We start from the raw sequence: 57671 nt of genomic DNA, 5'->3' as shown, positions 1-57671 counted from the left end.
GTTTCACTAAGAAATTCTGATGCCCTTAGTGAGACGATAACATTTTGTTTCTCATCAACCGGTATAATTTCGATATTCAGCATTATATTTTCGACAAACTGTTTCAGCACGATTTCAGTCAACATCAGCATAGTGTGAGTTTTTAATTGCTCCTGAGTCATCGATGCTTTTGCTTCAATGATTGTTTCTTCCTGATCGGAATTCTTCATTTTTATAATATATTGTACTGAAACGGCGCAAACAAAAATAAGTAAGGCGATTAACATAGATTTCAGTAATTTATTTAAAATAAGGATAACCTCCTATGAACTTAGCGTCATAATCACTATTATATAGTCATTATGCCACAAAAAAATACTAAAAAGGACTGTCAATTGTGACAGTCCTTTTAAAAATTAAGTATTTTGTTCTTCATTAGGAATAGTAGCAACAAATTCGTCAAAGTATAAAAATGATTCATCCTCAAGTTGTTTAACTTTCTGTTCGTTTAATCCAATAGATAATGGCCCGGAAAAAATCTCGCCCCACCAAGTTTCAGTAATAATCATTTTATATAGCCTCCTTGTACGATTGTTTTACATTACTTATTATGTTCGATTATTAATTTAATTATGAAATTCCCATATGCCTTAATTTATAAACATTTCTTTAAGAATTAAGACAATTTAATCATGAAGCCTCCTTTTTTTAGCAGGATATTTTTAAAACTTTGTAGTAGTTATTACTATAGTTAATATGTGTGAACAGCTATAATTTATGCATACATTTATCTTCATTCAATAAAAATGATTATTTTCCTTAGCCATTGACGAATGAAGCTGGAGTTTTGTATAGGTCACGGATATTAATTTCGGGAAGGATGAAAAAAATGAATTTTACTGCAAATGATGTTGAACAAATGATTGAGAATCAACGCGCTTTTTATTTTACGGGCGCTACAAAAGATGTGGAATTTCGTAAAGAACAGCTTGTAAAATTAAAAGAAACAATAAAAAAATATGAAGAACAAGTAATAGAAGCTTTAGCATTGGATTTAAGAAAAAGCGAGTTTGAAGCATTCACAACTGAAATCGGTATTGTTTATGATAGTATTTCCTATTTTTTAAAAAATATAAATAGCTGGATGGAACCACAGCCTGTCAAAACTCCGCTTCATTTCCAGCCCGCAAAAAGCTATGTTGTACGTGAACCATATGGAGTGACATTAATTATTGGACCATTCAACTATCCATTCCAATTAATTATGGAGCCATTGATCGGGGCGATTATCGGAGGAAATACAGCAATCGTAAAGCCATCGGAATCTGCCGAAAATACAGCATTTATTGTGAAGAAAATTCTGGAAGAAGTATTCTCTCCTGAATATGTACGTGTTGTAGAAGGTGAAAAGGATGAAGTAACAGCATTAATTCACGCATCTTTTGATTATATATTCTTTACGGGAAGTGTGGCGGTTGGAAAGGTTGTTGCAAAAGCAGCAGCAGAACGTCTTACACCGATTGCATTGGAATTGGGTGGAAAGAGTCCGGCAATTGTCGACCAGACAGCAGATTTGGATGTAGCGGCGAAGCGGATTGTATGGGGGAAATTCAATAATACAGGCCAAACATGTGTGGCGCCAGATTATGTTCTTGTCCATACAAGCGTTGCGAAAAAGTTTACGCGACTTCTTAAGAAAGCAATTAAAGAATTTTACGGTGATGATCCACAGCAAAGTCCGGACTACGGGCGTATTATTAATGAACGCCAATTCGACCGTCTACAGACTATTTTAGATAATGAACGGGATACTGTCACATTTGGTGGCCGGACAGACCGTGAAGATTTATATATGGAACCGACCGTGCTGGAAAATATTACGTGGAATAGACCTTCCATGGAAGACGAGCTGTTTGGACCAATTTTACCGGTTATGACATATGAAAATTTACCAAGAGCAATTCATGAAATTCGTCAATTGCCAAAGCCATTAAGTGCCTATTTGTTCTCGGAAAATGAAAAAGCCATCGCATACTTTCTAGAAGAGCTTCCGTTTGGCGGAGGCTGTATAAATGATGTTATTACACATGTCGGCAATACTCATTTACCGTTTGGCGGAGTAGGACCTTCAGGTGTGAAAGCATACCACGGGAAAGCAAGTTTCGAAAACTTCACACACCCGAAATCTATTATGCACCGTTCTAATAAACTGGCAAATAGTTTACTATATCCCCCGTATAAACAAAAAGTAAAGCTTGTTCGAACAATTATGAAATAAGAAAAAAGAAGGCTTTCCCGAACAGTGAAACTCAGGAAAGCCTTCTTCTTCTATTATTCTGTCATGATCGGAAATGTTAATAATATTTCAGTACCGACATGCTGTTTACTTTTAATTTGGATGGTCCCTTGATGATCTTGTACAATTTTATGGATAATCATCATGCCGAGCCCTGTTCCATTTGTTTTCGTCGTATAGAAAGGCTCAAATATCCGATTCAGTACATTTTGTGGAATACCGCATCCAGTATCAATAATCTGGATATAAATATCCTTCTCATCTTTACTTTTGCATACTTGTAATGTAATAGAACCATCTTCAATAATCGCTTCAATCGCGTTTTTAAATAAATTTATAAATACTTGCTTTAGTTGATTTTTATTTCCTAAAATTGTAATGTTCAAAAATTCATTAATAATTTTCAAGGAAATCGCTTTTGAATGGAACTCATATTGAAGAAACTGGACGACTTCCGATAAAGCTTCCGCCAAATTAATTGGGGCATACTGGTTTGCTTGAGGTTTAGATAATACAAGAAACTCCGATAAAATTAACTCGATTCGCTCTGTTTCATTTTGAATGAGCTTTGTATACTCATAGTAAGGTGAATCAGGATCTTCATTCATCATTTGTACATAGCCGGAAATGACCGTCATCGGATTGCGGATTTCATGGGCTACACCCGCAGCAAGCTCGCCGACAAGCTTTAACTTTTCCGATTGTAAAATCAGATTTTCATTTTCTTTAATATAGGATATGTCTCGCGAAATGACAGACGATCCGATAATGTCACCATGCGGACTCAAAATAGGCGACAATGAAATTTGTGCATCAAAAAAAGTGCCGTCTTTTCTCATATCGGTCGTTTCATGCAGACGATATTTTTTTCCGAGCATCAAATCTACTTTCCTTTGCTTTGACTCTTCCTCATTTTCTGGGGGAATGAGCGGTAAAACACGCCCTAATGCTTCCTCCTTAGACCAACCATACAATTTCTCAAATGCAGGATTGACCGCAATAACACGGTCCTCCAAATCGAAGACAGCAATTGCATCATTAGCCTGTTCGAAAAACAAATGTAAGTATGCATGTTTGGAATCCAGATAATATTCACGGTCGATTGCATTTTTCTCAAGCTTTAACCAAATCTGTTTTATTAAAAAGCTTTGACCAATACTCATAATGCAGACAGCAATTAGAAAGCTGAAGAGTAAAAGATGATCTTCAGATTTAAAACTATGATAGGGTATCATTGATAATTTATTTAATATAAAAATTTCAATGAAGACTAGTACTATGTTGATGATGGAAATAATATATGAACGGTAAATTGTTAAAATCGCTATAACCCAGATAAAAGTATAAAACGAAATTATGTTTACATTTTGATAGTTGAATAGGAATACGATTATATGCCATGTACAAATCAAAATAATTTGAAGTACTTTTGGAGGCGTTTTTAAATAATACAAAGCAATGAGTATAATGCAACTTCCAATGCTAATAACTAAAAATGAATAAGGATGCTTGAACAGCTGTGTAACAATGACAGTAGTAAAAATAAGCGTTGAGAAAAAATAAGTAATAACCATAAGCAAATTTCGCTTATTCAGAATTTCATGTTGCTGCATAAAACACCTCGGATAAGTAATATTAACTATAATGATACAGTAATTCATGATGTCGATAAATGGCGAATTTTGATATGATATATATATCGTATAAATAAATTAAATAAGGGAACAAAGTGGAATCTTTATTTTAATATAATTTTAGTTCTTAAATCCTGTATATTGAGTCAATAGCGAGAAAAATGAACTTATGTATTATATGTCCAAAGTCCTTATGTTGCAAACATGTTTATTTATACGGAAACATTACAGTTAATGAAAAGCGTGGAAATTTCATTCTATGCACAGTATGATGATTAGTACATAGAAGAAAATTATCATTCGCAATTATATTGCAATTGTGGGGGAAAGAATTATGTATGCAGAAGAACTTTTAAGTACACTGATGCAAAAAAAAGTTGTAGGTCAATTACCGAAACTGATTACCGATATTGCGATTGACTCGCGCAGTGTACAGCCAAACAGTTTATTTATTTGTATAAAAGGTTTTACGGTGGACGGGCATGACTATGCTCAAAAGGCAGTTGATGCAGGTGCAACTGTAATCGTTACGGAACGTCTATTACAATTAGATGGAGAAATTGCACAAATAATCGTAAAAAATACGACTCGTACACTTGGAATTTTAGCGGCAAAGTTTTTTGATTATCCATCGAAGGATATTATGATGATTGGAGTAACAGGTACAAACGGGAAAACAAGTGTATCTGGAATTATCCACAATATATTAATCGGACTTGGCGAAAAATCGGCATTGTCGGGAACAATCGGCTTCAATTTAAATGGAGTGCTATATGAATCGGCAAATACGACAAGTGATTCATTAAATACACAACAGATGATTTTCCGTGCTAAAAGCGAGGGCTGCCGTGCAATGGTGATGGAGGTTTCGTCACATGGTTTAGCGTTAGGCCGTTTAGCAGGTGTTGATTATGATGTGGCGGTATTTACGAATTTAACGCATGACCATTTAGATTTCCACGGTACGATGGAAAATTACGGCAACACAAAAGGTTTGCTGTTTTCTCAACTTGGACAAGACTTGGAGAAGAACAAGCATGTCGTTTTAAATGCTGATGATCCATGGTCTGAGCGCTATGCGGAAATGACACCATATCCAATTTGGACTTATGGATTGCATAATAATGCGATTTTCCGTGCAGCAAACTGCAATTATGAAAATGGAATGACGCAATTTGATATGGAAACACCGGAGGGTACATTCCCGGTATCAATGCATTTACTAGGAGAATTCAATATTTACAATGTCCTTGCAGCAACAGCCGTATTTTATGCTCGCGGTTTCCCGATTGATGTCATTATTGAACAAATTGAAATGCTGCCGCCGGTGAAAGGGCGTATGGAGAAAGTAGATTCAGATTTACCGATTCAAATGTTCATCGACTATGCACATACACCTGATGCAATTGAAAAGGCGATCAATGCGGCAATGCCATATAAAAAACCGGAAAATAAATTGATTTTCCTTGTTGGTACAGGTGGCGGACGCGATAAAACGAAACGTCCGACGATGGCAGAAAAAGCATCTGTTGCAGATTATGTTGTCCTGACGACGGATGATCCGCGCTATGAGGAATTTGACAGTATTACCGGTGATTTGGCGAAAGGTATGAAACATAAAAATTATGCCTGTATCGGTGACCGTGCGGAAGCTGTTAGACATGCAGTAAGCGTCGCAAATTCTGGTGATATTATTATTTTCGCAGGAAAAGGTCATGAGGATTACCAAATTATCGAAAATACGAAATATCCGCATAGTGATGCGAAAATTGCGATTGAAGCTGGAAAGTTAAAATTTGTATAGATTATGCAATAATTTTTTCAAATCCACCGTGTTAACGTAAAAGCGTTAGCGGTGGATTTTTTTGGAGGTGACAAAGATGATCCATTCATTTTTACTTAGTATGATTGCATATTGCACTGTGAGCTTTCCGATTTATTGCATATTACGAATGTTCTATATAAAAAATAAAACAAAAAATGCGAGGCGTGAATTGGTGATGCTCGTATTCTTCTTTTACAGTGTCAGTATTTTTTCACAAACGATTATCCCTAATTTCCAAATCTCGAATGGACAGATCATTTTTGATACTTCGACCGCATATGTGCGCAGCAATTTTACCCCATTACAAACAATTTCGCTGTATTATGACCAATTGAATGGACCATTGGCAAATATCGCATTTTATAATTTGGCAGGCAATATTGTCCTGTTTATTCCTTTTGGGTTCTTTATTCCGCTATTATGGAAAAAGTACAGAGGATGGCGCATCATGCATATCGTTGCATTTGCCATCCCATTATTTATTGAAGGGACACAATATTTTATTGGTCGTAGTATTGATGTCGATGATGTATTATTAAATGCAATCGCCATTGTAATGGGCTTTATGCTCTTCAAAATATTTCGGAGATTACGTAAAATGAGCACGCCAAAGTAAAAAAGGTTGTAACAAATGACTGTTGTCTTTTAAAATAAGAAAGTATGAAAAAAGGAGACGAAATTAATGACTTTAGAACAAGATATATTATCGCGTCGTACATTCGCCATCATCAGTCACCCGGATGCTGGTAAAACGACGATTACAGAAAAACTACTATTATTCGGTGGTGCGATTCGTGACGCAGGAACAGTAAAAGGAAAGAAGTCAGGAAAGTTTGCGACATCTGACTGGATGGAAATCGAGAAACAACGTGGGATTTCGGTTACCTCTTCTGTTATGCAGTTCGATTATTCAGGCTGCCGTGTAAACATTCTGGATACACCTGGACACCAAGACTTCTCGGAAGATACGTACCGTACGTTAATGGCTGTAGACTCGGCTGTCATGGTAGTCGATGCGGCTAAAGGGATTGAGGCCCAAACATTAAAGCTATTCAAAGTTTGTAAAATGCGCGGTATTCCGATTTTTACTTTTATCAACAAATTGGACCGTCAAGGTAAAGAGCCACTAGAGCTTATTGAAGAATTGGAAGAAGTGCTTGGTATTAATGCATATCCAATGAACTGGCCGATCGGTATGGGGAAAGAGTTCCTAGGAATTTACGATCGTTACAACAAACGTATCGAGCAATTCCGTGTAGAAGAAGGCGACCGCTACTTACCACTTGATGAAGTAGGGCATTTAGCCATTGATAACGATATGAAAAAAACATCGTATTATTCACAGGCTATTGACGATATCGAACTTCTGAATGAAGCTGGCAATGAGTATTCGGAAGATAAAATTGCACGTGGTGAATTGACACCGGTATTCTTCGGTTCGGCATTAACGAACTTCGGTGTTCAAACATTCCTTGATACGTATTTAAAATTTGCACCGATTCCTCAGCCTCGTATTACGGAAGAGGAGCAATTTATCGATCCTGTAGACCATGGCGAATTTTCTGGTTTCATTTTTAAAATTCAAGCGAATATGAACCCGGCACACCGCGACCGTATTGCATTCGTGCGTATTGTATCGGGTAAATTTGAGCGTGGTATGAACATGACACTTTCACGTACAGGTAAATCTTTCAAAGTGACACAGTCAACACAATTCCTTGCAGATGATCGTGAAACAGTAAATGAAGCGGTTGCAGGTGACATTATCGGTCTTTATGATACAGGTACGTATCAAATTGGGGATACAGTAGTCGGCGGTAAGAAAACATTCAACTTTGAAAAATTACCTCAATTCACACCTGAAATTTTCATGAAAGTTTCGGCGAAAAACGTAATGAAAGGGAAGCAATTCCAAAAAGGCGTTCTGCAATTAGTTCAAGAAGGCGCAATTCAGTACTTCAAAACTCTGCATACTGAAGAAGTAATCCTTGGTGCGGTTGGTCAATTACAGTTTGAAGTATTCCAGCACCGAATGATTAACGAATACAATGTAGATGTAATTATGCAGCCCATTGGCAGCAAGATTGCACGTTGGATTGAAAACGAAGAAGATGTGAAAGATTCAATGCATTCTCAACGTTCTATGCTTGTTAAAGACCGTTTCGATAATAGAGTATTCTTATTCGAAAACGAATTTGCGATGCGCTGGTTCTCTGAGAAAAACGAAAATATTCATTTATACAGCTTGTTATAATCTGATATTTATAAGCCCCGGCGATTTTCTGTGAAGGAAAATCGCCGGGGTTTATTGTGCTTTAATATATAGTGATAGTAGATACCGAAAATTTATCAGAAATTTCCGATTTAAATGTAGAAAGTAAAGAGTGAAAAGGAGAATGTTTTACGTTGAAAGTGGAACGATTCACCCCGAATGTGGAACAAAAGCTTGAGAAAAGAGAACCGAGGCCGGATATTAGAATACTTGCGATATAAAGTAGAACGCCAGCCTTTAAAAGAAGAATATTTCAGGTGAAAAGTAGAACGATTCACCTGAAAAGTAGAACTCCTCCCCGGCCTCAGCTCGCTGATATTCACTCACTCTCCCGCATCTATACGGTAAGCCCGGTCGAATTTATATTTCCCGTCCTCATATGTCCGCTCAAGAAAATCAATCTCCCCTTTATTGTGGAAAACAATGGCTGTTGAGCAGCGAGTGCCGTAATTAGGAAGTTTTACAAATTGAGCGGATAAAGACCGTTCCAGATGGATACCTACACCAGTATTTGGCAATACTTCATCTTGTGCGATTTCGTCATTTGCCAATAGCGAAATTAAGGTATTCACTTCGATTGCCTCGTTTTCAAATGTATTTTCCAGTACACTCTTTGCCGAATTTACTTTTGGCCATGGTGTATTGATAGTAGCATTACTTACACCGTGAATTCCGCTTTCTACAATGCGGTGTTCATCGTAAATATTATTGTAATGATGCATATCTTCGCCGTCATAAAGCAAAACATTGAAGCCGCCGTACAAATCTCTTTTTGAACGGAGTGACTGGATAAATGAGTCTGTCGATTCCGTAGAAGTTAAAAATAACCGTACAATTTCTCCACGTGACAATTGGCCGGTTTCAGGAAGACGCGGATCACGGTAATTTGTGATGGCAGCAAAACGACCATTTTTCGACACACCCATCCAACTTCCTTGTTGTCGTAAATCTCGTCCAGCTAATATATCAGGTTCATCTCCCCAAAAATGGGCGGCTGCTGTCGGACGGTCATAAAATTCGTCACGATTTGCAACGATGATGAGTGGATATGATGGATGGACTTTATAGGAAAATGCAATTAAACACATAAATGGACCCCCGTAGCTAATGTAGTAGGCATGACCATCCAGCAAAAAAAATCACTGAATTTTACAATAAAAACTGCTAAAACCGTGCCTACCTTGTATGATTTTTTGTAACATTTTGCTGTAGTAACGTAAGTTTTTGTCAAATGATAAAAGGGAAAAAGATAGCTCTACACGAATTTTAATTAATATAAAGACAAAATGAAAGGACTTTCCACCGATGAATATAAGCAAGTTTTCTATAAAACGCCCGGTTTTTACAATTGTTTCAATGATTTTCGTGCTAATACTCGGCGCAGTTTCATTATTTAAAATACCAGTTACGTTAATACCCGATTTAAATCCGCCGATTGGAGTTGTTGTGACAAGCTATCCGGGTGCAAGTCCGATAGAAGTAAACGAAAAAGTGACAAAGCCGCTTGAAGCTTCTCTGGCGACATTACCGGGGATTAAACGAGTGCAGTCGACATCGCTGGAAAGCTCCAACTTGATTATATTGGAATTTGATTGGTCAACGAATATGGATGATGTTCAAACGGATATCTTACAGCGTATTGATCTTGTCCCACTTCCTGAAGATGCAGGAAGGCCAAGTTTTTTGAAGTTTGATCCATCGCAATTTCCGATTATTCAATTGGCATTGTCTGCAGAAAGTGAAGAAGTCGATATCCGACAAATCGCCGAATCACTTGAACAGGAATTGCAACGTACTGAAGGGGTAGCCAGTGTAACCGTCTCTGGTGAAATAGTAGAAGAAGTACAGATTGAGCTTGATGCGCAGAAGCTTGAGCAAAATAATTTAACGCAAAATGATGTTATACAAATTATCCAGGCGAGTAATATTTCAATGCCGGGTGCAGAGCTAAGTACAAAAGAGAATCAGTTGTTAACGACTCGAGTAGTCAGCTTGTTTACAAGTCCGGAAGAAATAGCAAATGTTGTGCTTTCTGTCAATCCATTAACAGGTGAAGAAATAAAAGTTCAGGATATAGCAAACGTAGAACGAAAAGAGCAGGAAACGAACACAATTACAAGGGCCAATAACCAGCAGGCTGTACTCATTTCGGTTTTGCAGGAGTCTGGAGCAAATACTGCAGATGTTTCCGAAACTTTTCAGAAGGAGCTTGGACAATTATTAGATGAACCCCAATATGATGGAATCGAAGCGACCATTTTATTTGACCAGGGGGACTATGTACGCTTGGCGATTGGTAATATTAGCTCCTCGCTTATTTTTGGCGGGCTGTTTGCAATGCTTGTGTTATTCGTCTTTTTATCCGGAATAAAAAGTCCGCTTATTATTGGGATCGCGATTCCTTTTTCGGTCATTGTAACTTTTGTGCTAATGTTCTTTGCGGACTTTTCTTTAAACATTATGACACTGGGTGCCCTTGCACTTGGAATCGGGATGCTAGTGGATAATGCTATCGTTGTAATAGAAAATATTGAGCGCCATCTAGAGTTTGGGGAGAATCCTAAAGATGCGGCAGTCAATGGAGCTAAGGAAGTGGCTTTGGCAATTACCGCTTCTACTGTCACGACGATTGCGGTTTTTGTCCCGGTCATTTTTATAAGCGGGTTAATCGGTCAAATATTTTTAGAGTTCGCGTTAACGATTTCATTTAGTTTGATTGCTTCACTATTTGTGGCATTAACAGTTGTTCCGATGCTAGCCAGCCGTTTCTTACGTACAAAACCTTTAATTGTAGTGAAGAAGCGTCAGGAATCTTGGCTGTATCAAAATTATTCGAAAGCACTAAAATGGAGTTTAAAGAGACGGGCCCTTATTTTAACAATCACAATCGTCTTGGTAGGTATATCTGGATTTACATTATATAAAACAGGTACTGAGTTTTTGCCGCCCACAGATGAAGGGTTTGTGTCCTTGTCTGTCGAGCTTCCAAACAGTGCAACTGTTGAGAAAACAGAACAAATTGTTTCGGAAATTGAAGAGATGGCGAAACAGTATGAAGAAGTTGATGTAGTGGTCAGTTTAATTGGAGGAAATCAGCAATCTTTATCCCGAGGTACTAGTGAACAAAATGAAGGGGAGATTTCAGTCAAGCTTGTTGAATTATCAGAACGAGATCGCTCCATTTTTGAGTTTGTTGAACAGTTTGAAAAACAAGTACAGCAGGAAATCGGAGAGCGTGCAGAAGTGACGTTTTCATTGTCATCTTCTTCTGGATCAACACCGAACTCTTTAACATTTCGTGTGACAGACAGCAATGAGCCTCAGCTGAAAAAAACGGTCGCTTCTATTCAGCAACGTGTTGCACAGATTGATTCAGTTATTGAGGTAACCACTGATTTGGATGAAGTGAAAGAGGAAATTCAAATTGAAGTAAATCGTGATGATGCACTTCAATATGGGTTAATGCCCGCACAAATCGCACAAACCATCAATATGATGACACGAGGCGCATTTACAACACAGATCATAGCCGAAGATGGTGAAGTACTTGGAGTATACACTGGTTTCGGAAAGGCGTACCGTGAAGATGTAGAAGCACTTAAAACGATGAAGCTTCGAACAAATGCCGGGGTATTTGTCGAACTGCAACAGCTGGCATCGGTCGAAATAAAAGAAACCCAAACCGCTATTCGGAGATCGGATCAGGCATCGGCCGTTGCAGTTTTTGTAAAATACAATACGTCCGAATCCCTTAGCGGCATTTCCCGAAAAGTGGATGAAGCGATTGAAGAAGACGGCATTCCTGCAACATCGAAAGTTGTTTTTGGCGGTGACCGAGAACTATTCGACAGTGCAAAACAAGATATGATTTTGGCTATTCTGCTGGCGGTCATTCTTATTTATTTAGTTATGTGCGCTCAATTCGAATCATTTAAGCTGCCGTTTGTTATGATATTCAGCGTTCCGCTAATGATTATCGGTGTCGCTGTTTCATTGTTTGTAACAAATACATTGCTCGGTGTCACAGCTATTATCGGAATCCTTATATTAGTAGGGATTGTCGTGAATAATGGCATTGTTCTCATTGACTATATTAATCAAAAACGACAGCTCGGATTAAATATCTACGATGCTATTATTATTGGCGCGCAGGATCGCATGAGACCGATTTTAATGACGGCTCTGACGACTATTTTAGGGTTGGTGCCATTAGCGTTGGGAATTGGCGAAGGGACAGAAATGAATCAGCCAATGGCGGTTGTCGTTATTGGAGGGTTGATGAGTTCAACAATTTTAACGTTATTTATCGTACCAATCATTTACAGCCTGATTGAAAAGGAAGCAAAAAAATAGACTGAAAAGAAATATTTACCGCGCGTTAATGTAAAATTTTGATGAATTATAGAAGAATCGTTTGATTTTTCGGGACATTATCGGTAAAATAGCAATATAAGAATTGAATTGAATATCCAATTGACATTTGTCAAAGGGGAGTAGCTATAAGAGATTTAAATAGCAGCCTATCGTTTTAGATAAGCGCTATATTTAAATGTACTTACTTCACATTCGTCATTACATGGTTAGGAGCCATCGGGTGTGATAGCATTATGTGCTTAGCAAGACCTTTGCCTATTTACATAGGCAGAGGTCTTTTCTTTTTTGGCAAAAAGGATATTTTTTCAAATTTATATTATTAACACCTAATTTATTGGGTACAAGTAAATAATAAGGAGGAGAAATTTTCATGGAAGCAATTTTATTAGAATACGCATGGGTCTTACTTGTATTAGTATTCCTTGAAGGGCTGTTAGCTGCAGATAATGCAGTGGTAATGGCAGTAATGGTTAAACATTTACCGAAAGAACAACAGAAAAAGGCATTATTTTACGGGTTATTCGGAGCGTTTGTATTCCGGTTCATCGCATTGTTCCTTATTACGTTCTTAGCGAAATACTGGGAAATTCAGGCGCTTGGTGCAGCGTATCTATTATTCATATCCATAAAACATCTATACGATAATCACTTTAAAAAGCAGGATGAGGAATCGGATATCAAAGAAGGTAAAGGCTCTGGCTTCTGGATGACTGTATTGAAAGTAGAGCTTGCGGACATTGCATTTGCGATTGACTCAATGCTTGCAGCAGTAGCTATTGCCATGACATTACCGCATATTAGTGATTACCACATTGGCGGGATCAATGCCGGTCCATTTGCTGTTATGTTCCTTGGTGGTTTTATAGGGCTTGTTATTATGCGTTTTGCTGCGCAAATGTTTGTTAAGCTGTTAAACGACTATCCGACATTGGAAACAGCGGCCTTCTTAATTGTAGGCTGGGTAGGTGTGAAATTGGCTGTATTGGCGTTAGGACATGAGAACTTGGCCATTATCGACCCGCACTTCCCGCATTCGACATTGTGGAAATCCATTTTCTGGGTCGTGCTCCTTGGACTTGCTGTAGGCGGATATATTGTAAGTGTGTACAAAAACAAAAAAGCAAAAGCGGAATAACAAAAGATTTAGGAGATACTTCAACTATTAGAAGTATCTTCTTTTCATTTTCAAGGTTATTAATTATACTAGTAAAAATGTAATTAATTATCGGAGGCCAATCTATGCCTTTAAAAAAGTTCGAAAGTCGGAAAATTACGCCTTTCCAAATTTTAATCACTTATTATTCTGTTGCCATTTTAGTTTCCTTTTTACTGCTGCGTCTTCCAGGGGTTCATTTGGAAGGGGTACACGTATCGTTTCTGGATAGTCTGTTTACAGCGGTCAGTGCAGTTAGTGTAACAGGTTTAACAACAGTTACTGTTGCAGAAACCTACAGTAGCTTTGGACTTGCTATGATTTTGCTGATCCTGCAATTTGGTGCAATCGGGATTATGTCCATAGGTACGTTTTTATGGCTGTTGTTTGGGAAGAAAATCGGTATGCGTGAACGTCAGCTCATCATGATTGACCATAATCAGTATAATTTATCGGGTGTTGTTGCATTAATTCGTCAAATTACCAAGCTGCTCTTTATGATTGAATTTACCGGTGCCTTTATATTAACGGTTCATTTTAAGCGTTATTTTGCGACATGGGAAGAGGCGTCGATCAATGGATTGTTTGCAGCTATTTCTGCGACAACAAATGGAGGCTTTGACATTACCGGAATGAGTTTGCAGCCGTTTCACCACGATTATTTCATCCAATTTGTTTGTATGATTTTAATTTTCCTGGGAGCAATCGGTTTTCCTGTATTAATTGAAGTGAAGGCCTATTTAACGAAGAAGGATCCGGCATTTCGCTTTAGCTTATTTACAAAGGTTACGACATTCACGTATGTTGCCTTGTTTATTTTCGGTTCAGTTGTTATTTTTATTATTGAATCCTTCCAGTCATTTAAAGGGATGCGATGGCATGAGGCGGCGTTTACGGCCATGTTTCAATCGGTTTCCACTAGATCGGCCGGTTTAACGACCTTTGACGTAACATCGTTTAACGAAGCGACACAGCTCTTTATGAGTGCGCTAATGTTTATCGGAGCGTCACCAAGTTCTGTTGGAGGCGGAATCCGCACAACGACATTTGCGATTGTCATTTTGTTTTTAATCGCATTTTCCCGCGGGCAGTCAGAGATTCAAATTTTTAACCGGGAAATTCATGTAATCGATGTATACCGTTCGTTTGCGGTGCTGATTTTTGCGATTATAATGGTGCTCGGCGCTGCAATGGTATTGTTTATTACAGAATCCCGCGCAACGATGATGGAAGTTATATTTGAAATTACTTCAGCGTTCGGAACTTGCGGGATGTCGCTCGGTATAACTGGGGACTTAACGGCATTCGGGAAAATGGTCATTATGGTGCTCATGTTTGTAGGGCGTGTAGGACTCATTTCTTTCCTGTATTCAATCGGCGGGTCTGCACAGAAGAAGAAGTACCATTACCCGAAGGAACGAATCATTATCGGGTAAGTATTTTAAAACAATACGTAAAAACGTCCATTTCCTTTGAGGGAATGGGCGTTCTTTTTAAGCGCAGCTATTTTTCATGCAATGTGAGAATCATCAGTCTGTAAATAGTAAAAACTCCGATATAGGCACCGGAAATTAAAAAGAGTTCATTTAAAAATAAACCATGGATTTTTGTCATAAATACAGCATCATCAATAATGATCTGATAAATGGAAGTAGATGCAATACTGCCGAAAATGATGACAAAAATAACAGCGAGTATATTGAAAACAAGAGCGGACTTACTAATCTTCTTTCTTAGAACAACCATAATAAGCGGAACAACAATGCTTGAAATAACTAAAAAGATTTTCAAAAAATAGCACTCCTTTCTTCTTATTTGAATTATGCCCTCTTTTTTGGGGTATAAAACGAGTAGGCTGCTGCAGCTCTGTTTAACCAGTCCGGCGGAATAGATAATAGCCGAATGGTTAATTTATAGGATGGAGGTGATCTATATGGAGAAAAAGAAAGGGAATGACCGTCAAAACATGAAAGAAGAGGTTGGGCCAGAATTAAACCCGGATGATTTGGATCTTCGTGAAGACAATGATTTAACAGAAGAACAATCTAATAATAGTCCGGAAAAAAAGCAGACGGATTCTAAATCGAATAAAAAATAAGTTTTCAGTTCATAAAAAACGCTGCACACTCTTTATTAGGAGTTTGCAGCGTTTTTGAATTAATTAAATGTGCTGAAGTAAGGCTGTTGTCCATTGCGGAAATAGGTGAATAAATAGCTCGTTTTCTTTTGTGGTGCACCGACTTCGTAGTTTTGTAAATCGATGTGGAACGGAATAATTAAAGAGTGCTTGAATAATTCGCGTTCAGTAATCTGCATTGCTTCAAATTCTTCACCTACTAGAGAAGGGTTTTCTTTGATACGTGCATAGACATCTTTCATCTCTACTTCAGAAAGGCGATCATTCCACCAAAGTTTACGCGGCTGGAACTGCTGACCTTGCAGGAAGTCGTACTTCATTAAGCTTGTAATCACTTCTAAGTCGGCATGCTCGACTGTTTGAAGGAACTCGAGTAAACGGCGGAATAAATCTTCAAGCTGATGGCCGATACGTGACCAGCCTTTTGTTTCCCAGTATGTGCCGAAGCTTTGGAAGAAGTCGAATGGCGTTTCGAATACTTCTGTCACTAAATATTCAATTGTATTGTCCATACGATGTGCATTCCAATACTTTTCCAGTACGTCTTCCGCATGTTTAATACGGACAATATCATCAAAAGTTAATACATTATTTGAGAAAATTTCATATGGCGAAATATCAACATATGTGTAACCGTACTTTTCGGCTTCCAATCGTAAGCCTGTCCCGCGAAGCAGTTTCAGGAAGCCAAGTTGCAGCTCTTCTGGGCGCATCGCAAAGACATCGTTAAATGTTTTACGGAATGATGCATAATCCTCTTCAGGCAATCCGGCAATTAAGTCCAGATGCTGATCGATTTTCCCGCCTTCTTTTACCATTGTGACAGTACGAGTAAGCTTCTCGAAGTTTTGACGACGTTTTACAAGGTCGTTCGTTAAGTCATTAGTTGACTGGACACCGATTTCAAAACGGAACAGCCCTTTAGGTGCATTGTCATTTAAAAATTGGATGACTTCAGGACGCATAATGTCCGCCGTGATTTCGAATTGGAATACGACACCTGGCTGATGTTCATCAATTAAAAACTGGAACATTTCCATCGCGTAGCTGCGACTAATATTAAAGGTACGGTCTACGAATTTAATCGTTTTTGCCCCGTTATTCATTAAGTAGCGAATATCTTCTTTAATCTTCTCGCGGTTGAAATAACGAACCCCTACTTCAATAGAAGATAAACAGAATTGACAGCTAAACGGACAGCCACGACTCGTTTCGATATATTGAATCCGCTTCCCTACATGAGGTAAATCTTCTTCAAATCGGAAAGGGGAGGCAATTTCTCGTAAATCGATTTTCGGTGGCTGTGCATGGATTTTTAATTTGCCTTCTTCTAAATAGCAAATACCCGGCACTTTTTCAAGTGGAATCTCACCATTGAAGTGGCGAAGCATTTCTTTAAATGAGACTTCACCTTCACCCATAATGATATAGTCAATTTCTTCATGTTTGCGAATCCATTCATGGACATCATAGGAAACTTCCGGACCGCCTAATACAATTTTGACATTCGGTAATACCGTTTTTAGCATACGGATTACTGCAATCGTCTCATTAATATTCCAAATATAACAGCTGAATCCGACAACATCCGGTTTCTTTTGGAAAAGGTCGGATACAATGTTGAAAGCCGGGTCTTTAATTGTATATTCAGCAAGCTCACAGTCGAATTCAGGCAGTGCAGCTGCTTTTAAATAGCGTATCGCTAAATTAGTATGAATATATTTTGCGTTGAGTGTACTTAATATAATTTTCATAATTTTATTCTCCTCTTCATAAAGTCTATTGTAGCAGTGTAAAGAGATACAAACAATATGGGAGAATATGCCCATTTTATTCCAAATAGTAATGTGAAATAATATACGGTAAGTATACAATTCTGAAAATTCTATAATATTTGAAATTGGGGGGTAATATGTGTAGTGGAAGGCCAATTGAATTATATGTTAAAAGAGCTTTTTCAACAATCCAATGAAAAAATCATTATATTGAACCGCCAAGGTAAAATTGAATTTATGAATAGTAAGGCGGAAGAAATATTGCAATCTGTTCATTTACCAGCGCGCTTTTGGGAAAGTGCGGATAAACTTAGTGGTGAGTGGGAGCGATTTATAAGTTCTGTAAATGAAAATTCAACATCTACTGCTACTTTTACATTAATAAATAAATACCATCAAAAAATACCGGTACAAGTTTGGGGTCATTATCTAGAGCATAAACAACTAATCTTTACTCGATTAAATGTAAACCCTTCTAATGTCATTTCATTTGAAGAAAAGAGCAACACACTTATGTTTCAAAATTTAATAGATGGAATGGCACAAGGTGTAATATTGACGATGTTGAACGGAAAGATTATATCAGGTAATGCAATGGCATTACATTTACTTGATCGAAAAGCAGCTCAAATAGAAAATAGAAGCTATGACTATCTATTTGAAGATTGCCAGTACGATTCCCAAGTCATCACTCAATATTATAAGAAGATTTCAAACAGGGAAATGGCCAGTATTTTTGTTATGAGAAAAACTGAAGATGGAAATACAGTCTATCTGAATTTTATTAGCAAAGTAGATGAAAATTTAGGAATATTAGTCACAACAATTATTGATCAAACAGAAGAGATGATGCTGTTAAAAAGAATTGAGCATCAGCAATCTTTATCGTTTATTGGTCAAAATATTGCATCGATTGCCCATGAAATACGGAACCCAATGACATCAATCCAAGGTTTTATTCAGATGATTAAAAGCAGCTTAAATGAGCAGGAATATCCTTACTTTAAAATTCTCGAATCCGAATTGAAGCGGATGGATGATTTGCTTGGAGACCTTCTGAATATTTCTAAACCAAAGAAACAAGTATTACAAATGGTTGATGTGAAGGAAGTTGTAGACCAGTCAATTCAGCGTATGCAGCCTCTAGCATTGAAAACAAATGCTATGATTTTATTTGAATATGACGAAAAAGTAGAATATCGGATTAATGGGGACTTTAATCGCCTGATGCAAATGATTATGAACTTGCTGAAAAATGCAATCGAAGCTATGGATACGAATAATTACATTGTCGTACGTTTACTTTACCGAGGCAAAAATACGCTTCAGCTATCAGTTGAGGATAGTGGAAAAGGGATGAATGCGGTCGATATTGAAAATGCGTTAAATCCTTTTTATACGACAAAAGAAACAGGATCTGGTTTGGGATTAATGCTTGTACAAGCTGTCATTAAAGAGCATAATGGGACTCTCCACATTGAAAGTGAGCAAGGTGCAGGATCTAAGTTTTTAATTGATTTTGATTTGCGAAATGAAATTGAATATTTAAATTCTTCTCCTTCTTATTCAATGAGAGTGGCTAGAATGGCGGCAATTTCGAAGTGATTTTGACAAAACTTCCAATCCATCGCTATAATATGTACATCTTCAGTTAGCAGATTTCGCAAACAATAGCTGAAATCTGAAGAATTCATTGTAAGAGCACTGCTTCCAACTGAGTACCTATCTCAACGTTGGCCATGCTTCTTGCAGATGTCACAGATTATTAAAGGGAATTTAAAGAGGAAGTTTGCCTATAGTTGTCGCATTACGGACAACAGCTGACAGTCCCATCCAGTGGGTCTCCTTAAATTCTACGCAATTGCGCACAGCGTAATTGATTATTTAAAATAGAGGATGGTTTTTATGGCTTCAGAGGAAGTAAAGCAATCGTTAAAATTATTTATCGTTTTATCAAGAGCGCATAAAGCGATAAGTGAAGCTACGAATCAATTTATACAAGCAAATGGTTTGAATCCAACAGAATTCGCGGTTTTAGAACTTTTATATCATAAAGGTCGTCAGCCCCTGCAGCAAATCGGGAACAAAATTTTATTAGCGAGCGGATCGATTACTTACGTAGTTGATAAGTTGGAAAAACGGAATTTTTTAGCACGTGTTTCGTGTCCAACCGATCGTCGCGTCACATACGCGGAAATTACCGATCCTGGTTCCGAGTTTATGGACAAGCTGTTTCCTCAGCATGAACAGAAAATTCATGAACTTTTAGGAGCGTTATCGGTTGAAGAAAAACAGACGGCAATTGAGCTATTAAAAAAATTAGGATTATCTATCAAAGACTTATCCTATTAAACAAGAAAAGGACGCCCCTAATTTACGGGCGTCCTTTTTGGGGATTATTGAATTGTTAAGCCCATTTGTAAAAAGGCGTCTGTTAAGTCCGCTTGGACATTATCGTAAATTGTTAACGTAACAAACAAGTTTTCACGTTCAATTACAACTTTTACAACCTTTTCATCCTCTAATAAAGCTTCATATCCAACAATATTTAAAATTTCCTCACGTTCTGACAAAGTTGAAGCTAAATCCAGATCTTTCGTGCTTTCAGGTGCAATGGCAGAAATTGTTTCTTTTGCAGATTCCTTTAACTGATCAAAAGTTACATCTTCTTTTTTTACAACTTCAATCTGCATTGACGTAGCTTCATCAGCATTATTTAATAAACTATCGACACCTGGCTCTTCTGAAGTAAGTGTATAGTTTTCTAAATGCTGAATCGTGTAATTCATTTCATCACTTGTTGAAGTTACTACTTTTTCTTCAAACGGCTGGCCATTTGAAATGTAAGTCAATGTAGTATTATCAGCTTTATCTTCTTGTTCAGCTTTTGTTTCTTCTGATGTCTCAGTAGCTTCTTCTTTTTGGTCTGAAGAAGAGTCATCCGATTCGATTGTCTCGTCCGTCTCGTTTGTTTCTTGCTGTTCTTCGTTTTGCACTTGTTCTGTTTCGGTAGGTTCTTCTTTTGCTGCATTTGATGTTGTAGGCTCGTCTGTATCCGTATTACAAGCTGCCAAAATTGCAGATAAAATAACTACGGCCCCGACTTGATAAATTTTTTTCTTCATATGGATCCCCCTTTTACATGTATAGACGGAATTTAGAAAGATAAGTTTCTGCTTTAATTGTATCAGAATAATGGTAAAACTAAAAATAATAGTAAAACAAAGACAATATGGGTAACGATAATTAATGGTAAACTTTTTTTCCATTCATATAAAGCTCCCCAAAGCATACCAGCGATAATAGCTGCAAGAGCACCTGGAAGGAACCCGCTAATAGCTAGAGACAGTGAAAATAACATTGAAGTGATTACGACAGCCCAGAAAGGCGATGTGAATTGTTTTAATTGCTGCTGAACATAGCCTCGCCAGAACATTTCTTCCCCAACGGCTACGATAAAAATTAGCATTAAGTAATGGAAAATATTTTGAGGACCATATACATCCAAAAATTTCGTTATATCCTTTGCTGCGCTTTTATCGAGATAAGGCATTAATATATAACCGAGTTTTACAATACCATACGTAATTGTCCCGTACCCAATACCGTAAATCAAATATTGCCATGTTGGGATTCGGTCTTCAAATTTACCTGCCACTAAGCTGATTGCAATTCCAACTAGTAATGTAAAGGCATATAAATACCAAAAAATCGATTTTTCATAAAATGTAAAAAACATCATGCTGAAAATAAAAACTAATGCCAGAAGGAGTGTAATGATTTGTTTTCGGTTTTTCAATTGCTTCAACCTCCCCTTACGTATCGTAACAAAAATTACCCTTTTTATCATCATCTCAATGTTAAAAAGGGTAATTTGCATTAAATTATTCGTTATTAGCTAATATTTTATACCGTTTGTGATTAACAACTGTTTTTTCTTCCATTTCTAAATCATGAAAATTATCCATAATCGTTATATCAACGATAACGGAATTCTCATTCACTTTTTCAACGACTCCTTTTAAGCCGTCTTTAAACTCGATTATATTTCCAACTTCCGCAATTTTCATACACAGTCAGTCCCTTCATCGACTACTAATTAACAGTTTGCTTGAAATTATACTACAAAATTCAATTAGTTTGAATAATTTTATTAATTTACTAGGGTTTATTTGGAATATATTTTCGATTAAGAGTCTGATATATTGGGTTTATACATATAAAAATGGAAAGAGGGATCCATATGACAGACTATAAAAGTATTATCGATCAGTTGCGTAATGGTGAATTACAATCTGTAATTATAAAAAAAGAGGAATTTCTTCAGTTTCGCGAACATCTTATTAAAGATGAACAATTTAAAAACTTCCGTGGTGAGGCGAAACAAGGTGGGGATGTAGTTTATACATTTTCCGAAAATTCAAGAGCATAACAAGTGTCGAATTTTGAAAATAGATTATTTTGTAAGAAGATTACAAAATGGGTATAATAATGGCAAATGACAAAAAGGAGGAAATAAATTGGGTAGACCTATCTCGAATGAGGCACTACTTTTGGCAATTGAAGAAAAGCGTAAACAAATGATTCAATCAGGTTTAGAAAATGGTTTACGAAGTGACAAAACGCTCCAGCTAAGCGTCCAAGTAGACAATCTAATGAATGCTTTTAATCAATCGAGAAGTGCACATCTGTTTTATAAACATTAAATTAAAAATATTTATAAAGTTTATGTTTAAAACAGTGATGAGAAGGGAAGAGTAATTTTGAACACAGCAACATTCTCATTTCCCCCTTTAGAGTAGAAGCGGACCAACGCTACTGCTCTCTTTTTTTATATATGCACGAATATCTAATTTATTCATACAATCCTTTAAATACTTCTGACAAAAACTCTCAAAATGATGAACGCATCCATGTATAAAATTATCCTAATTAGTAAAGATGAATATATTTGATTTTGAATTATTGAAATACACTGACATTGAAGTTCTCTCTGATTTTGTTAAAATAAAAGAAAATACTAAAGGGGCATACATATGGAATCAAAAAAAATAGGGTTTATCGGTACTGGTGTAATGGGGGCAAGCATTGTCATGCATTTGCTGAATGCGGGTCATGAAGTGACAATTTTTACAAGAACAAAAAGCAAAGCTGCAGATCTTCTTGCTGCTGGCGCGAAATGGGCGGAAACACCGGCAGAAGCAAGTAAAGAGCAGGAGATTATCTTTACCATGGTTGGTTATCCAAAAGATGTAGAAGAAGTTTATATTGGTGAGAACGGTATTTTCTCTGCTGCAAAACAAGGGGCGATTGTCATTGATATGACGACATCCGAACCGACGCTTGCAAAAAAACTTTATCACGAAGCTAGCGAACGTGGAATGCATAGCCTTGATGCCCCCGTATCAGGAGGAGACGTTGGTGCAAAAAATGGTACATTATCGCTTATGGTGGGTGGCGACAAAGATGTATTTGAAAAACTGCAGCCGATTTTCGAACTGTTTGGACAAAATATTGTTTACCAAGGTGTTGCAGGCAGCGGGCAACATACGAAAATGTGCAATCAGATTGCGATCGCATCCGGCATGATTGGTGTGTGTGAATCAATGGCCTACGGATTAAAAGCAGGACTAACGATGGAAGAAGTTCTTCGTTCGATAACAGCAGGGGCAGCAGGATCATGGTCTCTATCCAATCTTGCCCCGCGTATGTTGAAGGGGAATCTAGAGCCGGGCTTTTACATTAAACATATTATTAAAGATATGAAGATTGCGCTTGATGAAGCAGAGCGCATGAATCTCCAATTACCAGGCTTAACCTTGGCGAAATCTATGTACGATCATTTACTTGCAGAAGGCTATGGGGACAATGGGACACAAGCATTAATCAAGTATTATGAATGAGTACAAAGGGCATAATAATAGATAGTAGTTAAATAGTTCTTATGATACAATGGGGTTATTGTAAGCGTGGCAGTTTGGAAGGAGAGACATGCAGTGGAAAATCATAAAGGGATTTTACTAGAAAGTGGAACAAATGAGCTTGAAATTGTTGAATTTGAGGTGGCGAATAATAAGTTCGGTATAAATGTAATTAAAGTAAAAGAAATTATTCAGCCAATACCAGTGACATTTATTCCGCATGTACATCCACATGTTGAAGGCATAATTCAATTGCGTGGGGAAGTATTGCCGGTTGTTGATATGTTAAAAGTTTTAGGCATACCTACAGAAAACCGAAACCCACAGCAAAAATATATTGTGGCAGAATTTAATAAGCAACGTGTTGTATTCCATGTTGATAATGTTACTCAAATTCACCGTATTTCCTGGGATCAGATTGAAAAACCTTCGGATATGTATCAAGGTGGAGCATCTCAGGTAATTGGCGTAATCAAGTCTCAAGATGAAATGATTTTACTACTGGACTTTGAACGAATCATGGTTGACATTAATCCTGAATCTAGTATTAGTGTGGATTCTGTTAAGAAACTTGGCAAGCGTGAACGCACAGAAAAGAAAGTCATTATTGCAGAAGATTCACCGTTATTGCGTAAACTGTTATTCGATACGATGAATGAAGCAGGCTATGTGAATACGGAGTTTTTCGAAAACGGGCGTGATGCATACGAATATTTGGAAGCGTTGGCGAAGGCAGACAAACAAATTGAAAAACATGTACAGCTAGTTGTTACAGATATTGAGATGCCACAAATGGACGGACACCATTTAACGAAGAAAATTAAATCTCATCCTGATCTGAAAAAGCTTCCGGTCATTATTTTCTCAAGTCTGATTACCGATGATTTACGCCATAAAGGCGAACAGGTAGGAGCGGAAGAGCAAATTTCGAAACCGGAAATTGCAGAGCTGATTTTACGCATGGATAAGTTAATTCTGTAAAAAAATTATCTAATAATTGATGCATTGTTTTAAAATGTATAAAATAATGAGAAAGCCGGATACTTGAAAAAGTTATTCCGGCTTTTTTGTAAACTAAAAAGGAAATTAATTGAAAAATTTTGAGTAGCAACTCTTTTTGAAGACGCTAATAAAGAGGGTAAAAGAATAAAAATGTATTCAGAAGGAAGTGAAACGTATTATGAAAAAAATCAAGACAGCTATTATTGATATTGGTTCTAACACGATTCGACTTGTACTATACTCCTATAATAAAAACGAAGGGCTAAAGGAATTCGGAAATATTAAAACCGTAGCCCGCCTGCGCACATATTTATTGCCAAATGGGGAAATGTCCGAAGAGGGCATTCAGCTATTGGCTGAGACGTTAAAATCGTTCCGTTTAATATTGGCGGATTATCAGGTAACAGACGTAAAAGCGGCTGCTACTGCTGCAGTACGTCAGGCGATCAATAATGATGTAATTATTACCCGTATGAAAGAAGAAACGGGTATTCTGATTGATATTTTAACCGAAGAAGAAGAAGCCTACTACGGATTTCTTGCAGTTGCTCATTCAATGGATACTCCATCTGCAGTGACGATTGATATTGGCGGTGGTTCGACGGAAATTACGTTATTCATCAATAAAAAGCTCCAAAAAACGATCAGTTTCCCATTTGGTACTGTTTCTTTAAAGCAAAAGTTTGTAAGCGGAACGATGATTAATAAAAGTGAGCGTGAGAACCTGCGAGCGTTTGTAAAAGAACAATTTAGCTCATTGAAATGGATAGTTGATGTAGGATTACCGGTTATTGCAATTGGGGGGAGTGCACGTAATATTGCCCAAGTTCATCAGCAGAAAATTGGCTATCCACTGTCTGGTGTTCATCAATATGAAATGAATGTGAGCGACCTACAACAACTGCGCGACTATTTAACAGAATTTTCGTACGATAATTTAAGGCAGCTAGATGGTCTTTCTTCAGACCGGGCAGATATTATTGTTCCTGCATTGGAGGTTTTTATGGCGCTCCTGTCTACTGTAAATTCGAATTCTTTCCAGGTCAGTAAAAAAGGGTTGCGTGAAGGTCTCATTATTAGCCGTGTTTTGCAAGGGAATCCTCAAGCATATGACAAATACAATGTTTTTGAAGAAAGTGGCCGGCAGCTTGCATTAGCCTATGGGCGTACGGAAGAGGAAGTAAAAACACTGGAATATTTGACAGAAAAATTATACCGAGGCTGTATTAATTTAAAGCTATTTGAATATAGTGAAGTAGATTTACAGCTAATAAAGAAAGCCGCAAAAGTTTATGGAATCGGAGAATATATCGAGCTGGATTCCTCCAGCCAGCATACATTTTATTTGATCACCAATCAATCAATACCAGGCATGTCCCATATTAATCGGGTTAGACTGGCATTGCTGGCATCTTATAAAAACCGTGATTACTTTTTACGTTTTGCACGTCCGTTCGATTCCTGGATTTCAAAAGAGGAATTTAAAAAGCTGCGCGATTTTGGCGCAATTTTGAAATTTGTATACGCCTTGAACATGACGAAGCGCAATGTCGTTAAAAACATTGCAATTGAAAAGGTAAACAACCAATTTCACATAGAAGTACTGACTTCTGAACGGGCAATAGCTGAAATGGCTCAGGCGGAAAAACAGAAAAAGCATATCGAGCGTGTTTTCAAAGGCGATGTAAAACTTAATTTCAAGGAAGAAAGGCAGGGTTGATATGACAATGAATATGGAAAAAGATCCGCTTTTTGATCCGGAGCATGAAGACTTTGAAAATAGTCCGGATTTCAGCATCGAGCTGCATGAGGAAATTGCTAAGCCACAGTATTACAACAACCGTGAACTGAGCTGGCTCGCATTTAATGAACGAGTATTGGAAGAAGCTGAAGATACAAATAATCCGTTGTTGGAACGGATGAAATTTTTGGCAATTTTCAGTTCCAATTTGGATGAATTTTTCATGGTCCGGGTTGCGGGTTTGCAAGACCAAATTCGCGCAGGGTATCATAAGCCTGAAAATAAGTCGGGTTTAACTCCGAAAGAACAGCTTGCTAAAATTGCTGAACGTACGCAAGCATTGGTAAGACGCCAAACGGAAGTGTACCGCCATTTAGTGCATGAACTTTTACCGAAAGAAGATGTGCATATTCTTGATTTGAAAATGCTGAATGCGCAAGAAAAAAGTTATATCAATGAATTTTTTGAAGAAACGATATTTCCTGTCCTAACACCTGTTGCGGTCGACGCCTATCGTCCGTTTCCCACATTGTTGGGACGTACACTCAACTTATTTGTCATGCTGGAAAACAGCAGTGAGGATTCGGAAAACCATATGGATAAAGTAGCAATTGTTCAAGTACCATCCGTATTGAATCGTTTTATTAAAATACCGTCAAATGGCAATAAGACGTTGTTTGTATTATTGGAAGATGTCATTTCAAGTAATATCGACCGTTTATTTTTAGGGTATAAAGTGAAATCGACCCAAGCATTCCGGTTAACACGAAATGCAGATTTGACCATCCATGAGGAAGGCGCACAGGACCTGTTAGTGGAAATAGAAAAGGAACTGAAAAAGCGTAAATGGGGCGTCGGTTCACGTTTGGAAGTACGTGACGGTGAAATGAATGATGATGTGCTGGATTATTTACTGGAAGAATTTGAACTGGGAGAGTCCGATGTTTTCAAAATTGATGGGCCGCTCGACTTAACGGCAATGTTCGGTTTTGTAAAAGAGATTTCGGTAGGACGGGAACATCTGGAGTATGAAAGTTTTATTCCGCAGCCTCCTCATGATTTACAGTCGGACGAAAATATTTTTGAAAAAGCGTTAACCCAGGATATATTTTTCCATCATCCATACGAATCATTTGGACCGATTGTTGATTTTATCGCAGAAGCAGCAGAAGATCCGAGCGTTTTGGCAATTAAGCAAACGCTGTATAGGGTAAGTGGTAATTCGCCGATTATTCAAGCTTTAAAGCAGGCTGCAGAAAACGGTAAACAGGTGACAGTTTTAGTAGAGTTAAAAGCACGTTTTGACGAAGAAAATAATGTGCATTGGGCGAAACAGCTTGAACAAGCAGGATGCCTTGTCATTTATGGAATGAACAATTTAAAAACACATTCAAAAATTACACTTGTTGTCCGTCGACGCAACGGGAAAATTGAACGCTTTGTTCATTTAGGGACGGGCAATTACAATGATGCTACAGCAAAAATCTATACGGATATGGGGATTATTACATCGCATAAGGAATTTGGAATTGATGCGACAAACTTCTTCAATTATTTAAGCGGTTATACTGACAAACCTGAATTCCATCATATTGTCGTCGCGCCTTTTGATATTCGTGATGAATTCCTTGATTTAATCGATAAGGAAATTGCATTACATAAAAAATATGGAAACGGGTTTATACGGGCAAAAATGAATTCTTTAACCGATAAGGATTTAATGATGAAGCTTTATGAGGCGTCGATTGCAGGTGTAAAAATCGAGCTGATTATTCGCGGTATTTGCTGTCTGCGTCCAGGCATCCCGGGAATTTCCGGAAATATAACCGTTTTGAGCATTGTTGGCCGTTTCCTTGAGCACTCCAGGATTTTCTGGTTCCATCATAATGGGGAGGATAATCTATATTTATCTTCTGCAGATATGATGACACGGAATATGATTAAACGAGTAGAAATTCTGTTTCCGATCTATTCACCAGAAATAAAATACCGGATTCAGCGCATTATGCTGCTCCAAATTAAAGATAATCAAAAAGTACGCATTCAGGATTCAAATGGGAAATACCACTATAAAGAGGGCCATCAAAGTGATGTCCGAATTAACAGTCAGGAAATCTTTCTAGCCGAATCACTCGGTCCGATTATGGAAGAATAGTAGAAGAGATTAAGCTATGGACGAAATGTTCATAGCTTTTTAAATTTGTCTGGGAGTGGGGCAGGGGATTTATTAGAACAACTGAAGGCGAAATTAGAACAAAGCAAATACATTTTAGAACATGTTGAAGATATATTAGAACTTCGCAATTTTATTAGCACAAATAAATTTATATTAGACAATATATTAGAAAATCAGAATTCTCCTATATACCTTAAATAAGAAATTAGATTATAATTCCAGGGAATTATCGAACAAAACAGAAAATTTTATATTTTAGTATTTATTTCTCCTCTATTATAGTAAACTCTATTTATGAATGACTGTTCATTTTATAGGCGAAGGGGATGGATAAAATGTTACAAGGCAAGACGATTATAATTACAGGCGGCTCTAGCGGAATGGGGCTCGGAATGGCAAAGCATTTCGTGAAAGAAGGGGCAAATGTTGTGATCACCGGGCGTGACTTGGAGCGTTTAGCCAATGCAAAGAAGGAAATAGTGGAATTTGGTTCTTCTATCGAAACATTTCAAATGGATGTTCGCGAACCGGAACATGCACAGGCAATGGTTGCATTTGCTGCAGAAAAATTTGGACAAGTAGACGGCTTAGTGAACAATGCGGCAGGAAACTTTTTAGTGCATGCAGAAAAATTATCGCCGAATGGATGGAAGGCCGTTATTGATATTGTGTTAAATGGATCATTTTATTGTACTTCTGCAATTGGTCGCTATTGGATTGAAAATGGCATAAAGGGGTCGATTATCAATATGGTGGCTACATATGCTTGGGGTGCAGGAGCTGGCGTCATTCATTCGGCTGCTGCAAAAGCCGGGGTGCTCTCATTGACACGATCGCTTGCGGTTGAATGGGGCGGCCAATATGGGATTCGCGTAAATGCCATTGCACCAGGGCCAATTGAGCGTACAGGCGGGGCAGACAAACTATGGGAATCGGAAGAACAAGCGAAACGTACATTGGATTCTGTTCCATTAAAGCGTCTTGGCACGCCTGAGGAAATAGCCGATCTAGCGGTATTTATGCTATCGGATAAGGCAAGCTATTTAAACGGAGAATGCATTACTTTAGATGGCGGGCAATGGCTAAATCAGCATCCGTTTTAACTTTTTCAATTGATATCATAAAAGAATAAATTCCAAATTGTTGCTGCATACTATCGCTAACTGATAAAGGAGGCGATTGCAATCGGAATATGGCTTTATCCAACGATTTTCGTTGTCATCATATTATGTTTTATAGGCTATTATTTAACGGTACGTGTTGGACATAATATCGAGGGCAGCGGTCAGGAACGTGATTCGGAAGTGCCTGAAGAAATTCAGGAGCATCCTTTTCTGCTCAACCCGATTATTTTATCGTATGCAGTTTTTGGAACATTTACAGGTATCATTATCTTCTATTATTGGGCAAGGGGTTACTGAAATTAATGCATAATGGGACGAATCTTCTCGTCTTATTATGCTTTTTCTTTTGTGATCATAGGCGCCTTTCATAGTCATAAAAATGATCCATATGGTATGATAGAGATTAGAGAAACTGTTTTGTCGAAAGACAGGGCAAAGAATAACGGCAGTAAGTTTTCAGTTTGTTTTAGTATGGTGCTGCCCGTTATTAGCGGGATAAAGGAGTAGAATGTCATGATTTCAACAAATAACAGAGCTTTACTAGATATGCCTATAAAAGATTTTATTATTTCATCTGAGAAGGTTGCCCATGTACAAAGTGGAAATAACGCTGAACATGCATTATTAGTTTTAACAAAAACGGGGTATTCTTCTATTCCGGTTCTGGATGTAAAGTATCGTTTAAAAGGATTATTAAGTACCAAAATGATAACGGAGTCTATTTTAGGATTAGAGCGAATTGAATATGATAGATTAGCAGACATTCGTGTGGATGAGGTCATGAATCAGGAAGTTGTATATTTAAAAATTACCGATACATTCCAACGTGCACTCGATCTAGTAATTAACCACGCCTTTTTATGTGTAGTCGATGAAGAAGGCACATTTGTCGGTATTATGACCCGAAGAATTATTTTAAAACAATTAAAGAAATATATTTACCAGCACAACGCTTAAAATAAAAGTCGACAAAGTCCTAAAGGGATTTTGTCGTTTTTTTAACCGTTTGTTCGGAAAGGAAGGGTTGTCAGTGACAGCAACAGAAGCAGAGATTATTAAAGTGTTGGCAGAAGAGAGAAATATGCGAAAAGCGGCAGAGCGCCTTTTTTTAACGCAACCAGCACTGTCACAGCGACTTCAATCAATTGAAAAAGAATGGGGCGTTCAAATATTTATTCGTTCCCAAAAAGGATTAACTCCAACGCCTGCGGGAGAACTGGTCATTCAGTATTCGAATGATTTGATTATAAAGCGGGAGGAAATTTTTGAAACGATTCACTCGTTGAATACAAAAGTGCACGGTACATTAAAAATTGCCTGTGCTTCAATTGTCGGTCAAAATTGGCTGCCAAAAGTATTAAAAGACTATGTAACGAAATATCCGGATACGAAAATTTCGTTAATTACTGGATGGAGCTCTGAAATCATAAAAGCTCTTTATGATGGGGAAGCACATATTGGCATTGTCCGTGGACAGGCAGAATGGAAAGGGAAAAAAATTCATTTGTTCCGCGATACGATGTATTTAGTAGATAAGGAAATTCAGGATATGGAAGATATATTGACATCCGATCGCCCGTTTATTCAATTTAAAAGCGATTCGAATTATTACCAGGAAATTCAGCAATGGTGGCAACGTCATTTCAACTACAATCCAAAACATCAAATCATTGTGGATCAAATTGAAACGTGCAAGCAGATGGCACTAAATGGTATCGGCTATGCAATTTTGCCTTCAATTACATTGAACGGTGAAGAAAAAGTTCATAAAATTCCTTTGTCTAATAATGGAGGAGACGATGGATTAACTCGCGATACATGGCTGATCGGATATGAATCAACATTCGAACTACGCCAAGTGGAAGCTTTTGTCGACTTAGTACAAGACCATGCACGCTGCCTGTACGATTATCCAAGTGAAACCAGCTAAAAAAATAGTTTTAATATTACTGAAAATTTAGTACAATTATTCATGTTAAAAAATCTAACACGCAGCGAGGTGTCATATGGAAAAATTAAATGCACAACAAATTATTGATTTTATTTCAGAAGCAAAAAAGGTAACACCAGTAAAAGTTTATGTAAAGGGAATTGGTGTTGCGGATTTATCATTTGGTACCGAAAGCAAAGTGTTTGGTGAAGGAAATAATGCGGTAGTGTTTGGCGAATGGTCTGAAATTGAAGCATCACTAAAAAAATATGCAGATCTTATCGAAGACTATGTAGTAGAAAGCGATCGTCGTAATTCAGGTGTACCGCTTTTAGATACGAAAAAAATAAATGCACGAATTGAACCAGGTGCAATTATCCGTGATCAAGTTACAATCGGTGACAATGCAGTAATTATGATGGGTGCCATTATTAATATTGGTGCAGAAATCGGTGCAAAATCAATGATTGATATGGGCGCGGTACTAGGTGGTCGTGCAACAGTAGGAGCAAACTGCCATATTGGTGCAGGAACTGTTCTTGCAGGGGTAGTAGAACCACCGAGTGCGTTACCGGTTGTTGTAGAAGATGATGTTGTCATCGGCGCAAATGCCGTAGTATTGGAAGGTGTTCGCATCGGTAAAGGTGCAGTAGTAGCAGCTGGAGCAATCGTTATTAAAGACGTTGAGCCATTCACAGTCGTTGCAGGCGTACCAGCTCGTCAAATCAAAGTATTGGATGAAAAAACAAAGTCGAAAACAGAAATTATCGATTCACTGCGTAACTTATAAAAAGGCGGGAACGACATGAGGCATCTTATTAAAGTAAGACGAGACCTACATAAAATTCCTGAAGTAGGCTTTAATGAATTTAGAACACAGAGCTATTTACTCCAATTTATTTCAAACCTAGATCAGCAGCATTTGCAAATAACAACGTGGAAAACAGGAATTGTTGTATTTATCCAAGGAACAAACCCGTCAAAGCTGATTGGTTGGCGTACAGATATAGATGCACTTCCTGTACAAGAAGAAACGGGACTCCCTTTTGAGTCGGAGTATGCCGGATTTATGCATGCTTGCGGTCATGATTGTCATATGTCTATTGCGCTTGGACTTGTCGAGGCGTTTTCAAAACAGCCGCCTGTTCAAAATGTCGTTGTATATTTCCAGCCTGCTGAGGAAGGTCCAGGCGGGGCAGAACCGATGCTGGAATGGCTAAAAGCAGAACAGCCTCATCTTGTTGCAGATGAAATCTATGCTTTACATATCGCTCCGGAATATCCGGTAGGTACGATTGCAACGAGACCAGGGCTTCTGTTTGCCAATACTTCCGAGCTGTTTATTGATTTGAAAGGGATTGGCGGCCATGCAGCCTATCCGCATAAAACAAGGGATATGACCATTGCGGCAGCCAATTTAGTGATGCAGCTGCAAACAATTATTAGCAGGAATGTCAATCCAATGGATAGTGCAGTCATTACGATCGGGAAAATGACTTCTGGTACAGTTCAGAATGTCATTGCAGAAAATGCGCGTCTTGAAGGAACAATTCGAACATTGAATGCACAGGCAATGGCAGAAGTGAAACGTCGTATTGAAGCAATATGCAAAGGAATTGAAGCCGCATTTGAATGCGCTATCGCTATTGATTACGGCTCAATGTATTATGAAGTAAACAATGATGCAAACTGTGCCAATGCCTTGCTGGAGTTTGCCGAACAGTTTGAAGGGACAACCGCTTATGAATGTCCTGCTGCAATGACAGGTGAAGACTTCGGTTATTTCATCAAGGATTTGCCAGGTGCGATGTTCTGGACAGGAGCCGATTCAAACTACGGACTCCACCATGCTAAAATGGCACCGGACGAATCACTCATTCCTCTAAATTGCCGCTTCGTCGAACAATTTATCCGCCAGCTTGTTTAACATATAAAAAGGGCTATCCAATTTAATTTTGGATAGCCCTTTTTGATTTTTAAGAAGCAGCTCTCATTAAATGAGGCGCTTTTTTGACTGTCCATAAATAGGCAAGCGTGAAACAGCCGACAAGCACAAAGGTACCTAAAATGTATGGCGAATTCGGGTTCCAATCGAACAGGACACCGGCAAGCGCTGGACCGAACATATTGCCAAGACTCATATAAGCATTGTTCATACCGGCAGCAAAGCCTTGTTCATTACCAGCAAGCTTAGAAATGAGTGTATTTACTGCAGGACGTATAAATGTTGTGGCAATCGAGAACAGTGTAGCGACAACTAAAATGATGAAGAAGCCACTAATGTAAATAACGAGCAGCATCATTGCGGCCGCCAACAATAAGTTGACTAAAATAACCTTCATTTCCCCGAAGCGTTTAAACAATTTGTTCACGACAAACATTTGCAGTACTACACCCGCAAACCCTCCGACTGTTAAAATTATGGCGATTTCTGATGGAGAATAACCGAATTTATGGTCTAAATAAAGTGTTAAAGTTGCTTGGAAATTGGAAATACCAAAACTGAATGTAAAGACGATGATTAAAAAGATGAAATAGGAGGTCTTCACAGATTTGACCATTTGCATTGCCAGTTTTTCTCGTGGCGCAATTGTCTCTCGAATATTTTTAATATTAGGTAAATATATAGCGGACATAATTGCAGCCATATATGCTACAGCACCGGCTAAAAAGAAAGGGAATGTCAAATTTACTTCAGATAAGAATCCGCCTACACCCGGACCGACCATAAAGCCTAAAGACATTGCGGCACCAATCATGCCCATCCCTTTGCCACGCTCTTCAAATGTCGTTATATCGGCTACAAATGCCATAATTGGCGCCATAATGAATGCCGCCCCTGTCCCGCTTAAAAATCGTGCTAAAAATAATACCCATACCTCTGAAGCGAGACCAAATAAAATTTGTGAAGACCCATACACGATCAGTCCGCCAATAATAAACATTTTCCGGCCATGGCGGTCCGACAAATCTCCGGCAACCGGAGAGAACAGAAACTGTGCGAGAGCGAAGCCTGCAATTAAAAAGCCGAGCACTTGTCCACCGACACCGAACACTTGCAAATAGGCAGGCATAACAGGAACAATAATCCCGATACCGCCCATTGTAATGAACATATTAAACATTAATAAATAAAGCGCTAACTTATTGGATTTCTCTGTCATATAATGCCAGCCTTCCTGTTTAGGTATTTCGATACTAGAAATATATATTTATACTAAATATCATACTCTAAAAATTTCAAAATTGCATTTAATCATATCATATCTTAAAAAAGAAATTGTTACTAAGATCTATTTGCATGCAGCTGATAGAAGTCATGAACTATCGGGTATTTATACTAAAAAGTATACCCCTTACACATAATATTTTTGTGTAAGGGGTACATTAAAATTCAGTATTTAATAAACATTATTTCGTTACGATATAGGATTCACCGAGAATTTCATGCAACGTGTATTCGTTTGATGAAAGTTGCTGATTAATAAAAGATTGAACAACCGATTTTTCCAGATCGTACATCACTTCAATTTCTTTAGAAAAAATTAGCTTTTCCGTTTTTAGAAGTGTAGGTAAGGATGGTCGTTCTGTTGGTTGAAGTTCCTCGTTATCAATAACTTGTTTTAAACCGTCAATATAGGCCTGTAACGGCTGACCACCAACAATTTTGACACCTTTATTTTCCTTGTTCACTATGACGATCGTTGGGAAACCTCTAACTCCGAGAGTTTTCACAAGGTCGAAATCTTCATTTAATAATTGTTGTCCGATTGGTTGCTCTGCTTCACTTACAATTGATTCGCCATCAAGTCCTAGCTGATTGACAAGTTCCACTAAAACAGATCGTTCAGAAATATTCTTGTTAGAAACAAAAAGGGCTTCTCTTGCACGACGTAAAAATTCGGATGCAATATTCTCGCTATAATTCTTTTGGAGTACTTTGAAAACATGAGATGGAGGATAAGATGATTGAACAGGATTATCCACCATTAAAGAACCATCAATCGGCATTCTTGAATACTGACCTACTTCCCGCCAATGGCCTGCTACGTCAGCTGGCTTATATATTCCGTTTGCAGGATCAATAGGTCCATCATGCCATTTTTCCAGCAAGCCACCCATTACTGTATGGAAGTTGAAATGCTTTCCATACTGTTTTAAAAAACGTCCAATTACAGGTTCAATTGCCCAGCAATGCGAACAAATAGGATCTGTAACATAATAAAGGTCCACTGATTTTTCCTGTTTGTTAAAATCAATTAGTTCCAATTCATTTTCCTCAGCCACACCACAAACCCCAGTTACTAAATCACAAACCATATTATTATTTTTCAATGTCAATTCCTCCCTTAAGTGATATCTTTGTTCTATAATTGAATTGTAAAATATGTTAAATACATTGAGTACCGATAGTTCGGGCGATATGTTGTATATTCAACACATTCGAAAATCTGTATAAAAAATAGGAGGGATAATAATGAAGGAAGTAAAAGTAGATCCTAGAATACGTCGTACACGTAAACTAATAATGGATGCTTTTATAGAACTTTCAAGTCAGAAGGAATTTAAGGATATAACGGTGAAGGATATTACAGCTGAGGCGATGATTAACCGTGCAACTTTCTATTATCATTTTGAAGATATTTACGATCTTTTGGATAAATCATTATCGGAAGTATTATTAGTTAATTTAGACTGTGAGACGTACAAAAGCAGTGAACTAAATGAAGAAGTGGTATGCAGCATTTTCAAGGCTATTACAGATTTCCAAATGTCACTATCTACACGCTGCCATCGGGGGTATGAAGATACGATTGCTCGAATCATCAGGGAACAGCTTGAAATTATTTTTTATCAAATGCTCCTTAAACAGCGTGCCAATGAAGATATGCAAGCATTAAAGCTTACAGCACTCATGTTGAGCTGGGGGATATACGGAGCTTCTGTGGAGTGGAAAAGAAGCGGTGAAAAAGTTGAACCGGAAACCTATATTAAATCAGTAATACCATATATCATGTCTGGAATTAGCGGCATGTGAAAGGGGAGGTATAGATGAATTATAAATTTTGGACTGTTGTAATGATACAAAAAGAGGATCGTGTGTTATTGCTCAATCGCCAGCATGATCATTTCAAAGGCTATATTCCACCAGGTGGTAAAGTGGACTTTCCTGAAGGCTTTGCTGAAGGGGCAATCCGGGAAGTAAAAGAAGAGACAGGACTGGATGTACAGTCTTTAGTATTTAAAGGAATCTCCCATTATACAAATCCGGAACTGCACGATCATTTTATTATTTATAACTATTGGACGGATCATTTTACGGGCGAAGTTTTAGGCTCCTGCAATGAAGGGGAGCTGGAGTGGGTAAAAATAAGCGAAGCCAGGAATTACCCGATGCAGGAAGACATTCAAGTGCGCTTCGATTTATTCTTTGAGCCAGGGACATTTGAAATTCATACAATGTGGGATGAACGAAACAATCAAATCGATAAGCGAATCATACATAAGCTATAAAAAAGCGTGACCAAAAATTTTGGTCACGCTTTTGTTCTATCTCAAACTCATCTTAAATTCAAGGAAGTATTCGTTATATTTACCTAACCATTCAAGGCCAAGGTTTTCATAAACTTCCAATGTTTCACGTTGGTCATGTGACGGATAGAAACGTTCGTCGTTAATAACTTCCTCGTCCATGAGTTCCCATGCTGCTTCATTCGGTGTTGAATAGCCGACATAGTCCGCGTTTTGCGCAGCATTTTCAGGATCAAGCATAAAGTTGATAAATTTATGGGCACCTTCAATATTTTGTGAAGTTTTTGGAATGACCATATTATCAAACCATAAGTTGGAGCCTTCTTGCGGTACGGCAAACTCCAATTCTTCATTTTCCCACATCATATCTGCGGCCTGACCGGAGAATGTTAATGCTACAGATGCTTCATTGTTTATCATAAGCGGAGTAATCTCATCGCCGATAATCGCTTTAATATTTGGTGAAAGCTCAATTAAGTGATCTGTCGCTTCACGCAATAAATCTTCATCTTTCACATTAAGCGATTCGCCGATTGAGTTCAGTCCCATCCCAATTACTTCACGTGAACCATCAACCAGAAATACTTTTCGTTTTAATGAAGGATCCCATAAGTCTTCCCAAGTTTCGAATGTTAAATGGTCTTCGATTAAATTCGGATTATAGACAACCCCAACTGTTCCCCAGAAATAAGGAATGGAGTATTCATTGCCCGGATCGAACGGCAGATCCATAAAGTCTGCATTAATATTTTTCAGATTGGGCACTAAACCGTGATCAATCGGAATGAGCAGGTCATCTTCCTTCATCGATTCGATTGTATATTCAGAAGGGACCGCAATATCATAGGCAGAACCGCCTTGCTGTACTTTCGTCAACATCGCTTCATTTGAATCAAATGTTTCATATGTTACTTTAATTCCTGTTTCGTCTTCAAACTTATCGATTAATTCCGGGTCGATATATTCCCCCCAGTTATAAACCGTTAAAGTATCTTTACTTCCTGCAGAACCAGCTGATTGCATACGGTCAACTGTAAAAAACAGCAGGGCACATACAATGACAATGGCAGCCGTTGCTTGTACTAATTCTCTCATCGTTGTCCCCCCGTTGCTACTGATTTTGAACGTTTGTTAATAAAGTAGTATCCGATAACGATTAATACCGTTACAGCAAATACTAATCCTGAAATAGCATTGATTGTTAATGAAATACCGGCACGGGCCATTGAGTAAATTTCAACAGATAATGTGCTGAAGCCATTTCCTGTTACGAAAAATGTAACTGCAAAGTCATCTAGTGAATACGTCAATGCCATGAAGAAACCGGCGAATATCCCTGGTGAAATATAAGGTAAAATAACACGTGTCAATACATCGCGTTTAGTAGCACCTAAGTCTCGTGCAGCATCGATTAGGGAAGTATTCATTTCAAACAATTTCGGTAAAACCATAAGAACAACGATCGGTACACTGAACGCTACATGCGATACAAGTACTGAAGCGAACCCTAGTTTTACACCGATCATCGTAAATAAAATTAAGAAGCTTGCACCGATTACAACATCAGGTGAAACAATTAATACATTATTTAACGAAAGCAATGTATTGCGCATCTTTTTGTCTTTCAATGAAACAATACCGATTGCCCCAAGCGTTCCGATAATCGTTGCGATTAAACCTGATAAAAGGGCAACGAGTACTGTGTTCAGCAAAATGATAATTAATCTCGAATCTTCAAATACAGCCGCATAGTGCTCAAGGGTGAATGACTCGAAGTTATTCATGTTGCCGCCACTGTTAAAGGAGTAGAAAATTAAATAAAATATTGGTGCGTAAAGGATCGCGAATACGAAAAGTAAATATACTTTCGACATAGCGGACAACTTTTTCATCAGACACGTCCTCCTTTAGATTTTTGTCTAGTAAACAGCATTGTAAGCACCATGAATAAAATTAAGAACACGGCAATTGTCGAACCCATACCCCAGTTTTGGGAAACGAGGAATTGCTGCTCGATCGCCGTACCTAAAGTAATGACCTGGTTGCCGGCGATTAAACGTGTAATCATGAACAGTGATAATGCCGGAATGAACGTTACTTGAATACCTGATTTTACGCCGTCGATTGTCAGCGGGAAAATGACACGGCGGAAAGTTGTCCATGCATTTGCCCCTAAGTCACGTGAAGCATAAATAAGTGAAGGATTCATTTTGTCCAATGAGTTGAAAATCGGAATAATCATAAACGGAATGAAAATATAGACCGATACAAATACGAAACTAAAGTCTGTAAATAAAATTTGCTTTGGATCAAAACCAAATACTTCAATCAGTGCATTGATCGGACCGTATAAACCGAAAATGCCGATAAATGCGTATGTTTTTAACAGCAGGTTAATCCAAGAAGGGATAATAATCAGCATAAGCCATAGCTGTTTATGCTTCGTTTTTGTCAGTAAGTAGGCAGTAGGGTAGGCAAATAATAATGTGAACAATGTAATTAAAAAAGCATACCAGAAACTGCTCAATGTCATTTTCAAATAAACCGGTGTAAAGAACTTCGCATAGTTGGCCAATGTAAAGTTCCCGTTCAAATCAAGAACAGAATAATAGACGATTAACGCAATTGGTGCGATAACGAATAAAATTATCCAAAATACGTAGGGGATTAAAGGTCCTTTAGCTGCTTTATTCATGTTCTTCATCCCCATACGCTTCCAGACGTTTATCAAAATCTTCTTCCGTTTCGTTTAAACGCATTACGTGGATTGCTTCCGGATCAAAGTCCAATCCGATTTCCGCTCCAACTTCCGCTTTTTTCAATGAATGAACAAGCCATTCATTGCCGTCTTTATCATATGTCGATAATTCGTAGTGCACGCCGCGGAACAGCTGTGTATCTACTGTTACGATTAGCTTGCCATTTTCGGGTGTAGTAATTTCCAGGTCTTCCGGGCGAATAACGATATCGATTTTTTCGTTCTTCTTCATCCCGGCATCGACACATTCAAACTCTTTTCCGGCAAATTTCACACGGTAATCTTCAATCATGATGCCGTCCACAATATTGGATTCACCGATAAAGTCTGCAACAAAACGGTTGATTGGCTCATCATAAATATCAACAGGTGTACCGGATTGTTTAATTTCACCTTGAGAAAGAACAAATATTTCATCACTCATCGCAAGCGCTTCTTCCTGATCATGCGTAACAAATATAAATGTTTTGCCAAGACGCTGCTGCAGTTCGCGAAGCTCATACTGCATTTCTGTACGTAATTTTAAATCAAGTGCAGATAAAGGCTCATCGAGTAAAATTACATCCGGATCATTGACAATTGCACGGGCAATCGCAACACGCTGACGCTGACCACCAGACATTTCCGAAATTTCCCGGCTGCCGTAGCCTGCCAAGTTAACGAACTTCAATGCTTCCTGTACACGTTCTTTCACTTCAGCTTCTTTTACTTTTTTGATTCTTAAGCCAAATGCTACATTTTCAAAAACATTCAAGTGGGGGAAGAGCGCGTAATCCTGAAATACTGTGTTTACTTGGCGTTCATTTGCAGGCACATCGTTAATCCGTTTTCCGTTGAAGAAAACATCACCCGTAGATGCATCGGTAAACCCGGCAATAATACGTAAAATCGTTGTTTTCCCGCATCCGGATGGTCCGAGTAATGTATAGAACTTACCTCGTTCCAATTCAAAGTTAATATTTTTTAATACTACTGTTCCGTCATCATATGATTTTGTGACATTTTCAAAGCGAATAATTGTGTTATCCATTTTGCATCCTCCTAATTTATAAATATGATTGTGTCGCGACAAGGAGCAATTTTGTTATGCCACTGTGCGCATTGAAAATTTGATGGTTGGAAGATGCTTCGTAATATACGGCATCACCTTCACTTGCTATGTATTCATCATTGCCCAAAACGACTCGAATCCGTCCGTTTTGAACATAGATGAACGTCTCTGCCAGTGACGGCTCAAATGCTTTAAATTCTGCATCTTTTTGCAATGTAATGAAAACAGGCTCCATTTCCTTTTCATTTGAAGTAGGAATAAGCCACTCGATTTCATATTTTTTATCCTGATCAATAAAGCATGTTTGATCATCTTTTGTGAAAACAATTTTTTCATTTTCTTGCGTATCATCAAAAAAGTCTCGCGGTGTACACCCGAGAACTTCCAGTAAGTTAAACAATGTTTCAATGGAAGGGGAATTTAAGTCTCGCTCCAATTGCGAAATATAACCTTTCGTTAAATCAGTACGTTCCCCAAGCTCTTCCTGGGTAAGCCCTTTTTTTATACGAAGGGCTTTAATTTTTGAACCAATTTGCATATAGTCACACCCCTTATATTTTTCGCTCAATAGTTTACTGTTTATAAACCTTGAGTAAGGAAGTTTACTTTTACATTACTTTAAGTTTACGAAAGCAATAATAATTATACCTAATAAATATGTATTTTCAAGGGTCTTGTCCAAATATATTGATATACGTATTGGGGCATTTGAATGGTACCGAAAAATCCGTCATTACATATGTTACAACGAGGTGAATATAAATGAGAATTCGAACAATAATGCCATCGCTAAGTGGCGCGACGAAAATATTAAATCGGGAGAATACTTACGAAGAAAATGCTAAAGCAACATTGGTTTATTTCTGGTCAATGAGCTGTTCGGAATGTGCCCATTCCATCAAAAACTTGAAGGAATTGGAGCGGATATTTGGGGATCGGTTAGCGGTTCATGCGATTCATATGCCAAGAGAAGAGTCGGATTATTCGGAAGCCCTTGTAAAAGAGAAAATAAAGCAATTGGAATTAATATACCCTGTTTACCTTGATAATGAACTAAAAATAAGCGACAGGTTTGGAAACAAATTCGTACCTGCTTACTATATATTTGATCAACAGCAGCAATTACGCTTTTTTAAGGCGGGCTATTTTGCATTAAAATTACTGCAACAGAAAATAGAACGTATAATTTAATGACAACAGCTGTTTTGATACGTTAAACTAGTTGCAACTGGATGTTCGGAGGAGAATAGTATGAAAAAAGAATTCGTAGTAATAGGGCTGGGACGTTTTGGGGGAAGTATCGTACGTGAACTCGTTAAACAGGGAGCCAATGTAATGGCAATCGATACAGATAGTGAACGTGTCGATGAATATGCCCGTATTGCAACACAGGCTGTAGTAGCGGATACGACAGAAGAGGAAACGATCAAATCACTAGGTTTATGGAATTTCGAACATGTTATTGTAGCGATTGGAGAAGATATCCAATCGAGTATTTTAACGACGCTTATTTTGAAAGAGCTCGGCGTTCCGCAAATTACAGTAAAGGCGCAAAACGACTACCATGAAAAAGTATTGCTGAAAATCGGTGCGGATTTTGTTGTGCATCCTGAACGTGATATGGGTATCCGAATCGCTAATAACATGATGTCAAATAGTGTTCTTGATTACTTGGAGATTTCAGGTGAACATTCAATCATGGAAATTAAAGCAAATGAAAGCATCGCCGGCCAATCGTTAATCGAGCTGGATGTACGGGCAAAATACGGTTTGAACATCGTCGGCATTACACGCGGTGATGAAATCATGATTTCCCCAAATGCAACCGAACGCATTCAAGTAGGGGATGTCCTGCTCATTATCGGTGCGGATGTTGATATTAACCGATTTGTGAAGAAGGTTATTCAGAAGTAAGTTAGACCGTTGTTGACGATAATAAATTTGGATATAACTAAAAATCCATCATCTTGCGAAAGCAAAATGATGGATTTTTTATATTGAGGACTAGTCCCGTTTTATACTTCCATAATGATCGGTAAAATCATTGGACGACGTTTCGTTTTTTCATATAAATATGGGCCTAATACATCGGTAATTTCATTTTTCAAATCATTCCATTGTGTATCTTTTTCCTGAATTGTGCTGTTTAAATGATGGTTCAGCATTTTTTGTGCTTCATTGATCATCATGCCTGATTCACGCATATACACAAATCCGCGAGAAATAATATCTGGACCAGAAACAATTTTGTTTTTAGCCATATCGACACTTACGACTACGATGACTAAACCTTCTTCTGAAAGAATTCGTCGATCGCGTAATACGATATTGCCGATATCCCCAATTCCATTACCATCGATATACACATCGCCTGAAGGAATGCGTCCTGCCACATGTGCTTCATTTGCACTTAATGCAAGAACATCACCATTTTCCATAACGAATGAGTTTTCCAATGGAACTTCACAAGCTTCAGCTAATTCAGTATGAATTTTCAACATGCGATATTCACCATGAATCGGCATAAAGAATTTCGGTTTCATTAAACGAAGCATAAGCTTTTGTTCTTGTTGAGAACCGTGACCTGAAGTATGGATATTATTTAATGCGCCATGGATAACTTCAGCACCAGCGCGGAATAATAAGTTGATGATTTTGTTTACGCTCATCGTGTTACCAGGAACCGGAGAAGATGAGAATACAACTGTATCACCAGGCTGGATTTGAATCTGACGGTGTGTACCGTTAGCAATACGTGATAATGCAGCCATTGGTTCACCTTGAGAACCGGTACATAAAATCATCACTTCATTTGCAGGTAAACGGTTTAAGCTTTGTATATCAACAAATGTTTCTTTAGGTGCTGTAATATAGCCTAATTCACGGCCGATTGTAATCGCATTATCCATTGAACGACCGAACACAGCAACTTTACGACCATATTTCACAGCTGCATCAGTTGCCTGTTGTAAACGGTGGATATTTGAAGCGAATGTTGCAAAAATAATACGTCCGTCAACTTTACGGAAAATTTCGTCAATGCTTTTCCCGACTGTACGTTCAGACATTGTAAAATCAGGCTTTTCGGCATTTGTACTATCCGATAGTAAACAAAGGACGCCATCACGGCCGATTTCTGCCATTTTCGTCAAGTTAGCAGGCTCGCCTACTGGAGTAAAGTCAAACTTAAAGTCACCAGTATGCACAATATTACCCGGTGGTGTCTTGATGACAATACCATATGCATCTGGAATACTATGTGTTGTACGGAAGAAGCTAACAGCTGTTTTACGGAATTTAATGACATCATTCTCTTTAAATTCAATCAGTTTTGTTGTACGTAATAAGCCATGCTCTTCTAATTTGTTGCGAAGTAGACCTAGTGCAAGTTTTCCGCCGTATACAGGAATATTAACTTGACGTAATAAATAAGGAATACCACCGATATGATCTTCGTGACCATGTGTTATAAATAAGCCTTTGATTTTGTCTACGTTTCGAACTAAATACGTATAGTCTGGAATTACATAGTCAATGCCAAGCAAATCGTCTTCAGGGAATTTAATACCTGCATCTATTAGTATGATTTCATCTTGGAATTGTACTGCATATGTGTTTTTGCCGATTTCGCCCAGTCCGCCGAGTGCGAATACAGCCGCTTGATCATTCTTAACGAATTTCATAACAATTAAGCGTTCTCCAGACGGAAATTCGGGCTATTTTGTTCATATTCTAAATAGTTGCCTTCTAGAAGTTGAACAAGTTCGATATTGTAGTTACGGTCTTTTAAATAGTGACGTACTTCACGTTCAGATGACGCCTCTAAATAAAGTGTTTTTGTGTTTTCGCGAACTGGAATCTCAGAAATGTTTTCTTGATAATAGACTTTGTAAATCATAGTTACTCTCCTTTAAGTACGAACATTATTACTGCACTTCTAACTTGTAGAAAAATGCATTTCCTTTATATTATCACGGGACTCCTTTAAAATAAAGAAAAGCCCTTCAAATTTCGTGAACAGTAAAGTGGGCACGAATGAAAAAAATGGCACGTCCTGTAATCGGGCGTACCACTCTAAATGAAGTGTTAGGCAATTAATTTTTTTCCGAGGATGCCATTTAATCGTTTTCGCCATTTCTTTTTGAGACGTTTTAACATAGGTCATCACTCCTCAAACTCATTATACTAAATATTCAGATTTTTGTAAAGGGCCTACAAAAATAAAGGAGCGTTATAAATTGAAGAAAATATTATTTTTTGATGTAGACGGTACTCTATACAATTCAGATAAAAAATTACCTGCTTCAGCAAAGGAAGCGATATTCAAGGCGCGCGAAAACGGTCATGAAATTGCGATTGCAACAGGACGTGCTCCATTTATGATAAAAGATATACTGGAAGAGCTTAAAATCGATACATATGTGACATTTAACGGGCAATATGTCGTTTATCAAGGTGAAGTCGTTTATACAGATCAAATCGCCAACGAAACTTTAACAGAAATTCTGGAATTTGGCGCACAGCGGAACCATCCGTTAGTTTTCCTGAATGAAAAGGAAATGATCGCTAGCGAAAGCGACTATGAAAGTGTGGAAAGCAGTTTAGCAACACTTCAATATCCGTATCCGCAAATTGATCCGCAATACTATTTGCATACACCGGTTTATCAAACACTTGTATTTATAGAAGAAAAAGATCAGCCTATTTATGAGCATCAATTCCCGCAAGTGCAATTTATCCGCTGGCATCCTTTCTCTTGTGATGTGCTGCCAGATGGTGGTTCAAAGGCAAATGGCATTCGAAAATTGCTGGAACATATTAATTTTCCGGTAGAGGATGTTATTACATTTGGCGATGGATTAAACGATATGGAAATGCTTTCGGAATTTGGCTATAGTGTTGCGATGGAAAATGGTCATGAACGGGCAAAGGAAGTGGCTTCAATGATTACGGGGCATGTGGACAATGACGGCTTGGCTGACGCGATGAAGAAGTTGAAGTTGATATAGTTAGGTTAGGAAAAGCGTTGTGAAAATATATTTTTCGCAGCGTTTTTTGTTTGTCAAATGGGAATTTGCTTTATTTGAACAATGTTAATGTTTATTAGAAACTTGGATGTCGATATTAGAAGGAATGGCAAGGGTTTTAGAACATCGCACGGCCATTTTAGAATGGACAGTTATATTAGAAAATCTCATTTTTATTAGAACATTTAAAAGGATATTAGAACATTTACGATTTTATTAGAACATTCAAAAGCTAAAATGACTTTCTTCTATAGTAACTGATCAAAAAAAGAACCCATTTTCGCTAATAACGAAAATGGGTTCCGCAGAAGTTAGTCTCTTCCGAATGGAATGCTGTTTTCTAATTGGACAAACGGGTCTTTTTCATCGATTCGATCGTAAAACATGACTCCGTTTAAATGATCAAGTTCGTGCTGGAACGCGATTGCAGGAAGTCCTGATAAACGCATTTTCTTTTCTTCTCCGTCTACTGTCATAAACTTCACAGTGATACGTGCATAGCGATAGACATAGCCAGGCACGGCACGGTCTACAGATAAGCAGCCTTCGCCACTTGTTATATAAGTCTGTTCAACAGAATGGCTTACAATTTTAGGGTTAACTGCGACAAAGCTGATCTGTTCGCCGTTTTCATCTTCCAAATGCAGTGCAAACATACGTTTTAAACTGTTTACCTGGTTTGCAGCTAAGCCGATGCCGCCGCGTAAATTATATTTTTCAGCAATTTCAGGATTTTGGCTATTAATTAAATATTGCAGCATATCATCTGCGAGTTGTCGATCTTCTGCAGATAACGGAAAAGTAACTTCCTCCGCGCGGGTACGTAAAGTAGGGTGTCCTTCACGGATAATATGTTCCATTAAAATCATGTGAAACTTCCTTTCAGTTCAAACTTATATGTGTAAGTATACACGACTCTCCGGAATCGAAGTAAGAAAAAACCTTTTCCAAAAGAAATTTATCATAATTTCAGATTTAACAATTCATTATAAGGGAATGAATAAATCGTGCGGTGTTATAAATTAAATAATAAAATTTATTGGATGTTTTTTCTATTATAGTACAGAGGTGATTCCGGTGTAATACAGGTAATGTAACTGTATCAGTTTCGTTAGATGTGAGGAAAAATCTTTAATTAAGATGATAAACAATGATTGACCGATAGAATTTTATTCTTTATACTCGGGTTATAGAAACGTTGTACTAGTAAAAAATGAATTTTTTTTAATACAGTTCAAAGGGGATGTAAACAATGGCAGAAAAAATGAAGAATCAATTGGACCCAGCTGGAACGTTACAGGAAATTGAAAGTAAGTTTGAGATGTTCCAAATTCTAAACGAGCAGGGTGAAATAGTAAATGAAGCGGCAATGCCGGAATTAACGGACGAGCAATTAGTTGAATTGATGGAACGTATGGTTTACGTACGTATTTTAGATCAACGTTCGATTTCGTTAAACCGTCAAGGACGTCTTGGTTTCTATGCACCGACTGCTGGTCAGGAAGCTTCACAACTTGCATCACATTATGCTTTGGAAAAAGAAGACTGGATTTTGCCGGGCTATCGTGATGTTCCACAAATCGTTATGCACGGTTTACCGTTATGGAAGGCATTTTTATTCAGCCGCGGTCACTTCATTGGTAACCAAGTACCGGAAGGCGTTAATGTATTGGCACCACAAATTATTATCGGTGCACAATATATCCAAACTGCTGGTGTAGCACTTGGTTTACAAAAACGTGGTTCAAAAACAGTTGCGATTACGTATACAGGTGATGGTGGTTCATCACAGGGTGATTTCTACGAAGGAATTAACTTTGCAGGTGCATTCAAATCACCGGCGATCTTCATCGTACAAAACAACCAATATGCAATTTCAACACCGCGTGAATTACAGACATCTGCTAAAACAATTGCACAAAAAGGTGTAGCGGCAGGTATTCCATGTGTATTAGTAGACGGAATGGACCCATTAGCAGTATATGCAGCGACAAAGGATGCGCGTGACCGTGCAGTTCGTGGTGAAGGGCCAACATTAATCGAAACAATGTGTTACCGTTATGGGCCACATACGATGGCGGGGGATGACCCGACACGTTACCGTACAACGGATATCGACAACGAATGGGCTGCGAAAGATCCACTAGTACGCTTCCGCACATTCCTTGAAGGTAAAGGTTTATGGGATGAACAAAAAGAAGAAGCAGTAATTGAGCGTGCTAAAGAAGAGATTAAAGATGCTATTAAACAAGCAGACCAAGCACCAAAACAAAAAGTTACTGAATTAATGGAAAATATGTACGCTGGAGAAATGCCGGCGAACTTAAAAGAACAGTATGCGATTTATAAAGAGAAGGAGTCGAAATAAGCCATGGCACAAATGACAATGATTCAAGCAATTACAGATGCATTACGTTGCGAATTAAAAAATGACGAGAACGTTTTAGTATTCGGTGAAGACGTTGGTGTAAACGGCGGGGTATTCCGTGCAACTGAAGGTCTTCAAAAAGAATTCGGCGTTGATCGTGTATTTGATACGCCACTTGCAGAATCAGGAATCGGTGGTTTAGCAATTGGTTTAGCGTTAACTGGATATCGTCCAGTACCTGAAATTCAATTTTTCGGCTTCGTATTCGAAGTAATGGATTCTATCAGCGGGCAATTGGCTCGTATGAGATACCGTTCAGGTGGTACGTATAATGCACCAGTAACAATCCGCTCTCCATTTGGCGGTGGTGTTCATACGCCTGAAATGCACTCGGATTCTTTAGAAGGGTTGATGGCTCAATCACCAGGATTAAAAGTTGTTATTCCCTCAACACCATATGATGCAAAAGGTTTAATGATTGCTTCGATTCGTGATGATAATCCGGTTATTTTCTTAGAGCATTTAAAACTATACCGTTCATTCCGTGAAGAAGTTCCGGAAGAGTCATATACAATTGAATTGGGTAAAGCAGATGTAAAGCGTGAAGGAAAAGACCTTTCTATCATAGCTTACGGCTTAATGGTTCACGAAAGTCTAAAAGCGGCAGAAGAATTGGAAAAAGAAGGATACTCAGTAGAAGTAATCGATTTACGTACAATTCAGCCGTTAGATATCGAAACAATTATTGCGTCTGTTGAAAAAACAGGCCGCGCAATTGTTGTTCAGGAAGCGCAAAAGCAAGCAGGTATTGCGGCAAATGTAGTCGCAGAAATTACAGAACGTGCGATTCTATCATTGGAAGCGCCAGTATTACGTGTTGCTGCACCAGATACAATCTATTCATTCCCGCAAGCGGAAGGTGTATGGTTACCTACGTATAAAGATGTAATGGAAACCGCAAAGAAAGTCTTAACATTCTAAGAATTGAGGGTGAGATAAATGGCATTTACGTTTCGTTTACCAGATATCGGAGAAGGTATTCATGAAGGTGAAATCGTCAAGTGGTTCGTTAAACCTGGCGATCAAGTAAAAGAAGACGATATTTTAGCAGAAGTTCAAAATGATAAAGCAGTCGTTGAAATTCCGTCACCAGTTGATGGTACAGTAGAAGAAATCTATGTAGAAGAAGGAACGGTTGCGATTGTCGGGGATGCCTTAATCCGCTTTGATGCACCAGGCTATGAAGATTTAAAACTAAAAGGTGATGACCACCACGAATCGAATGAATCAAACAAAACAGAAGCACAAGTACAGTCTACTGCTGAGGCTGGCCAAAATGTGAAAAAAGAAGAAACTAAATCAGATAAAAGTGCAGACGCTGCTCAGCCGGAAGCTCCTGCTGAAACAGAAAAAGCTGCATCGCCATCTGAAACAGAAACTTCAGGCAAACGCATTATCGCAATGCCTTCTGTTCGTAAGTATGCTCGTGAAAAAGGTGTCGAGATTCAGCAAGTTTCAGGCACAGGCAAAAACGGCCGTGTGTTAAAAGAAGATATTGAGAGCTTCCTAAACGGAGGTCAACAGTCGGCTTCTGAAACAGAAGAAGTAAAAGAGACACAACAGCCACAAGCAGAAACAAAACAAGCTGCTCCTGTTGCACTTGAAGGCGAGTTCCCTGAAACACGCGAAAAAATGAGCGGTATCCGCAAAGCGATCGCCAAAGCGATGGTTCATTCTAAACATACGGCTCCGCACGTAACGTTAATGGATGAAGTGGACGTAACAGAACTTGTTGCACACCGCAAACAATTCAAAGATATTGCAGCAGAACAAGGTGTTAAATTAACGTATTTACCGTACGTTGTGAAGGCTTTAATCTCGACTTTACGTAAATATCCTGATTTCAACCGTTCGCTGGATGATGCGACACAAGAAATTATTCAAAAACATTATTATAATATTGGTATTGCGGCTGATACAGAAAAAGGTTTATTAGTTCCAGTAATTAAGCATGCTGATCGTAAGTCTGTATTTAGCTTATCACAGGAAATTAATGAATTGGCTGTAAAAGCACGTGATGGTAAGTTAGCAACGCATGAAATGAAAGGTGCGTCAATGTCGATTACAAATATCGGTTCAGCTGGTGGACAATGGTTCACACCAGTAATTAACCATCCTGAAGTGGCAATCTTAGGAATTGGCCGTATTTCAGAGAAACCAGTAATAAAAAATGGTGAAATTGTAGCAGCACATGTGTTAGCATTATCATTGAGCTTTGATCATCGAATGATCGATGGAGCGACTGCACAAAACGCTTTAAATCATTTAAAACGTTTATTAAGTGAGCCGCAACTATTATTAATGGAGGCGTAAAAAAATGGTAGTAGGAGATTTTCCAATCGAACTAGATACTCTTGTAGTAGGTTCTGGCCCTGGTGGTTATGTAGCAGCAATTCGTGCAGCACAAACAGGTCAAAAAGTAACAATCGTTGAACGTGGAGCATTAGGCGGGGTATGTTTAAATGTAGGTTGTATCCCTTCAAAAGCTTTAATTTCTGTAGGTCACCGCTTTGAAAATGCCCAACATTCAGATGATATGGGTGTTACAGCATCTGAAGTGAAATTAGACTGGTCTAAAGCACAAGCATTTAAAGACGGCGTTGTTAAAAAATTAGTAGGCGGCGTTGAAGGCTTATTAAAAGGAAACAAAGTAGACATCGTAAAAGGTGAAGCATACTTCGTGGATGCAAACACTATACGTGTTATCGACGGCGACAATGCTCAAACTTATACATTTAAAAATGCTATTTTAGCAACAGGATCTCGTCCAATCGAAATCCCAACATTTAAATTTACAAAACGTGTAGTAAGCTCAACTGGTGCATTATCTTTCCCTGAAGTACCAGGTAAATTAGTAGTTATCGGTGGCGGTTACATTGGTACAGAGCTTGGTTCAGCTTATGCTAACTTAGGTTCTCAAGTAACAATTATCGAAGGTGGTAAAGATATTTTAGCTGGTTTCGAAAAACAAATGACGCAAATCGTTAAAAAAGGTCTTAAGAAAAAGGGCGTTGAAGTTGTAGTAAACGCATCTGCTAAAGGCGTAGAAGAAAACGAAAATGGCGTAGTTGTTACTTATGAAGCGGGTGGCGAAGAAAAAACTGTTGAAGCAGATTACGTATTAGTAACTGTTGGTCGTCGTCCGAATACTGATGAAATGGGCTTAGAAGAAGTAGGTATTAAATTCGCAGAACGCGGATTATTGGAAGTAGACAAACAAAGTCGTACTTCAGTATCGAACATCTATGCAATCGGTGATATCGTTGCAGGTCCACAACTTGCTCACAAAGCTTCTTATGAAGGTAAAGTTGCTGCAGAAGCAATCGCTGGTGAACCATCAGAAGTTGATTACTTAGCAATTCCAGCAGTATGCTTCACAGATCCAGAAATGGCAACTGTAGGCTACTCTGAAGAGCAAGCAAAAGCGGAAGGTTTAGAAGTGAAAGCTGCTAAATTCCCATTCGCTGCAAACGGTCGTGCTTTAGCATTAAACGAAACAGAAGGTTTCGTGAAACTAGTAGCGCGTAAAGAAGACGGCTTATTAGTTGGTGCTCAAATCGTTGGTGTTGGTGCTTCTGATATGATCGCAGAAATGGCAACTGCTATTGAAGGCGGTATGACTGCAGAAGATATCGCATTAACTATCCACGCACACCCAACTTTAGGTGAAATTACAATGGAAGCTGCTGAAGTTTTACTAGGCAATCCAATCCATATTGTAACTAAATAATTATATTAAAATTTACACTGTCCATTTAAAATGGGCAGTGTTTTTTGTGGTTATGAATAACTAAGGGACAACTCATGAAAAAGAAAAATTGAATTATAATGGAAGAAATAAGTTTACCTCCATTATAAGGGGTGTTTTTAAATTGTAAAAAATGGTTATATATAACTGAAAGATTCATTTGGAAAATAAAAAAGTAGAGCAAACAAACTAAATGAAATTCGGCACAATTGTGAAATAAGCTCTAATTATTGGGGATGGACTGCTTGTAGGATTTCATTGATTAAGGGAGTTGTCACGATATGAATTATTCAAGTGAAAAAAAGAAACTGCAAAGTGAATGGATATCATCGACAGTTGTATTATTACTGGAGTTAAAAGAAGAAAAGCATGAGTGCCAGACAGATCGTTTTGCAACAATTGCACTAGATATATTAGTAAGGAAACTGCTTGAAGTGCAAAATGAAGATTTTACAATAGACTCTTATGAGTTGTTACAGCACGCTATATTCGATGCTATCAATATTAGGTCTACTGATATAGCGCAAGCTTATGACGGGCTGATTACAGCGGCAGGGAAACTTCAATCAAGCCATTTAATAATGGAATCACATTATCCATATAAATATATTAACAGGGAAAATTCGATCCAAAATGCCGAATCCGTTTTACGGGGGACATTGCAGGCTATTCTATTCAATATAAACCAATTTCCATTCAATGAAATGACAGATCAATCTGTCGATCAAATAAATCAGACAATGCAATTTGCAAAAGAGGCTATTGATGAAAATGCAACGGCACATGAACTGATTTTTGCTTTAAGAAGTGTTTTAGGATCACTAATGGATGTACAGCTAAAACAAAAAGGTAAAATGAAAAATTAATGATAACGACCTTTCAATTATTAGGAGCAGTTTGATGATTAAGTACATTTTAAATGAATATAACTGACTGAGGCTATCTTGTATAAATTTAAACAAGGTAGCTTTTCATGTTTTCTTAAATACAAAGTAATGAACCAAATTATAGTAGGAAAATAAAATAGACAGAAATTTCTAATGGACGTACAATAAAGTAAAACTTCAATCAGTGGGGCATCCCTATGATTAGAAGGAACACAAGTTAAAACCGTCACTTCCTGTGACAACGCTTGTGTGACCCACATCGTGTTGGCACGAACCAATCGGGCTTTTACGGGTAGCTGATCTCTCACCTATCCTTTTCGACCTATTTCCGTTTAGAGGCTGGAGAGTTACTACCTGATAATGCAGATGTGGGTAAAACTGTGTAAAGGGGTTTAGCTGGTGGAGATTATTCGTACTATTGCTCAAATTGGTATTATCATTTTGTTTTATCTCATTGGAGAATTTATCGTTTCGGTTACCGGTATTATTATACCTGGAAGTATTATCGGGTTAGTTATATTATGGCTTGCTCTTTACTTTAAAATTTTAAATGTGAAATACATACAAAACGGTGCCAGTTTTATGCTAACATTTTTAACATTGTTTTTTATTCCTTCAACAGTGGCAGTCATTAATTATCCGGAACTGCTCACGCTATCAGGAGGGCTTTTTGTTTTAGCTGTTATTATCAGTACAATTTTTGCGCTTGTCATTACGGGGAAAATAAGTAAATTGATAGAAAGAAAGGAACGCAAAATGAGGGAGGAAGAGAGTATTGCTGCATCTACTGCTAATTCTATTCATCATAAGTAGCACTGTTCTTCTTTTTATATTACTGAACAGGCTGTACTTGAAGGTTGGCCACCCATTATTATTGCCTATTTTAACGGCGACTTGTATTACAGTCATTATTTTACTAGTTTTTAATATTCCCTATGAAACATACATGGAAGGAGGTCAATGGATATCCAAAATGCTCGGTCCTGCAGTCGTAGCGTTGGCATTTCCTTTATACAACCAGCGGGAACTTATATTTAAATACAAATACTCGATTATTACGAGCATCATTGTCGCAATGCTCGCGGGTCTAATTAGCGTTGTAGCATTACTTTTACTTTTCGGGTCAAGCAAAGATTTTATCCTCACTTCATTACCGAAATCATTAACAACACCTGTTGCAATGCAAGTAAGTGATATTGTTGGCGGGATACCGCCGCTGACTGCTGTAATGGTAATGGTGGCAGGGTTTACTGGTGCCATATTAGGTCCGGTACTTTTTAAATTATTTAAAATTGATACGGCGATCAGTCGAGGAGTCGCTATGGGAAGTGCCTCGCATGGTGTCGGATTGACAAAATTAAAGGAGTATAGTGAAGAAGATTTATCGATTGGCTCACTCTCTATGGGGCTTAGCGCGGTTGTAGGGGCCTTTATTATTCCGCTTATATCGATTTATTTATTTTAAAAAAGACAGACAGCATTTAGCTGTCTGTCAGAAATATTAATAAATCGCTTTCCGCTCTTTAATAACACGAATATTTTTTAATGTACTGTCTTCAGGTCCTTGAACAGGGAGACCTGCTTCAATATTCATCTTAATAAAATCGATATTGCTTTGCGTAATTATTTCCCCGGGAATAAATATTGGAATGCCCGGTGGGTACACCATTATAAATTCTGCGCAAATATATCCTTCTGCCTGTGCAAGAGGAATACTTTCCGTTTGTGCATAAAATGCATCACGCGGCGTCATGGCAAGAGCGGGAATTTCAGGTATTTGAACATTTGTTTCAGTAATCGATGCTTCCGATTCGAAGTTTTTCGACATACGTGTCAAAGCATTGACAAGTAAATTAATTTCTTTTTTCGAATCTCCAATTGTTACTAAGCATAAAATATTGTATAGATCGGACAACTCTACTTCTAAGTTAGCGTTATGACGTAACCATTCTTCTGCAACATGGCCGGTAATGCCTAAATCTTTAACGCAAATTAACAGCTTTAACGGATCCATATCAAATGTAGCCGAAGTTCCGAGTTTTTCACGTCCTACACAATGTAGATGCGGAATTGCATTAATGCGTTTACGGGCATCTTTTGCCAAACGGATTGCTTCGTCCAATAAATCATATCCATGGACAGCAAGCTGGCGACGTGCCGTATCTAAAGACGCCAGTAAGGGATAGGAAGTCGATGTCGTTGTTAGCATGGAGAATACAGCCTGTACTCTTTTGGCTGTTACAAGGCCTTCTCTGACGTTTAAGACAGAACTGCCTGTCATGGAGCCGCCAAGCTTATGTGTGCTCGTAGCAGCCATATCCGCGCCGGCCTGCATTGCAGATAACGGCAACTCATCATGGAATTTAATATGAACGCCATGAGCTTCATCCACAATTACTGGAATATTACGTGCATGTACAATTTCGACAATGCGTTTTAAATCTGCTACAAAACCGAAATATGTCGGGTTGATGACAAGTACGGCTTTCGCATCTGGATATGTCGTCAATGCGCGCTCAACGGACTCTGGTGAAATACCATGAGAAATGCCGAGCTCACTGTCAACTTCCGGATGGATAAAAATAGGGATAGCACCTGCAAAAACAATCGCTGACATAATCGATTTATGTACATTCCGCGGTACTATAATTTTATCGCCTGGGCCAACGACAGTCATAATCATCGTCATAATGGCGCCACTAGTACCTTGCACGGAAAAAAATGTATGGTCAGCACCAAAGGCTTCAGCAGCAAGGTTTTGTGCTTGCATAATCACACCTTTAGGAGCGTGTAAATCATCTAGTGGAGCAATATTAATTAAATCAATTGATAAAACGTTGTCGCCTACAAATTCTCTGTAAGCTGGATCCATACCTTGCCCTTTTTTATGGCCTGGGATATGAAACTGGATAGGGTGTCTGTTGCGATGCTTAAGTAATGCATCAAACAAAGGAGTCTCTAACTGTGACAACGCAGGTACCACCTCACTATATAGTATTTTTTAAAAACAAATGAATTATAGCACCTATTAAAGTTGCTGACTATATAAATATTTTAATCAACTGAATTGACAGTTATTATTTTAGGAGGAATAACAATGAAATGGCAAACAAAAGTAACTGATTTACTACAAATTCAATACCCGATTATTCAGGGGGGATTAGCATACCTGGCCTACTCGGAGCTTGCTGCAGCGGTTTCGAATGCAGGAGCCTTAGGACAGATTACCGCAATGAGCTTGCCGTCACCGGAAGCGTTAAAAGAAGAAATAAAAAAAGTGAGAGAAATGACAGATCGGCCATTTGGAGTAAACTTTGCGATAGGAATGCATGGAAAAGGATACGAAAAGATGATCGAGGTGGCTGGTGAAATGGGTGTACCTGTAGTAACAATTACTGGGGGAAATCCTGCACCGATATTCGACATATTAAAAGATGCATCATGTAAAAAACTTGTACTTGTTGCTGCGAAACGACAAGCTCAGAAAGCTGAACAGCTGGGAGCGGATGCAGTTATGGTAGTTGGACAAGAAGGCGGTGGCCATTTAGGAAGAGATGATGTCGGAACAATGGTGCTCGTACCGCAAGTAGTCGATAGTGTATCGATTCCGGTTATCGCTTCAGGGGGAATTGGAGATGGCCGAGGATGGATGGCAGCACATGCATTAGGGGCGGAAGGAATTGAAATGGGGACACGCTTTATTGCGACAAAAGAATGTGTACACGCTTCTCTAGCATACAAACAGGCACTGATTGAAAGTGAAGAAACGGATACGACGATTATTAAACGCTCGATCGGTGCACCTGCCCGAGTAATCCGCAATGCATTTACAGATGAGATTTTAGAAGTAGAGCAAAAAACGCCTACATATGAAGCGCTGAAATCATATATTAGCGGTGAAGCAAACAAAAATTTCATTTACGGTGGCGATGCGACAAAAGGTTACGGCTGGGCGGGTCAAGTAACGGGATTAATTCAAGATGTACCGACAGCTGAAGAATTAATTCAGCGTATGGTTGTACAAGCGGAAAAAATCCGTTTAAAATGGGGTCAGTAATAATTAAAGGCAGGTAATAACTATGGAATATTCATACCCGTTATCGACGGACTGGACAACCGATGAAATGGTCGATGTCGTGCGCTTTTTTGAAGTGGTGGAAATGGCTTACGAAAAAGGGGCAAAGCGTGAACTAGTCATGGCACGCTACAAACGCTTTAAAGAAATTGTACCTTCCCAGGCGGAAGAAAAAACAATCTGCCGTGAATTCGAACAGGCAAGCTCTTATGTACCATACCGTGTCGTAAAGCTTGCAAAAGAATTAGCGGACGGGCAAATTGTGAGAATGTAATAAAAACGAAGCTGTGACAGAAGAAGTTCTAGGATAAGGCAAGGCATATAAAAAAATGTATCTTCTGTACAGTAAAGAGCAGCATTTTTCTCCCCGAGGAAAAATGCTGCTTTTAGTTTAATTTTAAGAATTTTAAAATTATTTTTAAATTGTTGGAATGTTTAGCAGTCTTTTGTACATATTAATAATAAATGGATGCAATTAACCCTTGATGACTTCATAAACAGGGAGAAGCTCATCAAATGTTTGTTCAGCCAATTGCAGAAATTGTTCTGCAGACATTTTAATTGCTTCATCTGCAGGTATACGACGCCCAACAAGAAATTCTCCTTTTTTTACATCACGCAGGCGTATAAGGAGCTGTTCAAGCTTTTCGGTGCGCGCTTCTTTTAAAGAGATCGTATCTGGTTGCATATGATCGCCGGAAAGTACGTAATCATCGGATAAATCTTTAATCACTTGCATATTTTTCAGTAAGCGCTGTGCCATTTCCTCTTTTTTCGGCGCTTCATAAATTACTGCAACAACGATGAAAAGGTGCGTACCCCATAA

General features: G+C 38.2%; 55 protein-coding genes and 1 pseudogene (2 of these 56 only partly in view). 35 read left to right on the top strand and 21 right to left on the bottom strand.

Annotated elements, in window-relative coordinates; genetic code table 11:
- A protein-coding gene (locus ACQKN3_RS10290) for a hypothetical protein (RefSeq protein WP_251689660.1) crosses the window boundary here: on the bottom strand, window positions 1–209 show its beginning. The gene continues 220 nt to the left of window position 1, outside the view; the window shows 209 of its 429 coding nt (coding positions 1–209); the start codon lies at window positions 207–209; its stop codon lies beyond the left edge, outside the window.
- Between the two features lie 186 nt (window positions 210–395).
- Window positions 396–548, bottom strand: coding sequence for a hypothetical protein (locus tag ACQKN3_RS10285; protein WP_008403534.1), 153 nt, complete (start codon window positions 546–548; stop codon window positions 396–398).
- Between the two features lie 320 nt (window positions 549–868).
- Between ACQKN3_RS10285 and ACQKN3_RS10280 the strand changes: the two genes are divergently transcribed.
- Window positions 869–2257 (top strand): aldehyde dehydrogenase, encoded by a 1389-nt coding sequence (locus ACQKN3_RS10280; RefSeq protein WP_251689658.1) that lies wholly within the window; start codon window positions 869–871, stop codon window positions 2255–2257.
- Window positions 2258–2310: 53 nt separating this feature from the next.
- On the opposite strand, the gene ACQKN3_RS10275 is transcribed toward ACQKN3_RS10280, so the two are convergent.
- Complete coding sequence (locus ACQKN3_RS10275) at window positions 2311–3888, bottom strand: two-component system sensor histidine kinase NtrB (protein ID WP_427711151.1); 1578 nt, start codon at window positions 3886–3888, stop codon at window positions 2311–2313.
- A gap of 355 nt (window positions 3889–4243) precedes the next feature.
- Here ACQKN3_RS10275 and ACQKN3_RS10270 point away from each other — a divergent pair, with 355 nt between their 5' ends.
- The 3 genes from ACQKN3_RS10270 (at window position 4244) to ACQKN3_RS10260 (ending at window position 7988) form a co-directional block, all read left to right on the top strand.
- On the top strand, window positions 4244–5713 hold the full coding sequence (locus ACQKN3_RS10270) for a UDP-N-acetylmuramoyl-L-alanyl-D-glutamate--2,6-diaminopimelate ligase (RefSeq protein ID WP_427711149.1): 1470 nt from the start codon (window positions 4244–4246) through the stop codon (window positions 5711–5713).
- Window positions 5714–5789: 76 nt separating this feature from the next.
- Window positions 5790–6350, top strand: coding sequence for a VanZ family protein (locus ACQKN3_RS10265; RefSeq protein WP_427711147.1), 561 nt, complete (start codon window positions 5790–5792; stop codon window positions 6348–6350).
- Between the two features lie 66 nt (window positions 6351–6416).
- Window positions 6417–7988: a peptide chain release factor 3 gene (locus ACQKN3_RS10260; protein ID WP_427711145.1), complete on the top strand. Its 1572-nt coding sequence runs from the start codon at window positions 6417–6419 to the stop codon at window positions 7986–7988.
- A gap of 452 nt (window positions 7989–8440) precedes the next feature.
- Here the strand turns inward: ACQKN3_RS10260 and ACQKN3_RS10255 are convergent.
- Window positions 8441–9094 (bottom strand): annotated as a pseudogene (locus ACQKN3_RS10255) (NRDE family protein); the annotation flags it as partial.
- Window positions 9095–9311: 217 nt separating this feature from the next.
- Here ACQKN3_RS10255 and ACQKN3_RS10250 point away from each other — a divergent pair.
- The 3 genes from ACQKN3_RS10250 to ACQKN3_RS10240 all read left to right on the top strand — a co-directional run bounded on the left by ACQKN3_RS10250 (window position 9312) and on the right by ACQKN3_RS10240 (window position 14969).
- On the top strand, window positions 9312–12359 hold the full coding sequence (locus tag ACQKN3_RS10250) for an efflux RND transporter permease subunit (protein ID WP_427711143.1): 3048 nt from the start codon (window positions 9312–9314) through the stop codon (window positions 12357–12359).
- Window positions 12360–12750: 391 nt separating this feature from the next.
- Complete coding sequence (locus tag ACQKN3_RS10245; protein WP_251689646.1) at window positions 12751–13515, top strand: TerC family protein; 765 nt, start codon at window positions 12751–12753, stop codon at window positions 13513–13515.
- Between the two features lie 104 nt (window positions 13516–13619).
- Window positions 13620–14969: a TrkH family potassium uptake protein gene (locus tag ACQKN3_RS10240; RefSeq protein ID WP_251689644.1), complete on the top strand. Its 1350-nt coding sequence runs from the start codon at window positions 13620–13622 to the stop codon at window positions 14967–14969.
- 67 nt (window positions 14970–15036) lie between these two features.
- On the opposite strand, the gene ACQKN3_RS10235 is transcribed toward ACQKN3_RS10240, so the two are convergent.
- The gene (locus ACQKN3_RS10235) at window positions 15037–15324 is read right to left on the bottom strand and encodes a transposase (protein ID WP_427711140.1); all 288 of its coding nucleotides are present in this window, start codon (window positions 15322–15324) and stop codon (window positions 15037–15039) included.
- A 142-nt stretch (window positions 15325–15466) separates the two neighbouring features.
- On the opposite strand from ACQKN3_RS10235, the gene ACQKN3_RS10230 reads away from it, so the two are divergent.
- Complete coding sequence (locus tag ACQKN3_RS10230) at window positions 15467–15631, top strand: hypothetical protein (protein WP_427711138.1); 165 nt, start codon at window positions 15467–15469, stop codon at window positions 15629–15631.
- Window positions 15632–15690: 59 nt separating this feature from the next.
- Here ACQKN3_RS10230 and ACQKN3_RS10225 read toward each other — a convergent pair whose 3' ends face one another.
- Window positions 15691–17424, bottom strand: a complete 1734-nt coding sequence (locus tag ACQKN3_RS10225) for a B12-binding domain-containing radical SAM protein (protein ID WP_427711136.1) — start codon at window positions 17422–17424, stop codon at window positions 15691–15693.
- Between the two features lie 165 nt (window positions 17425–17589).
- On the opposite strand from ACQKN3_RS10225, the gene ACQKN3_RS10220 reads away from it, so the two are divergent.
- Window positions 17590–19050, top strand: coding sequence for an ATP-binding protein (locus ACQKN3_RS10220; RefSeq protein ID WP_427711134.1), 1461 nt, complete (start codon window positions 17590–17592; stop codon window positions 19048–19050).
- A gap of 300 nt (window positions 19051–19350) precedes the next feature.
- The gene (locus tag ACQKN3_RS10215) at window positions 19351–19797 is read left to right on the top strand and encodes a MarR family winged helix-turn-helix transcriptional regulator (protein ID WP_251689634.1); all 447 of its coding nucleotides are present in this window, start codon (window positions 19351–19353) and stop codon (window positions 19795–19797) included.
- Between the two features lie 44 nt (window positions 19798–19841).
- On the opposite strand, the gene ACQKN3_RS10210 is transcribed toward ACQKN3_RS10215, so the two are convergent.
- From ACQKN3_RS10210 to ACQKN3_RS10200, 3 genes are all read right to left on the bottom strand, one after another.
- The gene (locus ACQKN3_RS10210; protein WP_427711132.1) at window positions 19842–20570 is read right to left on the bottom strand and encodes a chemotaxis protein; all 729 of its coding nucleotides are present in this window, start codon (window positions 20568–20570) and stop codon (window positions 19842–19844) included.
- A gap of 62 nt (window positions 20571–20632) precedes the next feature.
- A complete protein-coding gene (locus ACQKN3_RS10205) occupies window positions 20633–21244 on the bottom strand; it encodes a CPBP family intramembrane glutamic endopeptidase (RefSeq protein ID WP_251689630.1) in 612 nt (203 codons plus the stop codon).
- Window positions 21245–21329: 85 nt separating this feature from the next.
- Window positions 21330–21515, bottom strand: a complete 186-nt coding sequence (locus tag ACQKN3_RS10200; protein ID WP_008403508.1) for a YkvS family protein — start codon at window positions 21513–21515, stop codon at window positions 21330–21332.
- A gap of 173 nt (window positions 21516–21688) precedes the next feature.
- On the opposite strand from ACQKN3_RS10200, the gene ACQKN3_RS10195 reads away from it, so the two are divergent.
- The 11 genes from ACQKN3_RS10195 (at window position 21689) to ACQKN3_RS10145 (ending at window position 33266) form a co-directional block, all read left to right on the top strand.
- Entirely contained in the window at window positions 21689–21877 is a 189-nt protein-coding gene (locus tag ACQKN3_RS10195) for a hypothetical protein (RefSeq protein ID WP_427711129.1), read from the top strand.
- 88 nt (window positions 21878–21965) lie between these two features.
- Entirely contained in the window at window positions 21966–22151 is a 186-nt protein-coding gene (locus ACQKN3_RS10190; protein WP_251689626.1) for an aspartyl-phosphate phosphatase Spo0E family protein, read from the top strand.
- A gap of 330 nt (window positions 22152–22481) precedes the next feature.
- Window positions 22482–23348 (top strand): NAD(P)-dependent oxidoreductase, encoded by an 867-nt coding sequence (locus ACQKN3_RS10185; protein WP_427711127.1) that lies wholly within the window; start codon window positions 22482–22484, stop codon window positions 23346–23348.
- A gap of 93 nt (window positions 23349–23441) precedes the next feature.
- On the top strand, window positions 23442–24347 hold the full coding sequence (locus tag ACQKN3_RS10180; protein ID WP_427711125.1) for a chemotaxis protein: 906 nt from the start codon (window positions 23442–23444) through the stop codon (window positions 24345–24347).
- Window positions 24348–24546: 199 nt separating this feature from the next.
- A complete protein-coding gene (locus ACQKN3_RS10175) occupies window positions 24547–26088 on the top strand; it encodes a Ppx/GppA family phosphatase (RefSeq protein WP_427711123.1) in 1542 nt (513 codons plus the stop codon).
- A 1-nt stretch (window position 26089) separates the two neighbouring features.
- A complete protein-coding gene (locus ACQKN3_RS10170) occupies window positions 26090–28264 on the top strand; it encodes an RNA degradosome polyphosphate kinase (protein ID WP_427711121.1) in 2175 nt (724 codons plus the stop codon).
- Between the two features lie 356 nt (window positions 28265–28620).
- Window positions 28621–29388 (top strand): 2,4-dienoyl-CoA reductase, encoded by a 768-nt coding sequence (fadH, locus tag ACQKN3_RS10165; RefSeq protein WP_251689616.1) that lies wholly within the window; start codon window positions 28621–28623, stop codon window positions 29386–29388.
- Window positions 29389–29922: 534 nt separating this feature from the next.
- Window positions 29923–30366: a cyclic-di-AMP-binding protein CbpB gene (gene cbpB / locus ACQKN3_RS10160; RefSeq protein ID WP_008403498.1), complete on the top strand. Its 444-nt coding sequence runs from the start codon at window positions 29923–29925 to the stop codon at window positions 30364–30366.
- 73 nt (window positions 30367–30439) lie between these two features.
- On the top strand, window positions 30440–31339 hold the full coding sequence (locus ACQKN3_RS10155) for a LysR family transcriptional regulator (RefSeq protein WP_353056559.1): 900 nt from the start codon (window positions 30440–30442) through the stop codon (window positions 31337–31339).
- 76 nt (window positions 31340–31415) lie between these two features.
- Entirely contained in the window at window positions 31416–32129 is a 714-nt protein-coding gene (gene dapD / locus ACQKN3_RS10150; protein WP_251689614.1) for a 2,3,4,5-tetrahydropyridine-2,6-dicarboxylate N-acetyltransferase, read from the top strand.
- A 15-nt stretch (window positions 32130–32144) separates the two neighbouring features.
- Window positions 32145–33266, top strand: a complete 1122-nt coding sequence (locus ACQKN3_RS10145; protein WP_427711118.1) for an N-acetyldiaminopimelate deacetylase — start codon at window positions 32145–32147, stop codon at window positions 33264–33266.
- A 49-nt stretch (window positions 33267–33315) separates the two neighbouring features.
- Here ACQKN3_RS10145 and ACQKN3_RS10140 read toward each other — a convergent pair whose 3' ends face one another.
- Window positions 33316–34503 carry an MFS transporter gene (locus tag ACQKN3_RS10140; RefSeq protein WP_427711116.1) on the bottom strand — a complete coding sequence of 396 codons (1188 nt, stop codon included), beginning with the start codon at window positions 34501–34503 and terminating at the stop codon, window positions 33316–33318.
- Window positions 34504–34750: 247 nt separating this feature from the next.
- Window positions 34751–35674 (bottom strand): DsbA family protein, encoded by a 924-nt coding sequence (locus ACQKN3_RS10135; protein ID WP_427711115.1) that lies wholly within the window; start codon window positions 35672–35674, stop codon window positions 34751–34753.
- A 142-nt stretch (window positions 35675–35816) separates the two neighbouring features.
- Here ACQKN3_RS10135 and ACQKN3_RS10130 point away from each other — a divergent pair, with 142 nt between their 5' ends.
- Together ACQKN3_RS10130 and ACQKN3_RS10125 are read left to right on the top strand one after the other, a co-directional pair.
- Window positions 35817–36377, top strand: coding sequence for a TetR/AcrR family transcriptional regulator (locus ACQKN3_RS10130; RefSeq protein ID WP_065216489.1), 561 nt, complete (start codon window positions 35817–35819; stop codon window positions 36375–36377).
- Between the two features lie 14 nt (window positions 36378–36391).
- Entirely contained in the window at window positions 36392–36853 is a 462-nt protein-coding gene (locus ACQKN3_RS10125) for an 8-oxo-dGTP diphosphatase (RefSeq protein WP_008403489.1), read from the top strand.
- A 36-nt stretch (window positions 36854–36889) separates the two neighbouring features.
- Here the strand turns inward: ACQKN3_RS10125 and ACQKN3_RS10120 are convergent, their stop codons facing one another.
- Genes ACQKN3_RS10120 through ACQKN3_RS10100 form a run of 5 tightly spaced genes read right to left on the bottom strand, consistent with a single transcriptional unit; the run spans window position 36890 to window position 41218 of the window.
- Window positions 36890–37966, bottom strand: coding sequence for an ABC transporter substrate-binding protein (locus ACQKN3_RS10120; RefSeq protein WP_427711112.1), 1077 nt, complete (start codon window positions 37964–37966; stop codon window positions 36890–36892).
- Window positions 37963–38763: an ABC transporter permease gene (locus tag ACQKN3_RS10115; RefSeq protein ID WP_251689601.1), complete on the bottom strand. Its 801-nt coding sequence runs from the start codon at window positions 38761–38763 to the stop codon at window positions 37963–37965. The genes ACQKN3_RS10120 and ACQKN3_RS10115 overlap by 4 nt, the downstream gene beginning before the upstream one ends.
- Window positions 38763–39566 carry an ABC transporter permease gene (locus ACQKN3_RS10110; protein ID WP_251689599.1) on the bottom strand — a complete coding sequence of 268 codons (804 nt, stop codon included), beginning with the start codon at window positions 39564–39566 and terminating at the stop codon, window positions 38763–38765. Before ACQKN3_RS10110 ends, ACQKN3_RS10115 begins: the two co-directional genes overlap by 1 nt.
- A complete protein-coding gene (locus ACQKN3_RS10105; RefSeq protein WP_427711109.1) occupies window positions 39559–40659 on the bottom strand; it encodes an ABC transporter ATP-binding protein in 1101 nt (366 codons plus the stop codon). The genes ACQKN3_RS10110 and ACQKN3_RS10105 overlap by 8 nt, the downstream gene beginning before the upstream one ends.
- A gap of 16 nt (window positions 40660–40675) precedes the next feature.
- On the bottom strand, window positions 40676–41218 hold the full coding sequence (locus tag ACQKN3_RS10100; RefSeq protein ID WP_427711107.1) for a helix-turn-helix domain-containing protein: 543 nt from the start codon (window positions 41216–41218) through the stop codon (window positions 40676–40678).
- A gap of 224 nt (window positions 41219–41442) precedes the next feature.
- Here ACQKN3_RS10100 and ACQKN3_RS10095 point away from each other — a divergent pair, with 224 nt between their 5' ends.
- Both ACQKN3_RS10095 and ACQKN3_RS10090 read left to right on the top strand, forming a co-directional pair.
- Entirely contained in the window at window positions 41443–41871 is a 429-nt protein-coding gene (locus ACQKN3_RS10095) for a redoxin domain-containing protein (RefSeq protein WP_251689594.1), read from the top strand.
- Between the two features lie 60 nt (window positions 41872–41931).
- The gene (locus tag ACQKN3_RS10090; protein WP_251689592.1) at window positions 41932–42594 is read left to right on the top strand and encodes a potassium channel family protein; all 663 of its coding nucleotides are present in this window, start codon (window positions 41932–41934) and stop codon (window positions 42592–42594) included.
- A gap of 101 nt (window positions 42595–42695) precedes the next feature.
- On the opposite strand, the gene rnjA is transcribed toward ACQKN3_RS10090, so the two are convergent.
- Window positions 42696–44363 carry a ribonuclease J1 gene (rnjA, locus tag ACQKN3_RS10085; RefSeq protein ID WP_008403476.1) on the bottom strand — a complete coding sequence of 556 codons (1668 nt, stop codon included), beginning with the start codon at window positions 44361–44363 and terminating at the stop codon, window positions 42696–42698.
- A 5-nt stretch (window positions 44364–44368) separates the two neighbouring features.
- On the bottom strand, window positions 44369–44578 hold the full coding sequence (locus ACQKN3_RS10080; protein ID WP_008403475.1) for a DNA-dependent RNA polymerase subunit epsilon: 210 nt from the start codon (window positions 44576–44578) through the stop codon (window positions 44369–44371).
- Between the two features lie 340 nt (window positions 44579–44918).
- On the opposite strand from ACQKN3_RS10080, the gene ACQKN3_RS10075 reads away from it, so the two are divergent.
- Window positions 44919–45689 (top strand): Cof-type HAD-IIB family hydrolase, encoded by a 771-nt coding sequence (locus ACQKN3_RS10075; RefSeq protein WP_427711103.1) that lies wholly within the window; start codon window positions 44919–44921, stop codon window positions 45687–45689.
- Between the two features lie 329 nt (window positions 45690–46018).
- Here ACQKN3_RS10075 and def read toward each other — a convergent pair whose 3' ends face one another.
- Complete coding sequence (gene def / locus ACQKN3_RS10070) at window positions 46019–46576, bottom strand: peptide deformylase (protein ID WP_251689588.1); 558 nt, start codon at window positions 46574–46576, stop codon at window positions 46019–46021.
- Window positions 46577–46959: 383 nt separating this feature from the next.
- Between def and pdhA the strand changes: the two genes are divergently transcribed.
- The 7 genes from pdhA (at window position 46960) to ACQKN3_RS10035 (ending at window position 54235) form a co-directional block, all read left to right on the top strand.
- Window positions 46960–48075: a pyruvate dehydrogenase (acetyl-transferring) E1 component subunit alpha gene (gene pdhA / locus ACQKN3_RS10065; protein ID WP_427711101.1), complete on the top strand. Its 1116-nt coding sequence runs from the start codon at window positions 46960–46962 to the stop codon at window positions 48073–48075.
- 3 nt (window positions 48076–48078) lie between these two features.
- Window positions 48079–49056 carry an alpha-ketoacid dehydrogenase subunit beta gene (locus ACQKN3_RS10060; protein WP_251689586.1) on the top strand — a complete coding sequence of 326 codons (978 nt, stop codon included), beginning with the start codon at window positions 48079–48081 and terminating at the stop codon, window positions 49054–49056.
- Between the two features lie 18 nt (window positions 49057–49074).
- Window positions 49075–50448, top strand: a complete 1374-nt coding sequence (locus ACQKN3_RS10055) for a dihydrolipoamide acetyltransferase family protein (RefSeq protein WP_251689584.1) — start codon at window positions 49075–49077, stop codon at window positions 50446–50448.
- 4 nt (window positions 50449–50452) lie between these two features.
- Window positions 50453–51865 carry a dihydrolipoyl dehydrogenase gene (gene lpdA / locus ACQKN3_RS10050; protein ID WP_427711098.1) on the top strand — a complete coding sequence of 471 codons (1413 nt, stop codon included), beginning with the start codon at window positions 50453–50455 and terminating at the stop codon, window positions 51863–51865.
- A 299-nt stretch (window positions 51866–52164) separates the two neighbouring features.
- Entirely contained in the window at window positions 52165–52749 is a 585-nt protein-coding gene (locus tag ACQKN3_RS10045; protein ID WP_251689578.1) for a hypothetical protein, read from the top strand.
- 420 nt (window positions 52750–53169) lie between these two features.
- A complete protein-coding gene (locus ACQKN3_RS10040) occupies window positions 53170–53583 on the top strand; it encodes a CidA/LrgA family protein (RefSeq protein ID WP_251689577.1) in 414 nt (137 codons plus the stop codon).
- A complete protein-coding gene (locus tag ACQKN3_RS10035; protein ID WP_285848813.1) occupies window positions 53546–54235 on the top strand; it encodes an LrgB family protein in 690 nt (229 codons plus the stop codon). Before ACQKN3_RS10040 ends, ACQKN3_RS10035 begins: the two co-directional genes overlap by 38 nt.
- 36 nt (window positions 54236–54271) lie before the next feature.
- Here the strand turns inward: ACQKN3_RS10035 and ACQKN3_RS10030 are convergent, their stop codons facing one another.
- Window positions 54272–55741, bottom strand: a complete 1470-nt coding sequence (locus ACQKN3_RS10030) for an aminotransferase class I/II-fold pyridoxal phosphate-dependent enzyme (protein WP_251689573.1) — start codon at window positions 55739–55741, stop codon at window positions 54272–54274.
- Between the two features lie 126 nt (window positions 55742–55867).
- Here ACQKN3_RS10030 and ACQKN3_RS10025 point away from each other — a divergent pair, with 126 nt between their 5' ends.
- Window positions 55868–56827 (top strand): NAD(P)H-dependent flavin oxidoreductase, encoded by a 960-nt coding sequence (locus ACQKN3_RS10025; protein WP_427711095.1) that lies wholly within the window; start codon window positions 55868–55870, stop codon window positions 56825–56827.
- Between the two features lie 22 nt (window positions 56828–56849).
- The gene (locus ACQKN3_RS10020; protein ID WP_079524933.1) at window positions 56850–57119 is read left to right on the top strand and encodes a UPF0223 family protein; all 270 of its coding nucleotides are present in this window, start codon (window positions 56850–56852) and stop codon (window positions 57117–57119) included.
- 201 nt (window positions 57120–57320) lie between these two features.
- Here the strand turns inward: ACQKN3_RS10020 and ACQKN3_RS10015 are convergent, their stop codons facing one another.
- Window positions 57321–57671, bottom strand: partial view of a YktB family protein gene (locus ACQKN3_RS10015; protein ID WP_427711093.1) — the 3' portion only. It continues 273 nt past the right edge of the window; only the last 351 of its 624 coding nucleotides appear in the window; its start codon lies beyond the right edge, outside the window — the gene reads right to left on this strand; its stop codon occupies window positions 57321–57323.

Origin of the sequence: Solibacillus sp. NPDC093137 (assembly GCF_050280445.1) — a bacterium.
In the GTDB taxonomy this organism is placed as follows: Bacteria; Bacillota; Bacilli; order Bacillales_A; family Planococcaceae; genus Solibacillus; species Solibacillus isronensis_B.
Note: the sequence above shows the minus strand (reverse complement) of the source record. Positions and strands in the feature narration are given on the sequence as shown.

What these genes read in the sequence shown, in the direction of transcription:
- ACQKN3_RS10170 (WP_427711121.1), top strand. Translation starts at nt 26,090, where the DNA reads ATGACAATGAATATGGAAAAAGATCCGCTTTTTGATCCGGAGCATGAA.
- ACQKN3_RS10265 (WP_427711147.1), top strand. Translation starts at nt 5,790, where the DNA reads ATGATCCATTCATTTTTACTTAGTATGATTGCATATTGCACTGTGAGC.
- ACQKN3_RS10140 (WP_427711116.1), bottom strand. Translation starts at nt 34,503, where the DNA reads ATGACAGAGAAATCCAATAAGTTAGCGCTTTATTTATTAATGTTTAAT.
- ACQKN3_RS10060 (WP_251689586.1), top strand. Translation starts at nt 48,079, where the DNA reads ATGGCACAAATGACAATGATTCAAGCAATTACAGATGCATTACGTTGC.
- cbpB (WP_008403498.1), top strand. Translation starts at nt 29,923, where the DNA reads ATGATTTCAACAAATAACAGAGCTTTACTAGATATGCCTATAAAAGAT.
- lpdA (WP_427711098.1), top strand. Translation starts at nt 50,453, where the DNA reads ATGGTAGTAGGAGATTTTCCAATCGAACTAGATACTCTTGTAGTAGGT.
- ACQKN3_RS10055 (WP_251689584.1), top strand. Translation starts at nt 49,075, where the DNA reads ATGGCATTTACGTTTCGTTTACCAGATATCGGAGAAGGTATTCATGAA.
- ACQKN3_RS10080 (WP_008403475.1), bottom strand. Translation starts at nt 44,578, where the DNA reads ATGATTTACAAAGTCTATTATCAAGAAAACATTTCTGAGATTCCAGTT.
- dapD (WP_251689614.1), top strand. Translation starts at nt 31,416, where the DNA reads ATGGAAAAATTAAATGCACAACAAATTATTGATTTTATTTCAGAAGCA.
- rnjA (WP_008403476.1), bottom strand. Translation starts at nt 44,363, where the DNA reads ATGAAATTCGTTAAGAATGATCAAGCGGCTGTATTCGCACTCGGCGGA.
- ACQKN3_RS10285 (WP_008403534.1), bottom strand. Translation starts at nt 548, where the DNA reads ATGATTATTACTGAAACTTGGTGGGGCGAGATTTTTTCCGGGCCATTA.
- ACQKN3_RS10105 (WP_427711109.1), bottom strand. Translation starts at nt 40,659, where the DNA reads ATGGATAACACAATTATTCGCTTTGAAAATGTCACAAAATCATATGAT.
- ACQKN3_RS10210 (WP_427711132.1), bottom strand. Translation starts at nt 20,570, where the DNA reads ATGAAGAAAAAAATTTATCAAGTCGGGGCCGTAGTTATTTTATCTGCA.
- ACQKN3_RS10250 (WP_427711143.1), top strand. Translation starts at nt 9,312, where the DNA reads ATGAATATAAGCAAGTTTTCTATAAAACGCCCGGTTTTTACAATTGTT.
- ACQKN3_RS10225 (WP_427711136.1), bottom strand. Translation starts at nt 17,424, where the DNA reads ATGAAAATTATATTAAGTACACTCAACGCAAAATATATTCATACTAAT.
- ACQKN3_RS10100 (WP_427711107.1), bottom strand. Translation starts at nt 41,218, where the DNA reads ATGCAAATTGGTTCAAAAATTAAAGCCCTTCGTATAAAAAAAGGGCTT.
- ACQKN3_RS10195 (WP_427711129.1), top strand. Translation starts at nt 21,689, where the DNA reads ATGACAGACTATAAAAGTATTATCGATCAGTTGCGTAATGGTGAATTA.
- ACQKN3_RS10230 (WP_427711138.1), top strand. Translation starts at nt 15,467, where the DNA reads ATGGAGAAAAAGAAAGGGAATGACCGTCAAAACATGAAAGAAGAGGTT.
- ACQKN3_RS10275 (WP_427711151.1), bottom strand. Translation starts at nt 3,888, where the DNA reads ATGCAGCAACATGAAATTCTGAATAAGCGAAATTTGCTTATGGTTATT.
- ACQKN3_RS10280 (WP_251689658.1), top strand. Translation starts at nt 869, where the DNA reads ATGAATTTTACTGCAAATGATGTTGAACAAATGATTGAGAATCAACGC.
- ACQKN3_RS10125 (WP_008403489.1), top strand. Translation starts at nt 36,392, where the DNA reads ATGAATTATAAATTTTGGACTGTTGTAATGATACAAAAAGAGGATCGT.
- ACQKN3_RS10120 (WP_427711112.1), bottom strand. Translation starts at nt 37,966, where the DNA reads ATGAGAGAATTAGTACAAGCAACGGCTGCCATTGTCATTGTATGTGCC.
- ACQKN3_RS10110 (WP_251689599.1), bottom strand. Translation starts at nt 39,566, where the DNA reads ATGAATAAAGCAGCTAAAGGACCTTTAATCCCCTACGTATTTTGGATA.
- ACQKN3_RS10115 (WP_251689601.1), bottom strand. Translation starts at nt 38,763, where the DNA reads ATGAAAAAGTTGTCCGCTATGTCGAAAGTATATTTACTTTTCGTATTC.
- ACQKN3_RS10270 (WP_427711149.1), top strand. Translation starts at nt 4,244, where the DNA reads ATGTATGCAGAAGAACTTTTAAGTACACTGATGCAAAAAAAAGTTGTA.
- ACQKN3_RS10185 (WP_427711127.1), top strand. Translation starts at nt 22,482, where the DNA reads ATGGAATCAAAAAAAATAGGGTTTATCGGTACTGGTGTAATGGGGGCA.
- ACQKN3_RS10045 (WP_251689578.1), top strand. Translation starts at nt 52,165, where the DNA reads ATGAATTATTCAAGTGAAAAAAAGAAACTGCAAAGTGAATGGATATCA.
- ACQKN3_RS10215 (WP_251689634.1), top strand. Translation starts at nt 19,351, where the DNA reads ATGGCTTCAGAGGAAGTAAAGCAATCGTTAAAATTATTTATCGTTTTA.
- ACQKN3_RS10200 (WP_008403508.1), bottom strand. Translation starts at nt 21,515, where the DNA reads ATGAAAATTGCGGAAGTTGGAAATATAATCGAGTTTAAAGACGGCTTA.
- ACQKN3_RS10175 (WP_427711123.1), top strand. Translation starts at nt 24,547, where the DNA reads ATGAAAAAAATCAAGACAGCTATTATTGATATTGGTTCTAACACGATT.
- ACQKN3_RS10025 (WP_427711095.1), top strand. Translation starts at nt 55,868, where the DNA reads ATGAAATGGCAAACAAAAGTAACTGATTTACTACAAATTCAATACCCG.
- pdhA (WP_427711101.1), top strand. Translation starts at nt 46,960, where the DNA reads ATGGCAGAAAAAATGAAGAATCAATTGGACCCAGCTGGAACGTTACAG.
- ACQKN3_RS10145 (WP_427711118.1), top strand. Translation starts at nt 32,145, where the DNA reads ATGAGGCATCTTATTAAAGTAAGACGAGACCTACATAAAATTCCTGAA.
- ACQKN3_RS10245 (WP_251689646.1), top strand. Translation starts at nt 12,751, where the DNA reads ATGGAAGCAATTTTATTAGAATACGCATGGGTCTTACTTGTATTAGTA.
- ACQKN3_RS10130 (WP_065216489.1), top strand. Translation starts at nt 35,817, where the DNA reads ATGAAGGAAGTAAAAGTAGATCCTAGAATACGTCGTACACGTAAACTA.
- ACQKN3_RS10020 (WP_079524933.1), top strand. Translation starts at nt 56,850, where the DNA reads ATGGAATATTCATACCCGTTATCGACGGACTGGACAACCGATGAAATG.
- ACQKN3_RS10095 (WP_251689594.1), top strand. Translation starts at nt 41,443, where the DNA reads ATGAGAATTCGAACAATAATGCCATCGCTAAGTGGCGCGACGAAAATA.
- ACQKN3_RS10090 (WP_251689592.1), top strand. Translation starts at nt 41,932, where the DNA reads ATGAAAAAAGAATTCGTAGTAATAGGGCTGGGACGTTTTGGGGGAAGT.
- ACQKN3_RS10240 (WP_251689644.1), top strand. Translation starts at nt 13,620, where the DNA reads ATGCCTTTAAAAAAGTTCGAAAGTCGGAAAATTACGCCTTTCCAAATT.
- fadH (WP_251689616.1), top strand. Translation starts at nt 28,621, where the DNA reads ATGTTACAAGGCAAGACGATTATAATTACAGGCGGCTCTAGCGGAATG.
- def (WP_251689588.1), bottom strand. Translation starts at nt 46,576, where the DNA reads ATGATTTTAATGGAACATATTATCCGTGAAGGACACCCTACTTTACGT.
- ACQKN3_RS10260 (WP_427711145.1), top strand. Translation starts at nt 6,417, where the DNA reads ATGACTTTAGAACAAGATATATTATCGCGTCGTACATTCGCCATCATC.